This window comes from Algoriphagus halophilus (genome assembly GCF_900129785.1).
Taxonomy (GTDB): domain Bacteria; phylum Bacteroidota; class Bacteroidia; order Cytophagales; family Cyclobacteriaceae; genus Algoriphagus; species Algoriphagus halophilus.
This window is the reverse complement of the sequence record NZ_FSRC01000003.1, coordinates 172738-230408: the sequence shown is the minus strand read 5'-3', so window position 1 is coordinate 230408 and position 57671 is coordinate 172738. Positions and strand designations below refer to the sequence as shown.

The following is a 57671-nucleotide window of genomic DNA, read 5'->3' as shown; positions in this document are numbered from 1 at the left end:
ATCACCCCCGTAATGGCCCCATCTTCCACCTTCCAGTAAGTTGGGTCGCCTTCCCATCCAGTTAAGGTTTTTCCATCAAAAATTGATTTAAACTCACTTTGGGACTCAGAAGAGATTGGTTCTGTTTTATCTGCAGGAATCATGCTCAGCAGTAATCCTAAGGCCACTGTTGATAATATTCCCATCATTAGATAATGTATCTTTTTCATGATTAATCCGTATTTGATGCGGTTTCAGATCCTTTAAAGACTTCGTGATCAGGATTACCTCCAGAGATCAAATAAGCCATCAGATCCTTCAATTCCTCCTCATTTAATCTATTGATCATACCAGGAAGCATAATAGATACTTCAGAAAGTTTAGTCTCTACCACACTGGATTTAGGTACAGTTCGAATGGTTTCTGGGGCAAATGGATTTTGAGAAACATAGTAATTGCTCTCGTCTTCATTTGTCACCCTTCCTACTACTGAGTTTCCATCATTCAATACTAATACAGTAGCTGCATATTGATCGGAAATCACATCACTAGGATTAATGGTGGAGTTCAAAATATCCTTAGGAGAGAATCGTGTACCTAGCTGGGTAAGGTCTGGACCAATAATACCTCCTTCTCCCTGCATGGTATGGCAAGATTGACATAGGGTAGCAGCATACATGGCTTTCCCTCTGACATAATCCCTTCCGGATAAATTCTCTACCAAAGGTTCTGCTTCTTCCAACGTCCATCTTCTACCTGGACCTTCTGGTTGAACATCGGACTGAACAATGTCATTGCCATTTCCAGTCAATAAAGCAGCTCCAGACATTTCATCATATTTCGCTTTTTCGGAAGAAGCGACATGAGAAAGTGCCATTTTTCTAGCTCGATCTATGAAACCAACATAGCTTCTACCTCCTTTGTAATTAAAGGCATTTCTGATCCATGTAAAATATTTATCCCGTAATTCCGGAGTCCAGCCTTTTTCAGCACCTCCTAATACTACCGCCAAATACGTTTGTTGAGCGGGTGGCACATTGGCAAGCATATTTGCGATGTCCATACCGTATTGAGGATTTCTCATGATCAAATCAGAAGAAGATGTTAATGTCTTCTGAAAATTCTCATCATCCTTCGCTGTTTCTAAAATCGCCAAGGTTTTACTTACTGCATCCTCAGCACCGGTATAGGTCAAAAGCTTTGCAAGTTCACGATCCAAATTATTATTTCCTGATGGATAGTAAGGATCTAGGTAAGCAATCACTTTAGGGAAAGATGCTTTTGCAGAATTTTCAAATCTGAAAAGTGTCAGCTCAATCGCTCTTAACAAATTCTGTTTTCCAGTTTCAGATAAATCAGAATAATTAATACTAGTAAGTTTATTCAATAAAGGCGTAGCTACACTTGGACTACCATGTCTCGCCAAAGCGATAGCAGCTTGAATAGCGATATTTGGATTTTCCTCTGCAAATACCATGGATTGCCATTCTGAAACAGGTTGATGTTCCACTGCGATTCTTGCTGCATATTGAATGAAGCGATCTTCATGTGCCAAATAAGGCCAAGCCTCATCAATAGCTCCAGCTTTTGGACCACCAGCATGATACGTTTCAAGTTTTCTTCGGATTTCGTGCTCTTCCGTTAAGGTCTGTTTGGTGGAAGTACCAGGAGCTTCATCTCCATCATAATACACTCTATACAGATCCGACTCCAATCTTCTACCACCTGTCAAAAAGTACATCGCACCATCGGGGCCAAATTCTCCATCCGTAAGAGGAAGAGGAGATCCAGAAATAAATTCCTCACCACTTGCAGCATAGGAAGCTCCTTCAGGAGTTAAGGTAGTCGCATAAATAATTCCAAAACTCCAATCAAAAGTATATAATGCTTTCTTGTATTTATCTGGAAAATTGGAATTGGTACCGAACATGACATTGGTTGGAGATCCTTGTCCAATATTCAAAGCAGCAGGTAAATTATCCGGATAGTTTGGAGACCATTTTTGGTTTCCAGTTCTCCATCCAAATTCTGCTCCACTAGGAACATAGCAAATTCTGGTAGGTCTATACCAAGGCATACCAAAATCCCATTCCATATCCGAATCATAGGTAAACAAATCCCCATTTTCGTTGAAAGCTATATCAAACTCATTTCTGAATCCGGCTGCAACCAACTCCCAAGTTTTGCCTTCAGGATCTGTTTTGGCAATCCATCCTCCTGGAGCCATTCTATCGTTGGCATGACCTCTTGGGTCTTTGATTTCAGGAAATAAATTATCTCTATCCCAAGCTTTTGGTAAGCGGTATGAGTCCATTTCAGGAACATCCACATGGTTACCTGCTGAGATGTAAATAGACTGTCCATCAGGAGATAAAATCATGCTATGAGGACCATGCTCTCCGGGTGATCCCTCCATTAGTTTAATTAAAGTAACTGTTTCATAGCGATCATCTCCATCTAGGTCTTGAATTCTATACATACCTGTAGTCCTTTCGAATTCATCATTCCCTCTATGATTTACCATCACATAGACAGAGTTAAAGGCGTATAGCAAACCTTGAGCATACCCCATTCCCAGTTTTTGATCCGTTTGATCTCCGACTACCAATTTTTCAATTTTAGGAGCAAGAGAGTCTGAACCTACAGCTGGGATTTCTAACCTGTAAAGCGCTCCATATTGATCCGCAGTAATCATTCTCCCTTTATCATCAAAGGTCATTGCTACCCAAGAACCTTGATCATTTTCTCCAGGGCTATAAATATGTTCCGCTACAAACCCTGCTGGTAACTTTAATTTTGCAACCTTCGGGTGAACGGGCTTTTTTTCTTCTTTTTTCGCACAGGATATTGCCCCAAAAACAATCAGGGAAAAGATCAAAATGCGAACTACATGTTTTTTGTGATTCATAGGATATTAGGGAATATTATTGTCTTTCATTTATCGTATTTAAGAAACAATGAACACAATTCCAGAATAATTTGCACGAATTAATACAAGAGCGGTTTTATTTTGGATTTCACCCTGTGCAACGCAGAAAATTCTACTTTACACAGGGTGATTTCCTATAAATATTTCTTAGAAATAAGGACTCAAGTCGGATTCTGCAGCTGGATAAGCATAGAACTTACTCAAGTTAGTAAATGCATTAGATCTTGGAACTGCACCTTCAATTGGTGGATAATAATAATCCAATGGATTGTTAATTATTCGCTGTCCATAAGGTCTAATAATCTCTTCTATTCTATCTGTACGCTGGATATCAAACCATCTTTTGTTTTCAAAGGCCAATTCCACTCTTCTTTCTTTGAAGATAGCTTCTCTCATTTCAGCTTGGCCAGAAGCCGTACTTGGATCTAATCCTGCTCTATCTCTTATTTGATCTAGGTAGACTTTAGCTTCTCCTGGCTTGCCTTGTTCGTTGAGAATCTCAGCCATAAACAACAGAACTTCTGCATAGCGATAGACTACCCAGTTGGTTCCGGTATTATTATGCTGTGAATGCTGCTTCGCGTGTTTTTTGATATAAGGATAGGTTTTATCATCTCTAAAACTTCCAGATAAAAATACATAACCAATAGATGCATCTTCTCTCAAGTCACCCTCTTCGTAGGCGGCAATGATATCCGGAGTAGGAATATTGTTACCTTCACCATCAATATTTTGAGGATTGCTGGTTCCCATTATCGGCTGAAGCTCATCAGCACTAATTGGCCGTGGCATAAACTGGTAAATAAAGTTACCATTCAAACCTGCTGCACCTTCCATAAATTGGACTTCAAATACAGATTCAGAGTTATTCTTATTTGATGAATTCCCTGGGAATGCCATGGCATAATCAGCCATTAAAGTATATTCACCACTTGTTACCACAGGAGTGAGTATTTGCTCTGCTTCAGACCATTTCTTTTGGTTGATGTAAACATTGGCCAACAAAGTTCTAGCAGCACCTTCAGTCGCTCTTCCAGGCTCTTGAGCAGATTTCTTAGGCAACAATGGAACAGCTGCTTGTAAATCTTGCTCTATCTGCGCATAAACATCTGCTTCAGGGGAAAGATCCAATGCAGCTTCCTCTCTAGTAGCTACTGGAGTAAGGTGTAATGGAACACTTCCAAAATACCTAGCCAATTCAAAATAAGCATATGCTCTTAAAAACAGCGCTTGTCCTTTCACATTGTCTTTGGCAGCTTGGTCAAATTCGACTTCATCTATTACAGCAAGAATTTGGTTGGTTCTGGCAATAATTAGATAATCCTGTCTCCATTGGTTCAAAACATGTGTATTTGCCGACGTTCCATTTGATTCAGGGATAGAGAAATCTGCAATATCTTCCTGATTATCCGTTGCTCCAAACAATACATTTCTTGCATAATACGTGTTATCAGAGTGCATTTCTCCTAACAACCATGCTCTATTGTTAGTGATGGTTCTTAGGGGTACATAGGCTGCATTAATAGCCTGCTCAAAATCAGTTTGATTCTTAAAAAAGGTAGCCGAACTCAATTCTGTTTCAGGAACTACCGTTAGAAAATCTTCGCAGCCGGTCAATAAAATACATGCTACTGCAAAGCCTAATATATGTTTTTTCATTTTTTCTACAGTTTGATTTTTACTAATGAGATGAGATCAATCAAAAGGTGATGTTTACACCAAATGTGATTGTACGTGGAACAGGGTAACCTGCTAAGTCAACTCCTGGACTTAGGTTTCCTCCATCTCCTTGACCATTGTTCTGCATACTAACCTCTGGGTTAGACCCTCCCCAATATTTGGTAAAAACCCACATATTTTGTCCGGAAGCATAAACACGTGCCGCCTTTATTGACTTAGGTAGATTTGTGAAGTTATAGCCTACTGTGATGTTTCTAATAGTAAAGTAAGAAGCATCCCAAACGAAATTACTGTTTGGCCAGTCTCTCTCGATACCAGTCACGTTACCACCACCTACAGTAGTTCCAAAAATTCCTTCACCTGGGTTTTCTGGAGATCTGAAGCGATCTGCAACTTTCGCAACCATGTTGAATACCCCATCCAAATTGGCTGTAGAATAAAGGTGTCTCATGTACAACTGATTACCTTGAGAACCAGAAGCTACAATGCTAGCATCCCAATTTTTCCACTTGAAATTGTTGGTAAAACCATACACAAAATCAGGGAACGGATTGCCGATAATAGTTCTATCATCGTTATCTCCACCATAGGTAATTACGCCATCTCCATTGATATCTTCCAGTTTAATACTTCCTACTGTAGATCTTCCTGGAATCACTGGAGAATTTGCTAAGTCCTCGGCGTTAGCATAATTACCTAGTTTATTTAACCCATAAAACTGGCCGAAAGGCTGTCCTACTTGAGTAATATGTGCATAACCATAAACTCGGTCAATTCCATCTGCTAATTCCAATACTTCATTTCTATTAATGGATAAGTTCGCATTGACAGACCATCTGAACGTTCCTGGAGCAATAACTGCGTTGACAGTAAATTCATGACCCCAGAACTTGATCTCACCAATATTATCGTTGAAGTTTGTAAATCCAGATTCTTGAGGAACCTGAACCGCATACAATAAATTAGTAGTGTTTTTGGTATAATAATCATAACCAAAGGTCACTCGATCATCCCATAAACCGAGATCCATTCCAATATCAAATTGTGAAGTGGTCTCCCATCCTAGGTTAGAGTTACTCAATGAAGTAACTGCCGCACCTGGAACTACATTGCTGCCAAATGCCGCATTAATAGTATTATTCACCAAAGCATACTGGGTGTAATTACCAATATTGTTATTACCGGTTACCCCGTAACTTGCTCTCAATTTCAGGAAGGAGACAGATGAACTTGTGTTTAAAAACTCTTCGTCAGAAATCACCCAACCTACCGAAGTAGAAGGGAATACACCCCAACGATTGTCAGCACCGAATCTGGAAGAACCATCCCCTCTTACTGCAGCAGTAAATAAGTACTTTCCTTTAAAATTATAGGTCAACCTTGAGAAAATGGAGGTCAACGTCCATTCATCCACGTCAGAAATAGTTCCACCTCTGTTTATATTGATCGCACCTTGAATGGTTGGTAGTCGATCATCAGCATAAGTATCAGCTTGTACTCTGGTACGATCTCTTCTAAACTGTTGATTAGAAAAACCAGCTAAAATCTCAAAATTATGATCTCCAATATTATTGGTATAGGTCGCAATATTTTCATTCAACCATGAAAAATCACGGAAATTATCTCTAATAGAAACCGCTACCGTCGGAATAGAAACGTTGATTCTATTCGTTGCAGTCGAAGGGTTAAAGAAGAAATAATTTGAATTTCTAATCTCCGTATTGAATGTAGACTTCAAAGAAAGTCCTTTAATCGGTCTCCATTCTGCATAGGTATTAGCCAAGATATTTACCCTCTTGGTCTGATTGGTAATTTCATCCGCAGACCGTAACCAGTTAGGGTAAGCAAAGATATTTCCTGTCTCAGAAGGGAATCTATTGAAGAAGGTTAGATCTCCATTCTCATCATAAATGTCCATCACTGGCCAAGTATGCAAAGCGTTAAATAAAATACCAGTACCCCTGGAACCATCTGTTTGAGGCGTATTATCTACGATATAGCTTGGAGCCACATTCAACCCGATGGAAACCTTGTCAGAAACTGTATAATCTGTATTCATTCTTAAGGAATACCTTTCGTAATCTGTATTTCTTACCACTCCTTTTTGATCAAACACACCTGCTACAATTGCCGTATTTACCCTCTCTTTATTTGAAGTGATGGTTAAGTTATAGTTGGTAATTGGAGCAGTTTCCAACATGGCTCCATACCAATCATTAGTTTTACCTCTGAAATCAGATGGGTTTTGGAAAATAGCCGGAACAGGTTGCCCCGCATCTTCATAATATTCCTTTTTAAACTGGGCAAACTCTTCTGCATTTAACATTTCAAGCCTACCATTTTCAGGAACTTTCTGGAATCCTGTATAGACATTTAGGTTTACATTTGTTTGCCCTACTTTTCCTCTTTTAGTTGTAATCAAAACCACACCATTGGCTGCTCTAGACCCATATAAAGAGGTAGAAGCCGCATCTTTCAATATGGTTATATCTTGGATTTCATCAGGGTTCAGGGTATTAATATCACCTGTAATAGGGAATCCATCCACTACGTATAATGGATCACTACCTCCTGATACGGAAAGCTGACCACGGATTCTTACGTTCATCCCTTGGCCAGGCTTACCAGTAGTCTGGTTGATTTGAACCCCTGCTAATTTACCTTGTAACTTCTGTGCCGTAGTAGTAACTGGCATGTCTTTCAATTCATCTTCACTGATAGATTGAATAGCTCCAGTCACTTCCTTTTTAATTTGGCTACCATACCCCACTACAACTACTTCGGATAAATCCGACATAGAAGTGTTAATCGTAACATCGTAATTGGTTTGTCCCGATTGGACCGCCACCTCAGTAGGCGTATATCCAATAAAACTAATCACCAAAATACTTCCTGGGGCTGCTTGAATAGAAAAAACACCGTCAATATCAGTTACGGTACCTGTCTGGGTACCTTTGATCATTACGGTGGCTCCCGGTACAACTTCTCCTGTTTCATCTTTCACAGTACCGGTCACATTCGTAGCCTGAGAAAAGGCCGAAATGCTGGTTGAAAGAATAATAAAAAGAAGCAGTAAAAATCGCTTCTTTATTAATAAATAATTGTTTTTCATAGATCTTGGGTTTTATGTTAACAAGCGGTAATTTCTACTAATTAACTTCTATTAACACCCAAACCTATCCTGTCGCATCCTGATTAAAATAAATTTTTATATTAAAAAACAAGCAGGATAGTACAGGATAGAAATATGACAAAAACAATTTTATTTTTATTTACATAATAACATTAAATATTTATCAACAAAGTATACTTATCAATGTAAAAACTATAATAAGTAGTAAATAAAAAGATCTGTAAATTCTGCAACCTTTTGTTTTTCAGCGCTTAAATTTTATTTTTTTAAATTTTAATCCACTTAATAAATTAATCCCAAACATATTATACCTCTTCTAAACCCAACAAAGACTGGTTTGGACCTTTTATAAAATAAAAATACCTTATATAACATTTTTTCAACCCTTTCAATACAGTATAGAACAGGACAGCATACCATATATACCATATTAAATTGTTTTGCATGTTACAATATTGACAAAACCCAAAATACATGGCAACAACAAATAAATCATTTAACCATGTCAGCTTTTTATGGGATGATAAAAAGGCTGCCGCTTTGGAAGGAAACGAAGTTGACCTATTAATCTATAGATCCAATATCCTGGGTGCCGACCTCCGCATCACCAACTACGGTGGGGGCAATACCAGTTGCAAAACTTTTGAAAAAGATCCGCTGACCAAGGAGTCTGTGGAAATCATGTGGGTCAAAGGATCCGGCGGGGACATCGGAACACTCACCAAGGCCGGACTGGCCGGTCTATATGTCGACAAACTCCGGGCACTGCAGGGAATCTACAGGGGCATTGAGTTTGAAGACGAAATGGTGGGCCTTTTCAACCACTGTATCTACGATCTGGACTCCAAAGCACCTTCCATCGACACCCCTTTGCATGCTTTTTTACCTTTCAAACACATTGACCACCTCCATCCTGATGCAGCCATTGCCATTGCCGCTTCCAAGGAAGGTGAGAAGATCACCCAGGAACTCTGGAACGGACAGATCGCCTGGGTACCTTGGCAGAAGCCGGGATTCGATCTGGGACTCCAGTTGCAGCAGACCTTGGAGGACAATCCCGGGATCCGGGGAATCATGCTCGGTGGACATGGGCTCTTCACCTGGGGAGACACGTCTTTTGAGTGTTATATCAACAGCTTGGAAGTCATCGAAACCGCCTCGGCTTACCTGGAGGCCAATTACGGTAAAAACAGACCGGTATTCGGTGGACAGAAAGTCACATCGCTTCCTGCCGAGCAGCGCGCCTCACAGGCTGCCTTGCTGGCTCCAGTGCTTCGTGGACTGGCTTCCTCCGAAAAGAAAATGGTCGGTACCTTCTCCGATACCGAGGTAGTACTGCAGTTCATCAATTCCAACGACCTGAACAAACTTGCACCCATGGGCACCTCCTGTCCGGATCACTTCCTCCGTACCAAGATATCCCCTTTGGTGCTCGACATCCCCGCAGATGTGGACCTTTCCGATCCCGCTTCTTTGAAGGCTGAACTGGAAGTCGAATTCCAGAAGTACCGGGAGATGTATGCCGATTACTATGAAAAACATAAGCATCCCAATTCCCCTGCCATGCGTGACCCCAACCCGGTCATCATTCTGTGGCCGGGTGTAGGTCTTTTCTCCTTTGCCAAGGACAAGCAGACTTCCAGGGTAGCTTCCGAATTCTATATCAACGCCATCAACGTAATGAGAGGGGCAGAGGCCGTTTCCTCTTATGTTTCCCTTCCCCTTCAGGAAGCATTCAACATCGAATACTGGTTGCTTGAAGAGGCCAAGCTTCAGCGCATGCCTAAAGAAAAACCCCTATCCAGAAGGATCGCTTTGATCACAGGGAGTGCAGGGGGAATCGGCAAAGGCATTGCCGAACGATATTTACAGGAAGGAGCCTGTGTGGTGGTCACCGACATCAATGCGGAAAGACTTGCACAGACCGAAGCGGAAATGCAGAAAAAATACGGAAAGGATGTATTCCTGGGAGTTACCCTGGATGTCACCGATACCGAAAGCCTCAAAAAAGCCATGCAGGAAATCTGCCTGAAGTTCGGCGGACTGGACATCATCGTCAACAATGCAGGGATCTCCATCTCCAAGCCTTTGGAAGAACATACCGAGGAGGACTGGAACAAACTGCTGGACATCCTGGTCAAGGGACAGTTTGAGGTGTCCCAGCAGGGAGTCAAGATCCTCAAGCAGCAGGGACTCGGTGGGGACATCGTCAATATCGTCAGCAAGAATGCTTTGGTGGCAGGGCCTAAAAATGTGGCTTATGGCACCGCAAAGGCAGCACAACTGCACATGTCCAGATTGATGGCAGCCGAACTCGGTGAGGACAAGATCCGCGTCAATGTGGTCAACCCGGATGCAGTCATCGAAAACTCTAACATCTGGGAAGGTGGATGGGCCGAAAACCGGGCAAAGGCCTATGGAATTGAAGTGAAGGACCTTCCTGCTTATTATGCCAACAGAACCTTACTCAAAGAAGCCGTGAAAACATCCGACATCGCTGATGCAGCTTTTGCTTTCGTTTCCGGAATGCTCAATAAATCAACCGGAAACATGATCAACGTGGACGGTGGATTGGCGCCGGCTTTTCCTAGATAATTAAATAGACCCCACTATGAAAATCAAAAAAGGCATACATTCTGATGTATGCCTTTTTATTGCTCCATTAAATCTTCATCTTTTATTTCATAGGAGAAAATGGTAGTGTGGTAAAGAAGGTAGCATCTACTTTTTCTACGATTTTTCCATTTGCTTCAGAAGCATCTCTAGCAGCAACCCAATCTGGGTCTTTTAGAAAATTCTGAAATGCAGCTTCAAATTTAGCTTTGTCTTCATGACCTAATAAATATACAAGCTTGGGCTGGCCTCCCTCTTTTTCGGAAGTAATCCAATATGGATAATTCTTTAAACCTTGACGTGCAAAAAGGTCTTGGGTATGGTCTTTAAATCGTGCGATGAGGTTATCAATTTTCCCATCTAAACAGGTATAAACCCTTAATTGGAACACACCACTTTTACTTGGCATGGGCATTTCGTTTAAGCCTGGTGCTAAAGTCATAAAGGTTTGATCTATTTTGGAAACCAAAGCCCCATCCACAATAGACTCTTGGTAAGCCTTTTTCCATTCTGGGTCATTCAAAAACTGATTCCACATTCTATCTCTCGCTTCCTCATCCGGATAGCCCAATATATAAGTCAATGAATTATCATTATTTTCTACTGGCACAAAATACGCCACATTTTCCATCCCGCTTTTTTCAAATAAAGCTACTGTATGATCCTGAAATCTTTTGATCAAATCAGGCAACTTCCCAGGATTAGCGTAGTATTTCCTGATTTCAAAATAATTAGACTTCAAATTTGCTGCTTGCTGGCTAAATGCACTCAAACTGAAAAGCACTCCTAAAAGTGTCAATAATGATATTTTTTTCATGGGTTCATTGGTAAGAAAGTAAAAGATAAGGTAAGGGATTATTTTTTCCAGGCTTTTATCAAACCAGGGATCATCACCAAAGTAATAATCATAAGACCAAATGATTCTCTGGATTCTTCCATGAAATCATTTTTCATACTGAGATTATGCTGCTCTACCTCTTGAGAAACCCAATCTCCTACATGGCCTTGCCAATAATAGGCCGCACCGATAAGACAGGCAGCAACTACCACTGTCAAAGGTATTTTAGGGAATATACCCCTAAAACCCAATAAACAGAAAATAATTGCTACCCCATAAATACTTACCCAAATTTCAGGGTCTGGGTCATTGAATTGCCAAAAGGCAAATAAGGCGAAAAGGACTACCCAAAGTCCATAATACACTTTATTAAAAGTCATGATTAAATGGTTTTTGATCAAATCTACTGAAAACGATGAATTTTATTTAATTTAATCCTGTGAATGGTATAGAAATTAGTAAGCAAGGATATACCTACAATTATTACCTACTTATGATATTAATTTTTAAGAGAATTTCTATACTTCTTTTATTAGTTGTGAACTGGGGATTGGTTTTTGCCCAAGATCAAGATTCAACTTCTATTAACTATCCTGATAGCATTCAAAAACCTGTACTGTTTTTTAATGACACTTTATTCTTCATCGCCAATAAGATAGGTCCATTCACCCCCTCTGAAAGAGCCCAAAATTTCAGCAACAAGCTAGATCTTCTTCTAGAAACCGAGGTATTTGACACCACTCTTTTAAGTACTACTCAAGATGATATTGCCATCGAAATTTGGCATGGTGAAATGATTTTAGGAAGTGTCACAAAAGAGGATGCTTCCTATTTTGAAAAAGACCAAAGCGTGCTGGCCCAGGAATATCTGGAAGCGATTAAAGAATCTTACAGGAGAAATCATGAGGATCGTTCCTTGATACAGATTATCACCAGAACAGGAATGCTTATCGGGGTGATTTTAGTGGTAGTCTTATTGGTGTATTTAATCAATAAAGGCATCAATAAAACCATTGATTTTATTCTATCCAAATGGCATAAATATTTCAAAGGAATCAAAATCAAAGACTTTGAATTACTCTCCGCAGAACGTGAAGAAAGCCTTCTAAAATCATTGATGAGGATCGTCAAAATTATCCTCATCATTATATTACTGTACCTTACTCTTCCTATTATATTCAGTATATTCCCTGCTACTAAAAATCTTGCAGGGCTCTTATTGGGTTACATCACCAACCCCTTAAAATCCATCATTAACTCTTTCTTACAATATATTCCCTACATGTTTATGATCATCGTGGTGGTGGTCATTACCTACTACATAGGGCAATTTGTGAATTTCATTTCGGGCGAAATTGGGAGGGGTAACTTAAGCATTCCAGGTTTTTATCCAGAATGGGCAAAGCCTACTTTCAATTTGATTAAAATCATTATTTATGCCTTCGCATTCATTGTGATTTTCCCTTATTTACCTGGCTCAGATTCTCCTGCCTTCCAAGGGGTCAGCGTTTTTTTAGGCCTATTAATCTCCTTAGGTTCTTCTTCAGCAATCAGTAATATAATTGCTGGCCTGGTCATCATTTACATGAGGGCATTTAAAATCGGAGATCGTGTAAAAATCGGAGATACTACTGGGGATGTAATTGAAAAAACAATGTTGGTCACCCGTCTTCGAACCATCAAAAATGAAGAAGTCACCATCCCAAATTCTGCCATTTTAAATGGAAATACTATCAATTATACCGTAGAAGAAAATAGCTCTGGATTAATTTTACATAGTACTGTAACCATAGGATATGATGTACCCTGGCGCAAAGTTCATGAGCTCTTGATCGGTGCCGCATTAAAAGTGGATACAATTATCAAAGAGCCTAAACCTTTTGTTTTGCAGACAAGTTTGAATGATTTTTATGTGAGTTATCAGATCAATGCTTACACGATTGAGACTAAAAAAGCAGCCAAAAGTTACTCTGATTTACATGCCAGTATTCAAGATGCCTTCACAGAAGCTGGCGTAGAAATCATGTCTCCACATTACCGGGCTAACAGAGAAGGAAATGATTTGACAATTCCTCCAAAATATATTCCTGAGGAAACTCCGCCAACAGAACCTACTACTCCTCCTGCCCCTTCTAACCCTGAGAACATGGAAATCAAACCCTCAGACGCGGGCGAAGAACCAGAAGACTCAACCTATAGCTAATTCCTTTTTATGGTAACCGTTTGCCAAGCAGAAACTGAAGCTGATCTCCAAGGGATTTTAGACCTTCAAGAAGAAAACCTAATCCAAAACATCTCAGAATCAGAGAAGAATGAACAAGGCTTTGTAAGAGTTCAGCACAATTTAGAGTTGTTGGGATCACTAAACTCTATCGAACCTCATATCATCGCAAAAGATGGAGATCATGTGGCTGCCTATTTTCTTGCGATGACCAAAATATCCAGGAATGATGTCCCTATGTTGGTGCCCATGTTTGAGCAATTTGATGAACTTTATTACCTAGGTAAAAAAGTAAGTGAGTATAATTATATGGCCGTAGGACAGGTTTGTGTTGGTAAAAAATACCGAGGACAAGGATTGTTCTTTAGTGGCTATGGAGCCTATCGAAAAGCCTTTGAAAAAGACTATGATTTTGCGATCACAGAAATTTCTATTTCAAATGCAAGATCTTTAAAAGCACATCAAAAAGTGGGGTTTGAAGTGATTCATACCTTCAAAGACGAGTATGAAACCTGGGCCATTGTAGTTTGGGATTGGAGTAAAAATTAACGCTATTTTAATCTCACTCTCAACAACTCTCCATCAGCCGTGATGTATAGGTAATCTTCATTGGTATCAAAAGTACAGTTAGAGGTTGCTCTTCCTGTTTTAATCGTCCCCAAGTGTTCTCCATTGGGACTGATGATCAAAATTCCACCAGGTCCACTTGCAAACAAGTTCCCACTACTATGCACAGCCATTCCATCTGGAAGCCCAGGATTGGCCTCTCCAACCAGTTCACTCACATCCAAAATCATTTCCCCTGAACTTACATTTTGATTTTCATCCAAATTAAAAGCATAATATCTTGCTTTAAGGGGGTCTGATTGGGCCACATATAAGGTTTTTTCATCAGGACTTAATCCGATACCATTTGGACGGGAAAGTGAGTCTATCTGTAGGGTTAAATTCCCCATAAAATCAAGCTGATAAACACCCTGAAATTCCAGCTCCTTGACATCCCATTCATCCAATCCATAAGGTGGGTCTGTGAAAAACAAATTTCCGTTTTCACTCTTCACCAAATCATTGGGGCTATTAAACTTCTTTCCCTCGTAGGTATCTGCCAACACCTCAAAAACTGGACTAGGCTCTGAAATATCACTGACCATTTTGGCAACCTGTCTGGCTCCATGTTGGCATAGCATCAACTTCCCGGCTTCATCCAAAATCAGCCCATTGGCTCCTGGTTCTCTTTTATTTGTCTCACTTCCAAAGTATCCAGATGGCTCCAAATAAACCTGTAAGCTATCTGATTCTGACCATTTCCAAATCTTGTTTTCTGGAACATCTGTAAATATCAATGCCTGCTGATCCTCTAGCCATAAAGGTCCTTCAGACCAATCAAAGCCTGATGCAATCACCTCAATCTTAGAATCAAGAGGGATTAACATATCCATACTCCCATTTAATCTTTCGATGGAACCCGTTGTTTCAAAATTTGAAACCTTAGAATCCCCTGCCTCAGAATCCGCCTTCTTTTCTGGCGAATTGCAAGACAACACAAGTAGAGAGAAAAAAATAATAGGCAGAGGCTTATTCATGGCTCGATTGATAATGTTCTAATCACCAATTTATTAAATCCTTTTGAATTGTCATTACGAGACTTTCCAAGGTAGAACCATGAAAAACAATTACAAGCCAGTGGATCTCGATTCTGCTCCTCTTTCCTGAATCAATTTTTTTCGAACATCCATTTTGCGATAGTGCCCAATAGGGTCTGCGGCACCTCCTAATTGAATTCTAGCCTCTTTTACCAAAGGACGGACATCTCTTTGAAATGCCTCTTGGAGGCATTCCTGCGCTCCTACCACATCGCCTTCCATCTGGCAAGCAGTCAATTTCTCTCTATTGACCAATAAAGCTTTGGTAAAACTGATACTGATCATTTCAAGGGCTTGCATCAAATCTTCCAAGGGATCCTTGGTATTATGGCTTGCATCAATCATCCAAGAAATACTTTCCCATGCTTGGGCTCCATCCTCAGAACCTGAAATCAGTTCGCAAAAAATCAAGAACAACTGATACGGCTTAATACTACCAGTAGTTAAGTCATCATCTCCATACTTACTATCATTAAAATGGAAACCTGCTAACATATCCTGATACACCAACGTAGCCACAATTTGTTCAATATTGGTATTGGGTAAATGGTGTCCTAAATCCACTAAAACCTTTGCCCGATCTCCCACAGATTTACATAGCAAGGAGGAGGTACCCCAGTCTGGAATAATGGTATGATAAAAGTTAGGCTCATACGGTTTGTATTCCACTAATAACTTCCAGTCTTCTGGCATGGCCTGGTAGATTTCAGACAAGGATTCTTGTGTCCAATGCAATGAATTTCTCAAGCTTGCTTGTCCTGGAAAATTACTACCATCTGCCAACCAAACGGTCAACCCTTTACTCCCTAACTTTTTTCCAATTTCAATCACTTCCACATTATGCGCAACAGCTTGGTCTCTCACTGATTTTTTTGCATTCCCGAGTGACCCTAGCTTGTAACTATGAGGCTGCCCATAATCTTGAAAAGTGTTACTATTCATGGCATCAAAGCTGATCCCTAATGATTCTGCTTTCGATTGAATAGACGCATAGTCACTTGGGATATCCCAAGGAATATGTAAAGAAACACTATCTGTTTTTTGTGTCAGAGCCTTCAACAAACCAATATCCTCGAGTTTTTCTTCCAAATCTCTAGGCTCTCCCCCTATACCAAAGCGCCCAAACCGGGTTCCTCCAGCTCCTAAAGCCCAACTAGGGACAGCAATTTGAAAAGCTTTGATTTTTTCAACCAACCCATTGACATCATTCCCTTCTTTTGATAATTGATTGGCCAAAAATCCAAACTCTTCCTGATGGCTGGAAAATAATGATTGATTATATTCCTGTAATTGTTCTAAACTTAATTTCATAACTCTTTAGGTTGATCCTCCTTCTTTTTATTGATCCAAAAAGGTGCTGTTCCAAACCAGAGGAACATCCCTATGGTCATGTAAAGATGGCTGGAATCAAGTGAGATCAATGATTTAAAGTACATCAAAGGTGGCACTATGGTCAGCACAAGGGCTAGGTAGGATGCTATTTTAAGTAAGGTTTTCATGCAAATTTCGTTCGAAGTGCTGGAAACTGGATTTTGGAAAATATTACAAATAAGGTAACGGCTATAAACCATCCAGGAAGCCCCAAAAAGAAAATTTCCAGTCCATAGAAGTAATTCAAAAGCCAGCAAATAACTAGTGTGATATGCCAAGCAGCTAAGGCTGGCCATGTAAATGCCTTTTTGTTATTCAGTGCTTGTTCTGGCTGAAAACCCATTTTTTCAGCGAAGTAAAAATCTGCAAAGATGACGGCTCCCATAGGCATCAACACCAAACCATACAAAGCCACAAAATCTAACAATTTCATCACCAAAGCAGGGAAGCAGGCCGCCAGACTGGTAATTCCCCCTACAATCGCGGTGATTTTCCATGTTTTGGTTTTTGGAAAAATCCCTTGCAAAGCCAATCCCGCTCTATAAATAGTTGGGTTTGCTGTGGTCCATCCTGCTACTACCACACAAACAGCCCCAGCTACGCCTGCTGCTTGAAAAGCAATAGGTCCTGGAGCAAATTCTTGGGAGTTAGCATTGGTTTGAAGGAAAACAGCATACAATATTCCAGAGGCTATCCAGGCAACAAAGTGACCGATGTACATTCCCGCAAAAGATAAAAACCCATATTTCCAGGACTTAGCATAACGCAAAATCGTTAAATCAGACATCCCGATGTGCATGGCCATATTACAGAACCAACAGAAAAATATGACATGCCAGACAGAAAATTTAGAAATTCCGGGTAATGGAACTCCAGTCCATATTACTTCTTTCGCTGCCACAACAAACTCATCCAAGGAATGGACTCCTAATTGTGGTAAGGCTGCAAATGCCGCAGAAATAAAAATCAAGATCATCCAAGGTGCCATGACATTGGCAAACTTGGCTACCTGATTATACCCTCTGATCGCAATCAATGTAATCACCGCTCCCATAATCATCACCGCGACTATCCAGCCTGGGGTTTTTGGATACCAATCAGTCAAGGTAGGCATTTCCAATCCAAATGGAATTCCCACTGCAGTAGCAGACACTGCAATCATGGATCCCGCCAAAAAACAAAACATCAATGCATTGATGAAATTATATAGGGAAACCACTGATTTACCAGTAATCCTTTCTAGTTGGTAATAAAGTGTAAGTCTTTTCGAGGTAGCAATTGGACCAGTCATTAATCCCCAACTCAGGACTGCCAGAAGATTCCCTATAAACAAACCTAAAATAAGATCTGTAGCAGCGACCCCATGTGCAACAAATAAAGGGCCTATGACAAACTCGGTACCAGCTGTGTGCTCTCCAGCATACATGCCAAGAAAGCTCTTTCCTGATTTAAGCTCACTTGTAGGCACAGGTGTTCGCTCGTATTCGTTAGTTTGGCTAACTATCTTTTTAAATAATTTTTGATCACTCATATCAGCGGGTAAAAAATCCAAAATTAACCTGTCAACTATCCTGTTGCATCCTTGAAATTTGATAAAAGATAGAATAAAAGCCAAAAGCTGTTTCCCTTCCATCCTCATTTCCTTAAATTGTCCTTCGAAAATTAACAATAGAATAATGGGCTAAAATTGGCTTGAAGTAACAAAAATGACCCATTTCAAGACAGCACAGGACACCAAAAAGCCTGGGTTGTCCCATATTCAACCTATTAAAATTGAAATTGTAAATGACTACGAATACAAAAGAATTCAAGCATGTCAGCTTTTTATGGGATGATAAAAAGGCTGCCGCTTTGGAAGGAAACGAAGTTGACCTATTAATTTATAGATCCAATATCCTGGGTGCCGACCTCCGCATCACCAACTACGGTGGGGGCAATACCAGTTGCAAAACTTTTGAAAAAGATCCGCTGACCAAGGAGTCTGTGGAAATCATGTGGGTCAAAGGATCCGGCGGGGACATCGGAACACTCACCAAGGCCGGACTGGCCGGTCTATATGTCGACAAACTCCGGGCACTGCAGGGAATCTACAGGGGCATTGAGTTTGAAGACGAAATGGTGGGCCTTTTCAACCACTGTATCTACGATCTGGACTCCAAAGCACCTTCCATCGACACCCCTTTGCATGCTTTTTTACCTTTCAAACACATTGACCACCTCCATCCTGATGCAGCCATTGCCATTGCCGCTTCCAAGGAAGGTGAGAAGATCACCCAGGAACTCTGGAACGGACAGATCGCCTGGGTACCTTGGCAGAAGCCGGGATTCGATCTGGGACTCCAGTTGCAGCAGACCTTGGAGGACAATCCCGGGATCCGGGGAATCATGCTCGGTGGACATGGGCTCTTCACCTGGGGAGACACGTCTTTTGAGTGTTATATCAACAGCTTGGAAGTCATCGAAACCGCCTCGGCTTACCTGGAGGCCAATTACGGTAAAAACAGACCGGTATTCGGTGGACAGAAAGTCACATCGCTTCCTGCCGAGCAGCGCGCCTCACAGGCTGCCTTGCTGGCTCCAGTGCTTCGTGGACTGGCTTCCTCCGAAAAGAAAATGGTCGGTACCTTCTCCGATACCGAGGTAGTACTGCAGTTCATCAATTCCAACGACCTGAACAAACTTGCACCCATGGGCACCTCCTGTCCGGATCACTTCCTCCGTACCAAGATATCCCCTTTGGTGCTCGACATCCCCGCAGATGTGGACCTTTCCGATCCCGCTTCTTTGAAGGCTGAACTGGAAGTCGAATTCCAGAAGTACCGGGAGATGTATGCCGATTACTATGAAAAACATAAGCATCCCAATTCCCCTGCCATGCGTGACCCCAACCCGGTCATCATTCTGTGGCCGGGTGTAGGTCTTTTCTCCTTTGCCAAGGACAAGCAGACTTCCAGGGTAGCTTCCGAATTCTATATCAACGCCATCAACGTAATGAGAGGGGCAGAGGCCGTTTCCTCTTATGTTTCCCTTCCCCTTCAGGAAGCATTCAACATCGAATACTGGTTGCTTGAAGAGGCCAAGCTTCAGCGCATGCCTAAAGAAAAACCCCTATCCAGAAGGATCGCTTTGATCACAGGGAGTGCAGGGGGAATCGGCAAAGGCATTGCCGAACGATATTTACAGGAAGGAGCCTGTGTGGTGGTCACCGACATCAATGCGGAAAGACTTGCACAGACCGAAGCGGAAATGCAGAAAAAATACGGAAAGGATGTATTCCTGGGAGTTACCCTGGATGTCACCGATACCGAAAGCCTCAAAAAAGCCATGCAGGAAATCTGCCTGAAGTTCGGCGGACTGGACATCATCGTCAACAATGCAGGGATCTCCATCTCCAAGCCTTTGGAAGAACATACCGAGGAGGACTGGAACAAACTGCTGGACATCCTGGTCAAGGGACAGTTTGAGGTGTCCCAGCAGGGAGTCAAGATCCTCAAGCAGCAGGGACTCGGTGGGGACATCGTCAATATCGTCAGCAAGAATGCTTTGGTGGCAGGGCCTAAAAATGTGGCTTATGGCACCGCAAAGGCAGCACAGCTGCACATGTCCAGATTGATGGCAGCCGAACTCGGTGAGGACAAGATCCGCGTCAATGTGGTCAACCCGGATGCAGTCATCGAAAACTCTAACATCTGGGAAGGTGGATGGGCCGAAAACCGGGCAAAGGCCTATGGAATTGAAGTGAAGGACCTTCCTGCTTATTATGCCAACAGAACCTTACTCAAAGAAGCCGTGAAAACATCCGACATCGCTGATGCAGCTTTTGCTTTCGTTTCCGGAATGCTCAATAAATCAACCGGAAACATGATCAACGTGGACGGTGGATTGGCGCCGGCTTTTCCTAGATAGAAAACAATGAGTACCCAAACCCAACATAACCCAGAACGCTATGCTTGTCGACAAATCGGAAAGAATCCTTACGGATTCAAGGACCCCTAAGTATTTACAAGTAGTGAATTTGATCCTCGATGAAATTGAAAAAGGAAAACTAAACATCGGGGATCGAATTCCTTCTATTAATGAAACTAGTTTTGACTTCTTACTCTCCCGAGATACTGTAGAGAAAGCTTATAATGAGCTAAAGGACCGCGGTATCATCACATCGGTGAGAGGCAAGGGCTTCTATGTCAGTTCCACGAATGTTGAGAATAAACTAAAAGTTCTCCTTTTGTTCAACAAATTAAGCTCTTACAAGAAAATCATCTACTATTCCATCATAGAGACTCTTGGAGATAATGCTACGGTAGATATGCATATTCACCATTATAATGTGAACCTGCTGGAAGATTTGCTGCATCAAAGCATGGGGAAATACAATTATTATGTTGTAGCCCCTCATTTCTTTGACAAAGACACACACCCTGTGACTGGATACGAGCTTTTAAAGAAAATCCCAAAGGATAGGATGTTGATTATGGATCGAGCTGTAAAAGGCCATGAAAACGAATTCCCAGGGATTTTTCAGGATTTTGCAAAAGATATTTTCGCTGCACTAGAATCTGGGCTAAGCCATTTAAGGAAGTATAAAAGAATGATCTTGGTGTTTCCAAAAGGGGATATGTATCCTGTGGAAATTGTGGATGGATTCAAACGTTTTTGTTTTTTCCACGATTTTGAAAACCTGATCTTGGATGGAATTGATGATGAGCCTCTTTATGAAGGTGATCTTTTCTTGGTATTAGCTGAGTCAGATCTGGTGAATATCATCAAGAAGTCCAGAGAACAAGGCTTGAATCTGGGACAGGATGTTGGTTTGATTTCATACAATGAAACTCCCTTAAAAGAGATTTTAGACAAAGGAATTTCTACCATTTCCACAGATTTTATCCATATGGGAAGGTCTATTGCCAACCAAATTTTAGGAACAGAAGATCGAATGCCAATCAAAAATCCTTTTAGACTTATCGTCAGAAGATCTCTCTAACAATTATTCAATTTAATGGGTCTTGAACATTCATGAATAAAATTTCAGTAACCGCTATTTTCGATATTGGGAAGACCAATAAAAAATTCTTTCTATTTGATCAAGACTTAGAAGTAGTATATCAAACTTACCACAGACTGGAGCCAGGGGTAGATGAAGATGGTTTCCAATCTGAACCAATTGACGAGTTGAAAGACTGGATGATTGATACATTCAACAAAGCTCGTCAAATGGAAGAGTTCGAAATTACTCGAATTAATTTCACGAGTTATGGGGCTACCCTCGTTCATACAGATGAAAATGGGCAGCCTGTCACTCCTTTATATGATTATTTAAAACCATACCCAGAGGAACTCTTAGATCAGTTTTACAAAGAACAGGGGGGCAGAATGGTGTTTTGTACCACCACAGCCTCTCCTCCTTTGGCCATGCTGAATTCAGGTCTTCAGCTTTATTTCCTAAAGAATGAAAAACCTGAACAATTCAAAAAAATCAAACATACGTTCCATTTACCTCAGTACCTGAGTTCCATCTTTACCGGGAAATTTGTATCTGATTTCACCAGCATTGGATGTCATACGGGCCTTTGGGATTTTAAAAAGCAAGAATATCATAAATGGTTGAAAGAAAATGAGGTTCTGGATTTGTTGCTTCCAGCAATGAATAGTTCTTCTATTTTCAAAACTTTACCAGAGTTTGGTGAAATCCCTTCTGGAATTGGAGTCCATGATTCTTCCTCAGCACTTCTACCCTATTTGAAAAGGGAAAATGAGCCATTTATGCTTTTGTCCACAGGAACTTGGGCGATTAGTATCAACCCGTTCAATAAGAGTCCTTTGACTGAGTCGGAATTATTGAAAGATTGCCTTCAGTTTATTGGGATTACGGGTGATCCTATCAAAATCAGCCGACTATTTATCGGCGAAGAGCATAAATACCAAGTAGAAAAGATGTATGAATTCTTCCAAAAGCCAATGGGTACATATAAGAAATTGGCATTTGAAGAGTATAGATTTAATCAGGTTAAATCTAAACCTAACCGAGTTCGGTTCCATTACCTAAAGCCTGAGGCCTATGGGTTAACGCAAGCCGAATCCATGAATTTTGAGGAATTCGAGGATTTTGAAGATGCTTATTACAGCTTTATTCACGAGTTGACGGACCTCCAGATTGCAGCACTTAAATTAGTTTGGGCAAACTCTTCGGTCTCAAGAATGTTTATAGATGGAGGGTTTAATGCCAATGAAATATTCGTAGGAATGTTGAGAAAAAAATTACCTGAATTAGAAATTCTGACCAGTGATTTTGCCTTAGGAACTGCCTTGGGAGCAGCTTTACTGGTTCAGCCAGATTTTAAACCACCGGTAATTTAATTCTTCCCAAACCTTAAAAATACTCCTAACTTCATTCTTTACGATTCTTAAATTCCAAAATTGTTTGAATCTATTAATAAAATCCATGGAAGTTGCCCTTTTTATACCTTGTTACATTGACCAGTTCTATCCACACGTAGGAAAGGCTACTTTAGAATTATTGGAAAAATTGGGGTGTATTGTCACCTATCCAATGGATCAAACTTGTTGTGGGCAGCCAATGGCCAATTCAGGATTTGAGAGAGATACCGAAGGTACAACAAGGCAGTTTCTAGAGACCTTTAAGGGGTTTGATTACATCGTGGCTCCTTCTGGAAGTTGTGTGCTACATATCAAAGAACACCAACCCAAAATGGGGGATTTAAGTAAAGTCCAAAAGGAGGTTCAATCCAAAATTTTTGAATTAAGTGAGTTTCTCACTGATGTATTAAAAGTAGGCACCATCAAAGGATCTTTCCCTCACCGAATAGGTTTTCATTCCTCTTGCCATGGGCAAAGAGGATTAAGGTTAAGTTCCTCCTCTGAATTGAATGAAACTCCATTTAGCAAAGCAATGGACCTATTTGCAGGAATTGAAGATCTGGAAGTAGTCAATCTTACCAGAAAAGATGAATGCTGTGGTTTTGGCGGAACCTTTGCCGTCTCCGAAGAAGCATTGTCTGTTCAAATGGGAAAAGATAGGCTTTCGGATCATTTGGAACATCAAGTAGAAATCATTTGCGGAGGAGACACCTCTTGTTTGATGCATTTACAAGGAATCGCAGAAAGAAATCATAAACCTGTCAAGTTTATGCATTTGGCAGAAATTTTAAATCAAGCCATCTCATGAGCCATCCAAGTCAAGCCGCAAATTTCTTGAAGGACGAAAAAAGAGCCCATTGGCATGATGAAACTCTTTGGTTTGTCCGTGAGAAAAGAGATCTCGCAAGCAAAAATATCCCTGAATGGGAGGAGCTTAGAAACCTTGCATCCGGAATCAAAAACCATGTTTTGTCCAAATTAGATGTCTATTTGGAGGAACTTGAAGAAAAAGCAACTGCCAATGGTATTAAAGTTCATTGGGCTAAAGATGCAAAGGAACATAATGAGATTGTTTTGAGCATTTTGAAAGAAAAGAAATGCAAGGCAATCGTCAAAAGTAAATCCATATTGACTGAGGAATGCCACCTCAACCCCTATTTGGAAGAACATGGGGTAGAAGTGGTGGATACTGACCTTGGAGAACGGATTGTTCAGTTTTTAAAGCAACCTCCAAGCCATATTGTCCTCCCGGCCATTCACTTAAAAAAGGGGGATATCTCTGAAATTTTCCATGAGAAACTCCATACAGAGAAAGGAAATGAGGATCCTGTATATTTAACTCATGCAGCCAGACAGCATTTAAGAGACAAGTTTATGTCGGCTAAAGTGGCTGTCACTGGAGTGAATTTTGCCATTCCTGAAACTGGGGAGTTTGTAGTCTGTACCAATGAAGGAAATGCAGACATGGGAGTTCATTTAGCAGATGTGCATATTGCCTGTATGGGAATTGAAAAAATCATCCCAAGAAGAGCAGATTTAGGTATTTTCTTGAGATTATTAGCCAGATCTGCTACTGGACAATCAATCACCAATTATAATTCTCACTTTAGAAGTCCAGCTCCAGGCAAGGAAATCCATTTGATTTTAGTGGACAATGGAAGAACCAAACAACTGGCTCGGGAGAAATTTAAAAATTCATTAAAGTGCATTCGATGTGGAGCCTGTATGAATACATGTCCCATTTACAGAAGAAGTGGGGGGTATAGTTACGGCAGTACGGTACCTGGTCCTATTGGGTCTATACTTTCGCCGGGAATTGATGTAAAAAAATACAGTACATTACCTTTTGCCTCCACCTTATGTGGAAGCTGTTCGGATGTCTGCCCAGTGAAAATCAACATTCATGAGCAATTGTATGAATGGAGGCAAGAAATCACCAAAGCTCAGGGTTGGACCGCTAAAGGAATGTCTATGAAAATGGCCAATGGCATATTTAAAAGTCCTTTGGCTTACAAAATATCAGGAAAATTGCTTCGATCCACGTTGAAAACCCTTCCAAATTCAGTGATCTATAATCCTCTGAATGCCTGGGGAAAAAACCGGGATCTACCTGAAGTCCCCAAAGAATCATTTAAAGAATGGTATCAAAAAAACAGATCATGAGCAGTAAAGAATTGATACTATCCAGCATTAAAAAGCTTTCGCAAGAAGAGCAGCCACTACCTGCTGTCCCTTCATTTGATGCGGCAGAAAATATTTTAGAAACCTTTCAGCAATCTGTCAAAAACAATAAGGGAACTCTTATCTCCGAGTTGGAATTGGTGGATTTAGTAAATTCAGGAGCCTATCCAAAAGTCTATTCAGGCTCTAAATTAATTCCTGATTTAAAAACTTTTGAACTACCTGAAAAGGGTACAGATTTAAATGATTTGGACCTTGCCATTATTGATGGCCAATTGGGTGTTGCAGAAAATGCGGCAATATGGCTGGAAGATGAAAACCTAGGTTTAAGGGCAGTTCCCTTTATCACCCAGCACTTAGTCATCGTACTGGAAAAATCTAAATTAGTGGGAAACATGCATGAGGCCTACTCCCTCATTGGTTTGCATTATTCAGGTTTCGGAGTATTTATCGCCGGACCTTCCAAAACTGCTGATATAGAACAATCCCTTGTAATTGGTGCCCATGGTGCTAAAAGCCTAAAAGTCGTTTTGGTTTAGATTAGGGGTTTTCGACGATGGTTCGAAAAGTCAGGTTTATTCTGGCTTCAGACACCTTTTTGGTTGGAGGCAATCGATGAAGCCAATTGCTCTGTGTTTTATCCTTCATCACCAATAGACTGCCATGCTCCAACATCATTTCCACCTTTTGCTTGGTCTCTTTGTGTTTGAATGCAAATTTTCTTTCAGCTCCCAAGCTAAGGGAACCGATCGCTCCATTCCTTTTTAAATCTTTTTCTCCATCACTGTGCCATGCCATCCCTTCTGCTCCGTTATGGTAGAGGTTTAGCAAGCAGGAATTAAAAGTTTCTCCCGTCTTCTCCTCCACTTTATTTTTCAACTCCAATAATGCCTTAGTCCAAGGTAAAGCAGTCTTGGTACTATTTGAGTAGGTATATTCATAGGGATTTTCAGCATACCAGGCTACCTTTCTTTTTGTAATGATCTTTTTACCAAAGATGATAGCCTCATCATTCCTCCATTCAATCTCATTTAATAAGATCTGGAAATATTGATCAGCCTCCTTTTGATTGAATAACTTCCCATAATAATGTACCGTACCTCCTTCTGGAAGAAGATTCTTAGCTGGATCAAAATCTAAATCAAACAAACTCATTATTCTATCTATTGAACTTTACTCATTTCCATTTAGGCAAAATAAAACCCCTGAATTTAAAAAATCAGGGGTTTGTCAATTTTTAACTTCTAGAGTGAATCGCAATCCTATTCCCTTCAGAATCCCTAAACACTCCCATATATCCAATATCTGGAGCGATCATTCTCTTGGGTATCTGAACTTTTCCTCCCGCATCCTCTACCCTTCCTAATTCGATATCACAATCCTCTGATGAAAAATAAATTAATGGGCCAGCCAAATCGCTGATGGCATAAAACTCCTTATGGTATACCAAACTGCCACCTGCCCCTTTTTCCATATCCTCCCATGGAAACCAGGCCATTTGAAAATCTCCCATGACTTGCTTATTCAACTTACAATCAAAAACTTTTTCATAAAAAGCAATGGCTCTGTCCATGTCAGCAACAGGAATTTCAAACCAACCAACAGTTACATTTTTCATAGGAATTGGATTTAGAATTATGGATATATTAAACTCTTGTCAATTTAATGGGATAGGTTTTTCCAGCATTCCACTGGCATACATAGATATTTTCATCCTGATCAATGCACACATCATGGCAATGCTTGAAAATAGGTTGAGACTGAACCATCAACTGTAATTTACCATCCCGATATTCAGGAGCGGTACCTCCTGGATTTGAAACCACTTGATTCTCTTTATTGAGAATGGTCACAAAACCTGAATCTGGAGTTTGCTCCAAATACCTCAATCTTGACCAACATACACCAGCATAGAGGTTATCTCCATGAATTACAGGCCTGCAAACAAAAGCCCCCGGTAAGAATATAGTCTCTTGGTATTCTCCTTCTAAACTGAACCTCTTGAATGAATTATGTCCCCTTGAAGTACATAGAAGTGTAGGTGTTTTCCCGCCACGTTGGTCTACTGTAATCCCATGGGCAGTACTAAACTGAGAATCTCCAGAACCAGGACCTCCAAATTTTCTTTTAAAAACCCCATCCCTATCGTATTGAAGGAAATATTGAGAGCCATAGCCATCTGCAATGTACAAATCTCCATTGGGGCCTATGGTCGTTTCTGTAGGCACCCATGACATTTTTTCGGTATAAATCTCTTCTTTCACAGGAGAAACAATCTCACTGACGATGGTTCCATCTAACGTGGTTTTGACCACTCTGCCTCCATTATCACAAATCCATAAATATTCCGCATCTCCCTCATCCACTAAGGTCAACCCGTGTGCCCGATCCAAGCCTAAGGTCCAAGTTTTTAAAAGCTTGCCGGATTGATCATAAATGATCACATTATTTTTTGCTTCATCAGTTAACATGATCATTCTCCCTTTTCGGTCCATGACCATCTCGTGGCAATTCACTACAGGCACCTTAGAAGGGTCTAACATGCCCCATTTAGGATCTACTTTATATTGAAAATCACCGTGTCCGATAATTTCATCTGTATTGAACCCGAAAGAAAATGAAGGTGCAATACTCATGGCTAATCCCGCAAGGGAGGTTTGTTTGACAAAGTCTCTTCGACTTGTTTTCATAGTTTTAGGTTATTGTTTAATAATTTGAATCCGCATAAAGCCGAACATTCTTCGTAATTTACGAGAATCAATACATTAAACCCATATGAAAAAGCTGATTTACACTATTGCCTTGATATTTTTTGGTTTCCTACCGCTTTCATCAAGCTATTCTCAGGAAATAGCCCTTCAACTCTACTCCCTTAGAAATGAAATGAAGGAAGACCCTGTCAAATACCATCAATTAATATCTGAGTGGGGAATTGAAAACCTCGAAGGAGGTGGCAACTATGGAATGACAGACTTGGAATATGAGAAACTATTAGAGGACAATAATTTAAAGTTCGTTGGAGTTGGTGCCGACTATAACCAACTGACTCAATCATTAACACCTATTATCCAAGAAGCCAAACGGTTTGGAGCAAAGTATGTGACTTGCTACTGGATTCCGCATGCAGAAGGACCGATCTCCTTAGACGAAATAAAAGTGGCTACTGCACTTTTTAATCAGACTGGAAAAGAATTGAAAAAAGAAGGCTTAGTGTTTTTATACCACCCACATGGTTATGAGTTTGCTCCCAATCCGGAAGGAAATGGGGTAATCATGGATTACATGTTGAAAAACGCGAAAAATTTTGAATTCAACATAGATGTTTTTTGGGTTAAAATGGGTGGAGGAGACCCTCTGAAAATCATGAAAAAACACAAAGGAAAATTCCCCATGCTACATTTGAAAGACCGGTTAATCGGAACACCCGGATCCAATGATGGTCATGGAGACGTGGAAACGAATGTGGTACTAGGAACGGGAGACGTGGATATCGCTGGAATCATCAAAGAGGCTAAGAAGCAGGGCACCGAATACCTAACCATTGAGGATGAAAGTAGCAGGTCCGTGAGTCAGATCCCATTGAGTATTGCCTTTATTAAATCCCAATTAGAAAAATAAACTCATTGATTATCTAACCTATAAGTTTTTAAAAATGAGGATTGAAACAATCCATTAAAACCAAGGTTAAATTCCATCATAATTTATACATCAATTTTAAATTCAAAATCAATCTCATGAACAACAAATCCTATTGCTTGGCAATGATCTTATTTATTTGCCTTGCATTTACCACCCAATCTTTCGCCCAATTACAAGCTCCAGCACCAAGTCCTGCTGCCCATGTTTCCCAAGTCGTTGGTTTTACTAAAATCAGTATTGATTACTCTTCTCCTGCTGTGAAAGGCAGAAAAGTATTTGGGGACTTAGAAAAATTCGGGGTTACCTGGAGAGCTGGCGCCAATAATCCTACCATCATCGAGTTTAGCACTCCAGTAAGTGTGGCAGGAAAAAACCTGAACGCTGGAAAATACTCACTATTTATTACTCCCATGGAATCCGGAGAATGGACTGTTCATTTGAACCCAAAAGCAAATGCAGTGTTCGCCTACATGAAAGACGGCAAAATTGATGAAGCTGCAGTGGCTGCTGACGACGCCGTTGCTTTCAAGGTAAAAACCATGACTCCACCTATGCCTCATGAAAGAATGATGTTTATGATTTCTGCAGAGGACAATAAAGTGGCAAGCATTCACTTTGTTTGGGATCAAACCATGTTTGCATTCCCAGTAGATACCCAGGTAGACCAAAAGATAGAGGGTTTTAAAGGCGTATTTTAACCCTGCTTGATTCATGGACCTTTGAGGTTTTAAAAACCTTGAAGGTCTTTTCATTCTTTTAACTCCGAATATTGGGAATTGCATCCTTTTTGATACCTTTTTAAGTAATCCAACCTGTCAATTTTTACCCCGGTAATCGACCAACTTTTTCCAGAGGTTCATTTTCCCTTCAATGAAATTTTTAGGAAAAAACAAAAAAGACACCCCCTAGTACAGGATAGGATTTCTCATGGATTGGCTACCTAGCAATACAATTTCCCTTAAAACCTAAATAGCATCCAATTGACATTTTTAGCTTGTTTAAGCTCCGAATTCTGGCTAAACTTATATTGGACGAATACACAATAATGAGAAAAATTAATTCTTTTGCGCAAGTGCTGGCAACAGCAATTGGACTTTTAGCTTTTAGCTGTACCCCTGATCAAAAAATTGAAGTAAAAAAGGACAGTCACATCATGATGGTCGGAAATAATCTCGGCTCCAGAATGATGAATTTTGGCTATTTCGAAACAGAACTTTACGAAAGGTTCCCAGACAATCAACTCATCATTCGAAATATGTCCGACCCAGGGGATACCCCTGGGTTTAGACCCAGATCTGCCATCAATGACCCTTGGGCTTTCCCTGGAGCTGAAGATTTTCAAGAAGAATATGCCACGCCATCAGGAAGTATTGGCTTTTTTGAGAAACCTGATGAATGGCTGACCCGATTAAAAGCAGATGTGATCATTGGTTTTTTCGGTTTCAATGAAAGCTTCCAGGGAGAAGCAGGACTACAGAATTTTAAGGCGGAGCTAGACGCTTTTATCCGCCATACACTTGCACAAACCTACAACGACAGCACCGCTCCACAATTAGCTATTGTTTCCCCAATAGCATTCGAGGATTTATCGGATCAACTAGATGTACCCGATGGAAAAGCAGAGAACAAAAACATATTGCTTTATACCGAAGCCATGGAAGAAGTGGTAGCCAAGCATGAAAACGTACTATTCGTAGATGCTTTTGGTCCTAGCGAGAAATGGTACGCGTTGGAAAACGAACCCCTAACCATTGATGGCTCTCAATTGAATGACAAAGGGTACCGCATGTTTTCTGAGTTTTTGGCTGATGAAATTTTCGGCGGAACCCCAAAAGTCCCAGAGAATGAGGAGCTGATCCATGAAGCTGTCATGGAGAAAAACTGGATCTGGCATAATGATTATAAAATCCCAAATGGAGTACATGTCTTCGGTCGTAGATATGATCCATTCGGTCCTGACAACTACCCATTTGAATTGGAAAAAATCCGTCAAATGACGGCAATTCGGGATACGGCCATTTGGATGGCGACCAAAGGAGAAAAGAAAGATTTGGCTGCAGCGGATGCATTGACCCGATCACTTCCAGAGGTGAAAACAAATTACAATCCAGATGCCAATGGAGACTTGGAATACAAATATGGAGAAGATGCGTTAAAAACGATTTCAGTTCCTAAAGGATATAAAATCGAATTATTTGCCTCAGAAGATGAATTTCCTGAACTAGCCAATCCGGTTCAAATGTCTTTTGATAACAAGGGTAGACTCTGGGTAGCAGTCATGCCTAGTTACCCTCATTACAAGCCAGGCGACTCCAAACCAAATGACAAACTGCTGATATTTGAAGACACAGATAAAGATGGCAAAGCAGATGAGGTGAAAGTTTTTGCAGACGGATTATCCATTCCTGTAGGGTTTGAAATAGCGCCTGAAGGTGTTTATGTTTCTCAAGCACCAAATTTGGTTTTATTGAAAGATACCGACGGAGATGACAAAGCGGATGTAAAAGAAATCTTGCTGAGTGGATTTGATGATCACGACACTCACCATGCCATCTCTGCCTTTACCACCGACGAAAGTGGCGCGATTCATATGGCAGAAGGGGTGTTTCTACATACCAATGTGGAAACTTCCTATGGACCTGTAAGAGGTACAAATGGAGGGTTTTATCGGTATGAGCCCAAACGACATAAGTTGGAGCGTGTAAACCAAGTAAGTATTCCAAACCCTTGGGGAATTGCTTTTGATGAATGGGGACAGAACTTCTATGCAGAAACCTCAGGACCAAATGTCAACTGGATGCTTCCAGGTTCCGTGTATCCTCGCTATGGAAATGCCAATTTCAAAGGCCCAAATTTGATTGAGCAGAAACATATGGTTCGTCCTACTTCAGGCCTGGAATTTATCTATAGCCGACATTTCCCAGAAGAAATGCAAGGGGACTTGATCATCAATAATACCATTGGTTTCTTGGGTACCAAGCAACATAAAGTACATGAAGACACGGTAGGATTTACCACCAATTGGGCTCAGGATTTAATCAAATCTACGGATGGGAATTTTCGACCAGTAGATATGGAAATTGCGCCTGATGGTTCATTGTATGTGGTGGATTGGCACAATATCCTAATTGGGCATATGCAGCACAATGCAAGAGACCCATTCCGTGACCATGTCCATGGTAGAGTTTATAGAGTAACCTACCCTTCAAGACCTTTGGTAGAACCTGCAAAAATCGATGGCGCAAGCATTCCTGAATTGTTGGAAAATTTAAAACTGCCTGAATACAGAACTCGATACAGAACCAGAAGAGAATTGAGAGGTAGAAATGCAGATGAAGTATATGAAGCCGTAAGCAAGTGGCTTTCTGAACTGGATCCTTCTGATCCTAGATATGAACACCATAGACTAGAAGCACTTTGGGTAACCTGGGGAATTAATAAAATCAATCAAGACTTATTAAGGCAACTCTTACAGTCTGATGATTACCGGGTGAGAGCTGCCTCAGTGAGAGCTTTGAGGTATACTGGACATCAGGTGAAAGACCAACCGGAATTATTGATGGCCGCAGTCAAAGACCCGCATGGTAGAGTGAGAATGGAAGCCATCGCAGCTGCTTCTTGGTTACCTAAAGAAATTGGTGTTCCGATTTTAGCAGAGGCAGAAAAACAAGAAAAGGATAATACCTGGATTCCAAGAACCCTGGAAACTGCCATCGCCCATATCAATGGACTATCCGTATCTGAGAAAAAAGAAGAGGACATCAAATCATCTCTTACAGGATCCGACAGGGAATTATTTGTCTTGGGTAAAGAAATTTATGCGAGAGAAGGATTCTGTGAAACTTGCCACCAAGAAAACGGAAGAGGATTATCTGCATCCCAATTCCCTCCTTTGGCAGGAACTCCATGGGTTACTGGGAATGAGGAAAGATTAATCAAAATTGTCTTAAAAGGATTATTGGGTCCAATCACCGTACTGGGTAAAGATTATCCAGGACAGGTTCCTATGACTCCATTTGAAGGCATGTTAGATGATTCAGAAGTAGCGGCTGTTCTGACCTATGTAAGAAATTCCTTTGGGAACCAAGCTTCACCTATTTCACCTGAATTGGTCAAAAAGGTAAGGGAAGAGATCAAGGATATGGAAGGCTTCTATAAGCCGGCAGATTTGCTCAAAGAGCATCCTTTGGAAAAGTGAAGGGATATATGATTTCAGATATTTGATTTATGATTTATCAGTACATCATTGTGAGGTAAGGAACGAAGTGTCGCAATCTCGTTTCTGACCTCTGATCTGAGACTTTTGACTTCTAATCTCAAACCTTTCCAAAGTCTCGTAATTCGTATTTCGTAAATCGTACTTTATACCCTTAAACCCAAAAACATGAGTACTCTAAAACCAATCCTAACTGTTTTGCTGGCTTCAACACCGTTATTGGTTTCTGCTCAGGAAACAACCGTGAAGTTCCAGAAACAGGTAATCGCTTTCGAAAGCACAGAATCAGTGGGAGTATTTGATGTGAATAATGATGGGATTTTGGATTTGGTCTCCGGTAGTTTTTGGTACAAAGGCCCCGAGTTTATCGATCGATCTCTGATCGGACAGGTGAAACGCTATGGCGAATATTATGAAGATTTTTCCACCATCCCTATGGATGTCAATGAGGATGGGAAAATGGATTTTGTAACGGGAGGATGGTTTGAAGGAACATTGATCTGGAAAGAAAATCCAGGAGATGGGTCTGAGTGGCCCATTCATGAAATTGCAAAAACCGGTAATATAGAAACCACCAGGGGTTGGGATATCGACGGAGATGGGGTGTTGGAAATTTTCCCAAATACGCCTAGAAAACCACTCGCTTTTTTTAAGAAAACGGGTCCCGATCAGTTTGAAAAGTATCCTGTTTCGGACATGCATGGACATGGACTGGGCTTAGGTGATATCAATGGAGATGGAAGAAAAGATTTAGTGATTTCTGAAGGATGGTTGGAAGCTCCCAATGACTTGAAAAATGGAAAATGGACATTGCATGAAGACTTCAATTTAGGTGATGCCAGTATTCCTATGATCATTGTAGACGTCAATGGAGACGGGCTTAATGACATTATAGTAGGACAAGCCCATACATTTGGCTTGTTTTGGTTGGAGCAACAAAAAACAGGAAATACCCTCAATTTTGTCAAGCATCAAATCGACCCTTATCAATCCCAATACCACACCATGGAATGGGTGGACATAGATAATGATGGACAAAATGAACTAGTGACAGGAAAACGTCACCGGGCACATAATGGCAAAGACCCAGGAGGCAAGGATTATGTGGGATTATACTATTTCAAATGGAACGGGGAGTCTTTTAGCAAAAACATCATTAGCTATGGACCGGCAGGAGAAGGCAAAGGAAGTGGGTTGTATTTTTCAGTTGCTGACCTCAACAAAGACGGATGGAAGGATATTGCGGTGGCGGGAAAGGATGGATTGGTGATATTCCATAATTTGGGGAATGAAAAAAAGTGAATAGAACATTTAAACCCCTCTACTAATTCTAACTAACCTTTAATAACATCAGGAAACATTAAAAAGGCATCTTTTATCAGAGATGCTTTTTTATATACCTAGACCACAGGACACTTTTTTAATCGGAAGATTACATATTCGAACTTCTTAGCATTCTTAAGATGATCCGTATAAGCCTTTTTTCTATTATTTACCTGTTTTCTGTTCAGCTCTTTGGACAAACCACTTCTATTACAAAACCACGTGTATTAATCAGTACCGACATTGGTGGCACCGATCCAGATGACAATCAGAGTATGTCACATCTTCTGATGTACAACGATCTTTTTGATTTGGAAGGATTAGTATCCTCCCCTTCATATGGAAGTGGAAGTACTGCGGAGATTTTTAGGATGATCAATCTTTATGAACGAGACTTACCTCGTTTAAAAAAACATAAAGATGGGTTTGCTGAACCATCATTCTTAAGATCTATTACCAAGCAAGGAAGGAAGGGTGGAGCTCCTTTTAAAGGATACTCTACCTCCACTGAGGGTTCGAATTGGATAATAAAAGCAGCAAGAAAAAAAGACACCCGACCTCTTTGGGTCTTGGTTTGGGGAGGGTTGGATGATTTGGCGCAAGCACTTCATGATGCGCCTGAAATTCAAAAAAACATCCGAGTGTATTGGATTGGAGGACCTAATAAGAAATGGTCTGCCAATAGCTATGCCTATATCGCTGCCAATTTCCCTGACCTCTGGATGATTGAAGTCAATTCCAGTTACTATGGCTTTTTCTCTAACAACCAGACACCCGATGTCGTCAAAACCACTGACTACTACCAAAAGAGTATTCAGGGAGCAGGACATTTGGGAAAAGATTTTAAAGACTATTACAAGGGAGAAATTAAAATGGGAGACACTCCTTCTCTCCTTTATCTAATGAATGGAAACCCAAATGATCCAACAGGAGAAAGCTGGGGTGGAAATTTTGAAAAAATCAAAAGAAGCGCCCGTGTAGTTGTTGATAGAAACACTTCCCTTTCCGATACTGTAGCTTTTTGCACAGTTGTGGAATATCGCTTCCAAGGACCAAAAATCAATGTTCCAGCAGATTCATCTGTGTTCCAAATGGAAGTCCCCTATGGAGATAGCAAGCAAATCTGGCCAGGATACTATTTAGGTGAGGGCTTATATAGCCTTCGGTATGCTCCCAAACAAGCAGAGGTATTGAAATTTAAATTCACTTCAGAAATTCAAGGATTCCCAACTGGAGAAGGACAACTTGTAGTTACCAATCTTTGGCCAGGAAAACCTAATCCCCAAGATTATCTTTTGGGAGAAAATTGGTTTTCAGACTCTACTAAACCCAGCGATTTTGATGGAAGATTGCAAGGTGGAAAGACAATTTTTAAATGGAGAAATGAGGTGCTTTCCGATTGGGCGGAACGGTGGAGTTGGTTGAAATAAAATAGCAAGCGCAATTCTAGATGAATTGCACCTGCTACCTATTCAATCAAGGATTGGTAGAAAAAATCGAACCATTGGCAATTAAAGCACGACGGTTCATTTTCAGAATATCTCTTACCCATTCTGCAAAATCTTCCGGCTGAAGTACTTTATCCGGATTGCCATCGGTCAAACCAGCTTGAATACTCATATCCGAAGCAATGGTACTAGGAGTCAAGGTTATAACTCGAATATTTTGTTTTCTCCACTCGGCCATCATGGATTGAGAAAGTGAAATCACTGCCGCTTTTGAAGCAGCATAAGCAGACATATGTGCTCCGCCCTTCAGTCCGGCAGTAGAGGCAACATTGATAATATCACCCTCCCCTTTTTCTTTCAGGTATGGATATACGGCCATCGCTGTAAAATAAACCCCAAACAAATTTGTTTGGATCACCTGCTGCCAATCCTCTGAGGACATTTCTTCCAAAGTTCCAATTTTTCCAATCCCAGCATTGTTAATTAAAATATCCACTCCACCTAGCTCAGTTACCAAGGCATCGATTCCTTTCTTTACTTCAGTTTCACTGGAAACATCAAAAGCAGCAAAAGCAACTTTTACACCTAACCCCTTCAACTCATCAGCCACAGCTTTTAATTTTTCCTCATTTCTGCCTGTAATTCCAATATTCACACCTTCCTGAGCCATAAGCAAGGCCATGGCTTTACCAAGTCCACGGCTTCCACCGGTAATGATGGCTGTTTTATTTTTTAATGAAATCATAATTCTAAAATTTATACAAAAAGAAAATTCATAATAGATCTTTAAACCCCAAGTTTCCAAAGTCAGTTTCCATAGTTAAGTTTTTTTTTAAAGGCCCTAAAAATCCATTTAGGTAAACTGTGGCTAGTACTAGGACATAGCTTACTTCGGGATAGGCTTTTAATCAATCCTAAGCTCTAAACATACCCCTTACTTATTCTTTGTAATCAGTAAGGGTATTTTTTAAATTAGTGTCTTAACGGATTTCCATATGCCTAAAAACAATCAATGGAAAGAAGCTTTAAGCTTACTCAGTCAAATAATTTCTAAAACCGAATTGGTAGAAACTACCAAATGGGGTATGCCCGTATTTACCATCAATGATAAAAATGTAGTTGGTTATACTGGCTTTAAAACTCACTTTGGACTTTGGTTTTACAATGGTGTTTTTCTTTCAGATCCCTATCAGGTATTGATCAATGCCCAGGAGGGGAAAACGAAAGCCATGCGTCAATGGCGGTTTGAATCCATAGAAGAAATTGATGAACCTAAAATTCTGGAATACCTTCAGGAGGCAATTCAAAATGAAAAAGAGGGAAAGTCCTGGAAGCCTGAAAAAAGAACTAATCCAGAGATTCCATTACTCCTAATGCAGAAATTAGAAGAGAACCCAGATTTAAAAAGTGCCTTCTTAGAACTAACTCCCTATAAGCAAAAAGAACATATAGAATACATCGTTGGAGCAAAAAGAGAAGCCACAAAAATGAATCGTCTTGAAAAGATCATCCCTATGATTTTGGAAGGCAAAGGCTTAAGTGACAAATACAGGTAGACAGTACACGAACTTAGATATGAATTAAACATTTCAACCTAGAACATATGCTGTATTCGACCTGATTTAATCCTGATCAAGGTGAATCATCAAAAAAAAGACTTTTCTGGGATATGAATTATTATTTATCCGCTATTCTCCATACCGGTACTTTTTTTGACAATCGAGTCGGGAGGTTTGAAACCTTGGTTTATTTCTGAAGAATATTTGCAAAGAATAGCATATGATAAGGAAGTGCGTTTTCCCAATATTTCCAAGAATGTCCCCCATCCCTTTCACTGTAATCATGGGAGATTCCTTCGAAATCTAATCTCCTATGTAATTCCCTGTTTGCTTCAATTAAAAAATCATCCACCCCACATTCAATCATTAATCGGATATGATGCTTTTGATATTCCCTTATTTTATGGATGATGCTGACCTCTTGGTAGCGCTTAGGGAATTCCTCTTTACTTCCCAGAATACCAGCAAAAGCATCTTCAATATTTTTGGCAACTTCTTGGGGAAGCTTCCATTCTTTCATATCAGGATTGACTGCTCCACTCATACTTCCAGCAGCTATAAACAATTCTGGATGACTAGCCGAAATGTATAATGAGCCAAATCCCCCCATCGATAAACCAGTAATCGCTCTTCCTTCTTTTTTTGGAATAGTTCTGAAATTTGAATCTATGTAGCCTATAACATCCTTTGAAATATAACTTTCAAATTGACTAGTAGAATCCACTGGGCTATCCAGATAATAGCTAAATTCCTTTCCTTCTGGCATCACTATGATAAAACCATATTGGTCCGACATTCTTTGAATTAAAGACTTATCGGAAATCTGTTTTGTCCAGTCAGAAAATTTCCCATAGCCTCCATGTAATAAATAAACCGTCGGAAAAAGCTCATTTCCTTGTTCATAACTTGCTGGGGTAACCACCACAGCCTGGTATACAATATTTGTTTTAGAACTTGCTATTTGTACTGTATCTGTTTTGCTATAAGCATTAACAAAAAGAAATGCGAAAAGAAAAAGGAATAAGAAAGAATGCTTCATATCAAGTGGGGATTTAGGCAAAAAATAAGGTAAAACATTTATTGTAACAAAACGATATAATAGATTTTTCATCAAGAGGTAATTGTTTCGATGAAAAATCCTTGAATATTACCCTCTGCTATTTTTTGTTAAAAAAAGATTTCCAAGCAAATAAATTAGTCTCTCAAAAGAAGCAATAACTGGATTTGAGAATGCATTTCAAATAATCTTCTAGATTTGAATATAATTTCTAAATAACCCAACCCAGATGATTAATTGTAAAATCCAACCTATCAGACTTTGTATATTGATACTTGGAATTTTTACTTTTAATCAAGGCATTCTAGCTCAGAAAAGGCAACCAAATATCATCCTAATCATGGCCGATGACCTTGGTGTAGAAATCATCAATTCTTATGGAGGAACTTCCTACTCCACTCCCTTTATCGATGCCATGGCAGCCCAGGGAGCAAAATTCGAATATGCCTTTGCCCAGCCCCTTTGCACCCCATCAAGAGTTCAGCTCATGACTGGACAGTACAATATCAGAAACTATACTGTTTTTGGTCAACTAGACCGCAATCAGACCACTTTTGCCAATTTGCTGAAAGAAGCAGGATATAAAACTGCCATCGCAGGAAAATGGCAATTAGGGAAAGAGCAGGATTCTCCTCAACATTTTGGCTTTGATGAATCGTGTTTATGGCAGCATATGCTGGGAGCAACCAACAAAGACGGATTTGACACCCGGTACGCTAATCCAGTGTTGGAAATCAATGGAGTCCCCAAACACTTTACCGGAGGTCAATTTTCCACTGACATTACAAGTGACTTCCTGATTGACTTTATCGAAAAGAATCAGGATCAGCCATTTTTTGCCTATTACCCCATGATCATCACCCATTGTCCTTTTGTGCCAACACCAGATTCCAAAGATTGGGATCCGGCTAGTCCCGGCTCTCCAACTTATAAAGGCGATCCTCAATATTTTGGAGACATGGTTGCCTATATGGATAAAATCGTAGGTAAAATCATTGCCAAAGTAGATGAATTGGGATTGGGTGAAGACACTATTATCATTTTCACGGGTGACAATGGAACCGATGAGCCTGTTGTTTCCATGTATAGATGGAAAGAATATCCTGGCGGTAAAAAATACACCACTGAAAATGGGATTCATGTCCCTTTAGTTGTCAAATGGGACAATCATATCAAACCGGGAACCCTAAGTGATGACTTAATCGACTTTAGTGATTTCCTACCTACATTGATGGAAGTAGCCGGAGTCAAAACTCCAAAAAACCTTCCATTAGATGGCATCAGTTTCCTACCACAATTATTAGGTAAAAAAGGAAATTCACGAAATTGGGTGTATAGTTGGTATACTCGAAATGGAGATCTAGAGAGTTTAAAAGAATTTGCTTGGGACAAAGAATTTAAGCTGTATCGCACAGGTGAATTTTACAATATTCAAGAAGACTGGTTGGAAAAAAACCCTATCTCTTATGAAGAGCTAGACCGGAAAGGGAAAGAATCCTATAAGATCCTGCAATCCGCTTTAAAGAAATACGAGGGATTGAGATAATCACTTTTCAGGCAATTCTAAATTTATTTCACTTGAGCTTCTTCCAATAAATCTATTTGTCGTTGCAATACTCCTCTCAACTCTAATAGCACTTCCTGAAATTTAGACTTTTGAGCTAGGTTGTTTTTCTCCATGGGATCTTTTTCCAAATCATATAGCTCTTCATGCTCCATATCATCCTGATACCTAAAATATTTCCAATTTTTGGTTCGGATCCCTTCACTAGCCGCAATAATTTTCACTTTCCAGAGGTGCTCGACTACAAATTCTTTGCGGTCTTCGGCAGGATTTTCCCCATGCACATAGCCGGAAAGATTTTTCCCTTGCCACGCTTCAGGAATATCCGTTTCGGCAAAACCTAGAATTGTAGGCGCAATGTCAATGTTTAAAGTCATATCAGGAACAGTTCTATGCCCAGGGTTTCTAGGATCATAAATAATCATTGGAACCCGGATGGAATTATCATACATCAGCCATTTTCCTGCGAGTTGTCGTTCCCCTTGAAAATACCCATTATCACCCATCAAGATGATGATGGTATTATCCGCAATTCCCTTGTCCTCCAACACTTTCCTGATTTTCCCAATTTCTAGATCCACTTCAGAAATCATTCTGTAGTAGCCTTTCATACTATGTTGATATTTTTCCGGAGTATCATACCTCCAATACCAACGAGTACGATTTTCGCCAGTTTTCACATATTCTGGCTGTTCTTCAAAATATTTTTTACTACTGATTTGGGCTTTAGGAAACTTCTGTTTCTCGTATAATTCATCTACATCATCTGACCAGAAATATTGGTCCTTCGCAGGATCATGGGCATGAGGAGCACTGAAACTCAAGGAGAGCATAAAAGGCTTTTCCTTGGATGAATTCTTAATAAACTCCTGGGCTTGATGGGAGGTATACTTGGTCAAATGTACGGTATCTTCATTGATGGTTTTATAAAAATACCCACGTCGATCGTCAAACTTCCCGTTTCTATCATAGCTATCTGAAACATCAAATAATTGATCTAACTGAGAATAATTGACTCCAAATTTTCCAAAAAATCCTGTTTGATACCCATTTTTTCTCAAGATAGAAGGATAGGAGTTTTCCGCATAGGCTTCTTGAAGGGTTTGCCCAAAGGTATACCCGTGCGTGCGTTCATATAACCCTGTCAATACACTGGCTCTACTAGCTGCACAAATAGGAGTGGTAACAAATGCATTTTGAAAGTAAATACCCTCCCCTGCTAATCGATCCATTTCAGGTGTCTGGATAATCCCATTGCCTGAAAACCCTAATGCATCCCAGCGCTGATCATCTGTAAGAATGAAAATTATATTTGGCTTCTCCTCTTGTGCAAAAGAGGTATTGTGGAAGAAAAAACATAAACAAAAGATTGTTCCGAAAAAAAGTCGTGATTGTCCCATAGCATTAAAATAAATTAAAGAAATGAAAAAGCCTATCCTGCTCAATCCGTATCCGACAAGGAATAAACCAATACCTCTTCCAAAAGTTTAATCCCTCATACCTCCCAACATTCAGACTCCCTTGCTACAACCTTCTAACTTCCCCTCTTCCTACTCTCCCACCTCTACTACGAATCTCTGATACCGAGTCATAGGGTGTTCGGCATTATCTGTTACCTCGGCAATGACATGAAGTTGGCCGAGAGAAGTATCATCTAAAGAAATGATCACTTGATTTCCCTCCCCTTTAAGAATCGCTTCTCCCTGATAGGTACCCACTTCCTGATAGATCCAGAACTTAACTTCCAATTCGTCTCCATCCGGATCAGAAGTTTCAATTTCCAGAGTCAAACTTTCTCCAGGGTTGGCTTTTACCTGATTGGGTCCAACAGCTTTGACGACAGGTGAATGGTTGGCCTCTGAATAATCCATCACACACCAATCTGCTCTGGCAGCAAAATCCTTTTGAATTGCTTCTACCCATCGGATCTGAGGATAGGTGGCATCTAGCTTCTCTGTAAATGGATTGTAATCCAATACATTTTGTCCATCTTCCCATCGGTTGGGTAACGAATCAGACTGTACCAATCTTCCTCCCCAGCCACCCCATTCGGGATGATTAAGGTTATTCAGTCCCACATTAATCAAATGCAAATAGGCCGGTGAATCCCCTTCAGAAATAAAGTCATACACCCCAAACGTACCCCATTGTGCATTTTCCAACTTGGTAGGATCTCCATGGATATGTTCATCATCTCCTTCCTGCTTTTGCCCATCTCCATAGCTGTAATATTGCTTCAATAAAGGACCATGGTTGTTGATGATTTCTTTACCCATAAATTCCCCTTCAAAAAGATAATGCTGGGATTCAGGAACCGCCCTCTTCCAATCATAAGCAAAACACCAAAACTGACTGGCATTGTAGAAAATCTTCAGATCTGGCCAATTGGGAGCAATGTATTTTCTATAGGTAGCATCCTGATCCAGAATTGCATAGATAATGGCCTTATCGATTACTTTTTGGTAAACGGCATCCCATTCCGGAGTGCCTTTATATTCATCTTCTATGGACTTCAAAGCTCGGGCAATGGTATTTGTACCACCCCAAACCTGTAGGTAGATGGGGGCCATCTCATCATCCAATAATTTTGCTTTAACAAAATCCGACCCCTCAGTATCCTTTTCCATTTCCCCTTCAAAATCAATATTCCCCACTTTGACCAAGCTCCTCAAATAATCAGCTGTAGGAAAACCGGCTGCATGCTGACTCAATTTTGGGTACACCTCCTCATAAGCATCCAACAAGGGGTTCATCCACTCCACTCCTGGCCACCGGAGATCCGTTTTTGCTCCATATATATTTTTGGTCATCTCCATTTCCGATGTGAACAAGGTGCCTTTCCCATCGCCTTTATAATGCCACATGGAACTGCTATAAATCAACCCTTCAATTTGAAATTCATTTGCGTATAAAAGCATACGGATAAATGAATCCACGTCGTCAATCTCTCCATCTGTAGTGACAATCGTTCGAGGCTTTTCCGTTGTCGGAGTAGATTCCTCCGCGATCTCTGGCTTAGGGTCACAGGAAATTAACATCAAAAAAAGAGCTGAGAATACTAAAGAGTGTTTTCGCAAGAAGTTCATGGGCTTGGGGCTTAAGAAGGATCAAATTATAAAACCCGGGGATAAATACGAAATACGATCGAGGAAATAAGAAGTACGATTGAAGAAATATAATTGGCGAGTTACGAGGTACGAAAACCCACAACCGACAACCCACAACATTTATAACTCACTTATATAGGTTTCAGAAAACAATAAGTTTGAAATACGAAGTACGAGCGACGAAGTACGAGAACCGACAACACACAACTCACAACATTTTCAACTTAATAAAACGAGATTGCCACGCCTTCCTTCCCTAAACCTCTGCAATGGCTCGCAATGACGGTAAAACCAAAAACTCACAACCCAAAACTTTCCAAGTGTCTCCAAAAACTGATAAAGTCCGGCTTCTGGAGAAGCAGGACAACGAAGAAGGAACCGACAACCAACAACCCACAAGCACGACAACATTTCCAACTTTTTAACACCTCCCTTCCAAGAACAATAAGTTTGAAATACGAAGGACGATCGACGAAGTACGAAAACCTCCAACCTCCCTACTTCCACCCTCCAAACCTCTCACTTCCCAACTTCTTACAAAACCATTTCCGATAATCCCCAATTTCCAGTAGTTTAATAGATAGATAAAATTCACAATGAACCTGAAGATTCTAAGTCTTTTTTTAACCCTAATACTTTTTTATTCCTGCACTCCTGATCTTCCGGAAGAAGTGCAAGTAGCCTTTGATGAATTGCCGGAAACCTTGGATTTCAATATTCATGTCAAACCCATCTTATCGGACAAGTGCTTTGCTTGCCATGGCCCAGACCTTGCCGCACAAAAAGCAGGTTTAAGTCTTCATACCCCAGAAATGGCTTTCGTTGACTTGCCCAATTCCCCTGGCAAAAAAGCCATTACGCCTGGGAATCTTCGAAAGAGCGAACTATTTCACCGGATTATTTCTGAGGATGATGAGTTTAAAATGCCATCGCTGGAATCCAATCTAACTTTGTCCGCAAAGGAAAAAGCAATCCTGATTAAGTGGATCGAAGATGGCGCAGTGTATAAAGAACATTGGGCATTTATCAAGCCCGAGAAACATAGTCCACCGAGTGTAAAAAATGAAAACTGGGTCAAAAACCCTATCGACCAATTTGTCCTTTACAAACTTGAAGAAGAAGGAATTACTCCTTCTCCAGAGGCGGATAAAGAAACTTTATTAAGAAGATTAAGTCTGGATCTAATCGGGTTGCCTCCCAGCAAATCTGAAATCGAAACCTTTCTCGCTGACAATTCTGAAAATGCCTATCAAAAGCAGGTAGAACGACTCCTTGAATCCGATCATTACGGGGAGAAAATGGCCTTCCATTGGATGGATATCGCCCGATTTGCAGATACGCATGGCTATACGGTGGATCGCTATCGAGATGCTTCCCCTTACCGGGATTGGGTGATCAATGCCTTTAATTCCAACCTACCCTACGATCAATTCATTACCGATCAACTCGCAGGCGACCTGCTTCCCAATCCTACCAAGGATCAACTTATTGCTACGGCTTTCAATCGCATTCATCCCCAAAACATGGAGGGAGGAATAGTCGAGGAAGAATTTCGTGTGGAATATGTAGTGGATCGAACAAGTACCATGGCACAGGCATTTTTAGCTTTGACGGTTGGTTGCGCCAGATGTCATGATCATAAATACGATCCCATCACCCAGAAAAACTTCTACGAACTCAGCAGTTTTTTCAACAAAGTGGATGAAGCAGGCCAAATATCATGGGACGATGCGATGCCTGTTCCCACCATGCTGCTGACTGATGACAAAAAAGATCAGATGCTGGATTATCTGCAATCCCTGCAAAAGAAAGAAGAGGAATCACTTGAAGAGGTGATTGAAGCTGAAGAAAAAGCTTTTACAAATTGGTTGAATTCAAAAGCTTATCAAAAAGATGCAACACGGGAATTCCCAGCCAGTCAAATCGCTTATTATTCCTTTGAATCATCGATCCAAAATAAACTTAACCCAGCCCAGAAAGGATCCATGGAGAGCAGTGAGGTAAAAAACCAACCTCCCAACTATGTAGATGGAGTCCGAGGGAAAGGCATCAAACTGAATGGGGATATGTGGCTTGAACTCGGAGGTCCCGGCGCATTTTCAAAATCCGAACCTTTTTCAGTCAGCATCTGGGTCAATATTCCAAAATCCTTAACCACTGGAGCCATTTTCCATAGCGGTTCGGGTGCAGTTCTTTACAACTGGCGGGGATATCACCTCAGCCTAAAAGACAACAAACTGGAAGTTTTGATGGCGCATTCCGCTCCTTACAATGCCATTACCAAGCTCAGCGAAAGTGATATCCCCAGAGATGAATGGATCAATCTAACCCTCACGTATGATGGTTCGGCCAAGGCTAAAGGTTTGCATGTTTATCTGAATGGAAAACCATTCTCCACCATCACCACCCATGACAATCTTTACAAGGATATTCTTCTTGCAGGAAATCAGCCAGGTTTGCAAGTGGGAGCCGTCTGGAGAGGGAAAGGGATTAAAGGTGCGATAGCGGATGAGGTTAGTATTTATGATCAGGAACTTTCCCAACCCGAAATTCTACAGATCTACAATCGAGACCAATACAAAGCTTTACTTAGTAAGAATCCGGAAAATTTGAGTTCCGATGAAAAGGCTCAACTCAAATCCTTCTATCTAAACAACCATTCTATTCCCTATCAAGCAAAACTTAAATCCTTGATTGCTTTCAGAAAAGCTTATGCGGATTCGGTAGAAAATATCCCTGAAATGATGATCATGCAGGATATGGAAGAGCCAAGACCTACTTACATCCTGACCCGAGGAGAATACAATAATCACGGGGAGGAGGTTTTTCCAAATACCCCGGAAAGCGTCCTTCCTATGCCGGAGAACTTGCCAAAAAACAGATTGGGTTTGGCGAAATGGACTACTTCTCCCGAGAATCCCCTTACGGCTCGGGTGGCAGTGAATCGCTTTTGGCAGAATTACTTCGGAAGGGGTTTGGTTGCTACTTCAGCAGATTTTGGGAATCAGGGACAACTGCCCTCGCATCCGGAATTGCTGGATTGGCTGGCAAATAAGTTTCTGGAATCGGGGTGGGATGTGAAAGCCATGCAACGCCTGATTGTCACTTCTGCGACTTATCGTCAAGCCTCAATAATGAGCAAGGAATTGGAGGAGAAAGATCCGGATAATGTCTTACTGGCAAGAGGGCCTTCGGTACGTTTGCCCGGCGAATTGATCCGTGATAATGCGCTTTTTGCATCGGGATTGCTGAATCCAAAAATCGGTGGAAAAAGTGTCTACCCCTACCAGCCAGAAGGATTGTGGCGGGTAAATTCTGCCACTTACGTTCAGGACAAAGGAGAAAACCTTTATCGCAGAAGTTTGTATACTGTCTGGAAGCGATCGGTGCATAACCCTACCCTATCCATGTTTGATGCGCCGGATCATAGCGAATCCATCAGCAAAAGACAGGAAACAAACACGCCCCTGCAAGCGCTTGCTTTGCTTAACGACCCTACTTTCCTGGAGGCTTCAAAAGTCTTGGGGGAACAGATGGCTGGGTATTCAAAGATTTCCGAAGCCATTCAGGATACTTTTCAAAAGTTGACCGGAAGAAAACCCCTACCGACTGAACTGGAAATACTGCTGGAATTACGGGAAAGCGAGTTTCAAAAATTCACCGAAGACAAAGAAAAACTGAAAGGCTGGCTGAGTGCCGGGGAATATGAAATCAACACTAAGTTAGATCCAACCCAGGTGGCCGCCAACGCAGTGGTCGCCTCGGTGATTATCAATTCAGATGCTGCCATAACCAAACGATAACCATGAGTCTACACCACCATGACGCTCCTTTAAGATCGAGCAATGCAGATCTACAGGAAATAGAAAAGAAGATGGACAGAAGGAGATTTCTGACTAAAACTTCTTTGGGGATAGGCTCCATGGCTTTGGGTTCCCTGATGGGAATGGAGAAAATCTTCGGACAAAACACTCCTCCTATTCCAGCAGCAACAAATCCTTCCATGGGATTGGGTCATTTACCACATTTTGTACCCAAGGCCAAGCGGGTGATTTATCTCTTTCAAGCCGGAGGACCCTCGCAACTGGATTTATACGATTACAAACCAAAGCTCCGGGATCTACACGGGCAGGAGCTTCCCGATTCGGTGCGTGACGGACAGAGACTAACAGGCATGAGTGCCGATCAAAGTTCCTTTCCCATGACTTCCTCCGCCTTTAATTTTAAGCAATACGGAGAAAGCCGGGCTTGGGTGAGTGAACTGATGCCACATACGGCCGAGGTGGTCGATGAGCTTTGCTTTATCAAAAGCTTGCAGACCAGCCAGATCAATCATGATCCTGCCATTACTTTTTTCCAGACGGGGCACCAACTTCCCGGTAGGCCTTCCATGGGTTCCTGGCTGAGCTATGGCTTGGGTTCGGATAATGAAAACCTCCCCGCATTTATCGTGATGATTTCCAAAGATGCCGTGCGGGATCAACCCCTTTATGCCAAGCTTTGGGGAAATGGTTTCCTTCCTTCCCAGCATCAGGGGATTCAGTTCCGCTCCGGAAAAGACCCCGTGCTGTATCTGGGAAATCCTGAAAACTATGATGGAAATGACCGCCGGGAAATGCTCGACTACCTCAAATCACTCAATGAAGTGCAGCTCGATACCTATGGAGATCCGGAGATCAATGCCCGCATTGCACAGTATGAGATGGCTTTCCGCATGCAAACTTCCGTGCCCGAGGTGACTGATATGTCCAAGGAACCGAACTGGGTCTACGAGATGTATGGCGAAGAAAGCCGTGATCCGGGCACCTATGCCGCCAACTGTCTGATGGCCAGAAAGCTGATCGAGAACGATGTGAAATTCGTGCAACTCTACCATCAGGGCTGGGATCATCATGGCAGCCTTCCGAATGGAATAAGAAACCAGTGTCAAAAAACAGATCAGGCCACCGCTGCCTTGATCAAAGACCTCAAACAGCGAGGCTTGCTCGAAGACACCTTGGTGGTCTGGGGTGGAGAATTCGGTAGAACCGTGTACTCTCAGGGCACCCTCTCACCGGATAATTATGGACGCGACCATCATCCCAGATGCTTTACCAAATGGATGGCAGGAGCTGGCGTAAAGCCCGGTTTTAGCTATGGGGAGACCGATGACTTCGGCTACAATGTGGTCAAAGACCCAGTAAGCGTACACGACCTACAAGCCACCATGCTACACCTATTCGGCATCGATCACGAGCGACTTACCTTCAAGCATCTAGGCAGAAGATACCGACTGACAGATGTAGAAGGGGAAGTAGTAAAGGGAATTTTGTCCTAAATAAATAAGCGATTTGGAAGGAATATACCCAGTAATGGTTATGTAAGGGAATACAATAATTGGAACTATAAACAGATCATTATGTGTCTAAGCGTAATTTAAATCTACGCCCAACTATTCATGCCATGCCATTTAGCAGTCAAATTATCCAGCTAAATCCAAACTGTAATTTCTGAGTTCCTGAGCGCCATAAAGAGATTCTTAAAATTTGAACTCAGGAATTCTTACATTCCAAATTAAAAAACTTCGAATCAAAAGAATTACTTCACACACTTTTCTCCGACCTCAACTAGCGTAAAATCAGCTTAGTAAAATTTGCCAAAATTGTATAGCGCATTGGGATTTTTTCAGTATCAACTTAAACCAATAATCAAGAACTTTAATAAGGTATTAGAAATCGAAATAGTAAAGTATAACTATTAAGACTTATTTATGAAAAAACTTATTCTAATTTTCGCACTCCTCTTTTCTGCTTTTTATGAGCTAATCGCTCAAAACCAGGACACCAAGTTTTTAATTGAAGAATACATACAGCAAAGTGAAAGGCAGAAAAAGACTGCTATAATCATGATGGGAGCAGGTGTAGGAGCGACTGCTCTTGGCATACTGTTAGCTACTACTGCTACTAGTTGGGATAGTCCAGCTTTTGGAGGAGGTGGTATTCTCGCTTTAGCAGGATCGGCATCTACTGTTATTGGAATAGCAATTTTAGTCAGTTCCGCTTCAAATGCCCGAAAAGCTGGAAAATTGAGTTTGGAATTAAGTTCTACAAGAGTTATCAATTCGGAAGTCACCCCTCAGATGATTTACCCCTCTTTAAAATTTTCTGTTCCTCTTAACTCCTCAAAACGATGAAAAATATAGCCATAGCATTATTTCTCATTGGAATTATTTTCCAATCCAGAGCTCAATCAGAAAGACTGGAAAACCCACAAGTGAGTTTAATGGAAAAAAGTGACCATCAATACACAGCAGGCTGGATTTTTCTTGGGACTGGTACAGCGTTTATAGTAGCGGCACGAGCTATACCTACAAAATATGATTATTATGATGGCTCAAGCAACCAAACGTTTCTTTCAGTTTTAGGCTGGACGGGTTCCATTGCAATAATTACAAGCATACCCCTTTTTTTAAGTGCTGGCAAAAATGCAAGGTTAGCAGCCAAACTATCACTTCAAAATCACACGCTGTATCAACCTATACCTCTTGATCATCCTCTGCCTAATTTTCCTTCCTTAAGCTTGAAAATCCCACTATGAAGATTAATAGGAGTAGCAAGATTCAAACCATCAATCCCTATCTGGGTGTAGTCAGATCCGCTATCTAAGCGTAGTTTTTTAATATTATCCGAGATTTGTAATTCCGACCAGCCACTCACGAAAACCTAATCGTATGCTTAAAAGGCGTGAAACCCGTCAGGTACACCGTAGGTGTGGACATTCGAGGCAAGGCTCCGCGTAGTTGGACACCTTTGTGTTCTGCCAGTCCAGGCCCAAAGGTCAGCGTGTCGCCTTTTAGCGTATAAGTTCCTACTTCGCCTGTGTTAAGGAGGTAGGAGTCATTTTCAGCATTTAAAATCACCACATTTTTGAATTCCCCTCCTTCTCGGAAAATAAGTTCTATCGAAACCGGAACGTTATCGGTACCCATGATTTCGATGTCACATTCCACTCCGCCGTTGCTTTCCCTAATTCGAGCCCTCGAGGTGAGGTACTGTATTTCACTTTGTTCTCGATTACTTTGGGGCATTTTTTCCCAATCGCCACCTGGGTCAATGGAGTCTTTGGGGTAGGGTTGATAATAGGGCCCAGCAAGTTTCTGTTCCATGACGTAATCCTTGCCTTCCTGCCGGATCTCGCCACCTTGGAATTGTCCTTTTCCAAAAAAGGAAGCTGAAAAGCGAATGCCCTGCAACACAGCATTACCGGAATGAAAAGTCAGGAAAGTTGGATTTTGGGAAATAACAGTGGCATCCCAGTTCCCTCTCCGGATGCGAACCAGACCCGAGTACGGAAATGCTTTGGCGTAGCTCGTCGGCAAAGAATTGGGCTTGGGTAATTCCCGCCATAGGGATATATCTTCCAGAAAATAAGATAATTGGGAGACGGATTTCTCTAGAACTGTAGCCTCGATTTCTTTACAGATTGCCGAAAAAATGCCATTCTGATCCTTTAAGGCCATAAAACGGTAGGGGTAGTAATAGCCCTCCATAGTACCAACTGCGGCCTTATCCTGTCTGCCAGAGGCATCAGTGGCTATCTCACCGTTGGGATGGATATAGTACGTTGTCATCATCAGATTTCTACGCACAAACTCGTACAGTTCCGGCTTTTTTGCGCCCTTGGCGATGGTAATAAGCACTCGATCAGTGAGTGGTGAATAGATAAGGGTACTTTTCTCGTTGTACTGTCCATCGGGATCCATGTCGATATGCTCGCCCAGCCATTCGTCGATTCGAGCTACGTAGCGCGGATTGGGCCAAACCTCGTTCAGCTTTGTCAATGCCGCCGATACTACCCAGCGGTGATTGGGCGTATGAATACCCCCAACGATCAGGCATTCACCAGCCCTTTGCAAAAAAGTTTTTAGGAGTTCCAACTGAGTGGAGTATCTATTACCATCTTCCCTCAAGACAATTATGTACACTGGCACCAGCCATTTGACTATAAAACCCGTGTCAGGTGTAGAATGAAAATTAGTAGAAAGTAGGTCGATGGTACCATCGGAATGCTGAATTTTCAGGAGGTAGTTTATTGCTTCTTCAAGTTCTTTGGCTATGGTTTCGGAACGATAGTACCTGCTCTCAGAACTCGCTAGAGCGCAACCCGCCGTACGGATATATGCTACCGTAGAATGCGCATTGGGGATTTCTGCTCCGTCTAGGAAGCCACCGTAAGCCGGACTTTTACTATCAGAAACCCGGTATCTACGTTGCCGATCAAGCTGATTGTCATTGGCTTTGATTAATCTTTCCAGCCATTCAGGCTTGCTTTCATCTTTCGCGCTGGAGGGAAAAGCCATCGAAGTTAACATCGGAGCGGCACAAAAAGCTACCGAACCATATTTGACAAATTCTCTTCGTTTCATAGATCGTAAAGCTGAAAAGGTTTTGGGTTATTGCTTACCTAAACTTATGGATTAAAATGCCGGATATCAAAAGTCGAAATTGCTCTTTTTTCCTCTGTCTGAGTGTAGTCAGATCGGTTTAGCACTGGGTGATGTTAGATCCCCCCGTCTGGGCTTAGTCAAATGGTTTTTAGGATTGGGTGTTACTCAGTATAGTATTAAGGAATAACCACAACCTAATTTTTTTTTAAAAAAGATTCCTATTATCAGCAATAATCAACCTCAATCATTCCTCCTTCTCCGAAAAAATCGGCCTACTGGCCAATCGAATCGAACTCGACCTAAGACCGGATTTTCTGGTCCGACGGCACCTACACGCTTCTGTGATACCCACAAAAATTGGGTGCGCCTTTGCGCCCCCCAATTCATATTTCACCTATCATCACGAAGCTCCATACTTCATCAGTAACAGTTTCCCGTGCCGATTATGCCTTTGTTATAATTGTCGAACGTCAAGGCTATTTCGAGCATCTGGGTACGGATTGGACTGCTCTTGGGTAATGCTGCGACCTGCGCAGGTGTGTAGGTGTTGAACAGCGAAATCGCAGTGTTGTATTCTGCTGAGACCGCCGACTGATCAGCACCGCCAAGTATGTTCAGCGAAGTCGCCATGAACTGGTGAGCGAATTGGTAATAAACATTCCCAGAGGGCGGCGTGTTGAATGCCTCATACCAAGTCTGACCACTGAGGAAGAACACTGTGCTCGCACCGCTCGGTAACAGGGCCCAGGTATCATCATAAGGGGCAGGACCGAACTCGGAGTGCGTCTTCCAGTATCCCTGGGTCAGCGCACACTCATTGCTCGGCGGCAACTCGCAGCGGATGCTTACTTCCGCGGAGGCCTCAAGGTCAGTGTTGGCCCCATCAAGGTATGCGGAGTTGATATAATTCTCGGTGTAAACTCCGTCGACGTACAGGCTCTGGTCGTCCGGGCAGGTGAAGGTTTCCGGGAAGACCTTGACCGTAGTCTCGGAGATCAACTCAGAGTAGTTAACCCTTGGATCGCTCAATGTGACCTCGTCGTCACCGATGACGTTCACCGACCAGGTGAAGCCCTCTGTCGTGGAGTTTCCACCGACGTCCGAGGTCACGGTGGCTGAGTTCTCCGTGGCGCTAGCGTCCAACGGCGAGGCCGAGTAGGCGCAGGAGACGGAGCCACCGGCAGACACCGTACCAGTGTTGTCATTAGTCCCGGGGCATACGATTATGGCTGCAGTGCCATCATTCAATACGTCGGAAAGGGTGAAAGGCACATCGAAATCGTTCGGGTTGGTGACCGTGATGAGGCCGGAGACCTGGAAGTTGTCCTCGACAGTGATTTTGGTGGCCGTTACTGTCCAGTTGGAGAGAAACTGGTCACCGGGGGCGCCGGTGTGACTGCCCTGGCTCACGGTCTTGTTCAGCTCCCAACTCACCGTCCGGTCGTAGATGGCTGCCACTGTCTTGGCTATTTCAAGACCGGGTCCTATCCGCATTTGTGTGTTTAAAATATCTTAGGCATCCCCGTCACTGAGAAGGTCTGCAGAGGAGATTTCCTGTTCGGGCTGCACATCTGTCATGCTATCTATTCCACAGGATGTCAGGAATAATATGGCGAAAAAAGGTACTAGGAGCTTTTTCATATTTTTAAAAATTTTGTTAAGAATAGATTTATTATGTATCTGAAATACATATTATAATATATAAAAAAATTAACGACTCAAGATACTAGATTAAATTCATGAATCTCTTCCCTGTCAGTTTGTAGTTAGATATTTCTTGCCACAGGGGGGGGGGATTAATTTTCTGGCTTTCCACATTTTTAATCTAAAATACCTTATACGTACCCTTTCTAATCAAAGCAAACGATTCCGTAGTATTGGTAAAACTCAAGCGCCCTCTTTGCTTTGCATTTGTTAAATTGGCTCATTATAACTCCTAAAATAACACTATGAAATTATCCTTATTAACTCTTTTGTTTTCAATCTCCCTGATGGTTTGCAATGCGCAGGAAAACAGACCAGGACCACAGCTTCCGCCAGAAACTGGTGAAACATTTAAAGTAGGAATTGCGGGCTTTACCTTCGTGAGATTTGACCTCGACAAGACACTGGAAACATTGAAAGCATTGGATGTACATTACCTATGCATCAAAGATTTTCATTTGCCGATGACTAGCACTGATGCTGAAATTGCAGCTTTTCATGAAAAACTAAAAGCACACGACGTCACAGGATATGCTGTCGGTCCTATCTATATGAAATCAGAAGAGCAAATAGATAAGGCATTTGAGTATGCAAAACGAGTTGGGGTAAAGCTGATCGTGGGTGTTCCTAATGTGGAACTGCTTCCATATGTAGACAAAAAAGTGAAGGAGTATGATTTTAAATTTGCCATTCATTTGCACGGGCCAGATATCAATATTTATCAGGATGCCGACGATGTCTGGAACCATACCAAAGATCTCGATCCGAGAATTGGAATGTGCCTGGACATTGGACATGACACGAGAAATGGTAAAGACCCGGTTGCGGATATGGAAAAATATCACAGCCGCGTGTTTGACATGCACATTAAGGACGTGACAGGACCATCAAAACAGGGTTATTCACTAGAAGTAGGCCGAGGTATCATAGATTTTCCTTCCATGGTGAGGATGATCAGAAAAGTGGGTTACACCGGAGTATGCAGTTTGGAACATGAGCGGAATATGGATAATCCATTTATGGGAATTGCCGAATCCCTCGGTTATTTCCGTGGAGTTATTGAAACAACCAAAGAATAAACTTCCAATAATTTTACTTCTAAGAAGGCTGTATTCTATAGAGTTCAGCCTTTTTTATTCTTAAATTCTAGCACTTAAGGTTGTTAGAATTTGCTAAAAACTTAATGATTTTACAATAAGGATGGATACTGATTATCACCTGCTATTCATATATTACTTTGGCAAAAATCACAAGAATGGGCCAGAAAAATTTAACCGTTTCAATCCTTATCATTCTAATCTTATCAAGTTGTGACCCAGTTTCAACTTTGGAGGCAAACATTTCAAATCTAACAACTGAAAACCTCACCATTGAATTTATATCGCCAGATGAAAGTTCAAGCAAAATCATACAAATGGCTTCTGGAGAAATGGAACTCTTTCAAGAAGGTTTTGATATTGGAGGAACCTACCTTGAACCTTCACTTATAGACTATGATTCTGTAGTTATTAAAAATCAAGCTGGACAGATTCTTAAGGTGTATAAAGAAAGCGATGCAGGAAAAAATATTTATACTATTAATAGTTATTGGATAGTGGATGAACCGTCCAGAAGATTTTTCAAATATTATTACGAAATAGAAAATCAAGACATTAAATAAACTCCTCAAAAGGGGTTTAGAACCTATTTCATAGGCAAGTCCTTGTCAGTTTATTGGGTAGCTTTACAAAAGCCAAAAGGGACTTTCATAAATTAGGAAATGCAGATATGAAGCGAAAAACTTTCATTAAGAGTGTATTATTCTTAGGGACATTCCCCTCTTTGCTGAGCGCAAAACCCGTTCACTTGAAGAGCACATCAATCATCAGGCTTCTGAGACATGCTACATTGATTTTGGAGATGAATGGAAAAAAATTACTAATAGACCCCATGCTTTCAGAAAAAGATGCCATGGATCCGATTAAGAATTGCGGGAATGATATAAGGATTCCTATGGTCGAGTTGCCCATTCCCAAATCAGAAATAAACACCATGATTTCTGAAGTGGACGCAATAGTGATTACCCACTTGCATCGAGACCATTGGGACGTTCCAGCAAAAGACTTTACCCCTAAAAACAAACTTATTTTTTGTTCCCCGAATGATGTGGAATCCTTGAGAAAGCAAGGCTTTGAAAATGTCCAAAGCATTGAGAATACGTTCAGTTGGCAAGGAATCGAAATTCATAGAACAAGCGGACAACATGGGACTGGAGATATTGGAAAAAGTATGGGAGCAGTTTCAGGGTTTGTTTTCAAACACCAAAAAGATTCCATCTATTTGGCTGGTGATACCATTTGGTGTGAGGAAGTGGAAAAGGTACTTACCAACCATCGTCCAAAAGCCACAATTCTAAATGCAGGAGGAGCAAAGTTCTTAACTGGTGATCCTATTACCATGACTTCCAGTGATATTGTAAAAGTTCATGAAAAGCTTCCCGATACAAAGATCATCGCAGTCCATATGGACACCATTAACCATTGTTTTGTAACGAGGGAAATTCTATCTAAAGAATTAAAATCCAAAGGTTTAGAATCCAAAATAAGGATTCCAGAAGACGGCGAATCAATTGAGGTTTAAAATGGAACAACTCTGTTAATCCGTCCTTCTATTTTTTCCAGAAAGGTATACTTGAAAAAAAAATGTTATTCGGCATTTTTAAATATAAACCAAATTATATATGACATTATAGTATACATCAAAATAAATTCGATAAATTAGTCTGGATCAACGAATATCAGCGATGCAAACACTCCAGGCAAAAAACACCTATCCTCTTACCGCTCTGTTTATAATCATTATCATCATTGGAGTGCAATGGGGCTTTTATGAGTCTTATACTAGCCAGTTTCCAAACTTCGAAAACTCCACAAACGTCATACATATTCACGGGGCCCTATTAATGGCTTGGTTGGGGTTATTGGTGGTACAACCAATGCTGATATACTTCAAAAAGCTAAAACTGCATCGAAACTTAGGTAAAGTCTCCTACCTATTAGGACCTTTGATTATCATCTCGATGTTCTTGGTAGGAAAAGGTTCCTACTGGCGCGGTGTGGATGTGATTCCTGAATCCGAAAACTTAGGTTTTATGGCGCTTGATATTCGTGGATTAGTCACGTTCGCCATTTTCTGGGCTTTGGCAATGGGTTACCGCAAAACTCCATCTGCGCATATGCGCTATATGATTGCCACCGGAATTTTGGCTATTGGTCCAGGTGTAGGCCGTGGCCTGATGTCAAGTTTTGATTTTTCAAGTTTTGCTGCTTTGACAATCACAGATGCGCTCGATCTGGTAATTGTAGGTGTATTGCTGGGTGTTGACTTAGCCAAGAAAAATAACTATAAACCTTATCTGGTCGTGTTCTTGCTTTTGCTGCTGGGTTCTGTGCTTTGGCAGATCAAAGACAGTAACTTCTGGCAATCCTCTGCAACTACCTACGTAAAACTCTTCTATTAACCCTGTCTGGTTGATGGACATTATTGTATCTAAGCATAGTTTGTCCCAACAATTGTCGCGGACTAAACCCTAATATCCACCTCAATCAAAACTATCCATCCCGAGTAACTCCTAGAATTAAGGTGATTTTCCTCCATTTCAACAAAGGTAGATCATATAGGGTTTTGGTAAATACCCCCTCCTCATACCCCCTCTCCCCAGTCTATACCCCCACCTAGGGGAGTAAAAAGAATCTAGCGAGATTCTTTTTGAATTTCCGGAGGTCCTTTTAATATCAAACGAGACTCTTTGAGTATCTCCCGAGATACTTTTTGGTTCAATGGAGATTCTTTTAGGATCTCGTTATATTCTTTTCGAATGTCGTTTGATTCTTTTTAAGGCTCACGAGATAGAATTAATATCTCGGAAGGTTCTATAAGGGTTAATGGAGAATCTTTTTATATCTCCATTAACCCAATAATAAGAGGTATTAATCAAGGTTCTGACACTACCTAATCAAATACCTTTTCAATAATTTTTGTCTTTGTTGAGCTTTCAAAAATTGTAAACTGATTAGGTGATCTTGAAAAAATTGGGCATTTGGGATCATACAAACCCTTAATGAATGGGGAATTCTATCAATTCTACCAAAAAGGAAAAGTATATTAGTAAGGAAAGTACCAACAAACTAACTGTACACCAGCCAGATAATTACCCATGATCAATTTCTTCAGAAAAATTCGTCAACATCTATTGGTTGAAAACAAGTTCACGAAATATCTACTTTATGCACTTGGTGAAATTATCCTGGTGGTAATTGGAATTTTAATTGCGTTATCCATCAATAATTGGAATGAGGAGCGAAAAATCAGGAATGCTGAAATAGAAATTCTCCGAAATTTAAAAAGCGAGTTAAATTCCAATTTGGTAGATCTTTCCACCATCAATGAACTTCATAAGGAAGAATTCGAAAATGGAATTTATCTCTTAAACCTATTTGGAACTGATATATCACATATTTCGGTCAATAAATTGGATTCCCTTACTTCTAATGTCCTTAGCGGATATTCTTTTGAGGCAAAAGATGGATATATCAAATCACTGATTTCCTCCAATAAAATCGACTATCTCAAAAACGCGGAATTGAAATCATACATCTCCTCTTTTGAATCTATGATTTTAGATGCT

46 protein-coding genes (2 of these 46 only partly in view) are annotated in these 57671 nt (G+C 41.0%); 26 read left to right on the top strand and 20 right to left on the bottom strand.

Annotated elements, in window-relative coordinates:
- The 4 genes from BUR11_RS17760 to BUR11_RS17745 form a co-directional block, all read right to left on the bottom strand.
- Positions 1-209 carry the beginning of a 3-keto-disaccharide hydrolase gene (locus tag BUR11_RS17760; protein WP_074226360.1) on the bottom strand. Its footprint begins 574 nt before the window's first position, so 209 of the gene's 783 nt are visible here — the first part of the coding sequence; the start codon lies at positions 207-209; the stop codon falls past the left edge of the window.
- Between the two features lie 2 nt (positions 210-211).
- Positions 212-2887 carry a c-type cytochrome gene (locus BUR11_RS17755; protein ID WP_074226359.1) on the bottom strand — a complete coding sequence of 892 codons (2676 nt, stop codon included), beginning with the start codon at positions 2885-2887 and terminating at the stop codon, positions 212-214.
- 168 nt (positions 2888-3055) lie between these two features.
- Positions 3056-4567 carry a RagB/SusD family nutrient uptake outer membrane protein gene (locus BUR11_RS17750; protein ID WP_074226358.1) on the bottom strand — a complete coding sequence of 504 codons (1512 nt, stop codon included), beginning with the start codon at positions 4565-4567 and terminating at the stop codon, positions 3056-3058.
- Between the two features lie 40 nt (positions 4568-4607).
- The gene (locus BUR11_RS17745) at positions 4608-7700 is read right to left on the bottom strand and encodes a SusC/RagA family TonB-linked outer membrane protein (RefSeq protein ID WP_074226357.1); all 3093 of its coding nucleotides are present in this window, start codon (positions 7698-7700) and stop codon (positions 4608-4610) included.
- A gap of 495 nt (positions 7701-8195) precedes the next feature.
- Between BUR11_RS17745 and BUR11_RS17740 the strand changes: the two genes are divergently transcribed.
- Complete coding sequence (locus BUR11_RS17740; protein ID WP_074226356.1) at positions 8196-10316, top strand: bifunctional aldolase/short-chain dehydrogenase; 2121 nt, start codon at positions 8196-8198, stop codon at positions 10314-10316.
- Positions 10317-10398: 82 nt separating this feature from the next.
- On the opposite strand, the gene BUR11_RS17735 is transcribed toward BUR11_RS17740, so the two are convergent.
- Positions 10399-11151 carry an NIPSNAP family protein gene (locus BUR11_RS17735; RefSeq protein ID WP_074226355.1) on the bottom strand — a complete coding sequence of 251 codons (753 nt, stop codon included), beginning with the start codon at positions 11149-11151 and terminating at the stop codon, positions 10399-10401.
- A gap of 38 nt (positions 11152-11189) precedes the next feature.
- Positions 11190-11552: a transmembrane 220 family protein gene (locus BUR11_RS17730; protein WP_074226354.1), complete on the bottom strand. Its 363-nt coding sequence runs from the start codon at positions 11550-11552 to the stop codon at positions 11190-11192.
- A gap of 113 nt (positions 11553-11665) precedes the next feature.
- On the opposite strand from BUR11_RS17730, the gene BUR11_RS17725 reads away from it, so the two are divergent.
- The gene (locus BUR11_RS17725) at positions 11666-13375 is read left to right on the top strand and encodes a mechanosensitive ion channel family protein (protein ID WP_143186072.1); all 1710 of its coding nucleotides are present in this window, start codon (positions 11666-11668) and stop codon (positions 13373-13375) included.
- A gap of 9 nt (positions 13376-13384) precedes the next feature.
- Positions 13385-13942 (top strand): GNAT family N-acetyltransferase, encoded by a 558-nt coding sequence (locus BUR11_RS17720; protein WP_074226352.1) that lies wholly within the window; start codon positions 13385-13387, stop codon positions 13940-13942.
- A gap of 2 nt (positions 13943-13944) precedes the next feature.
- On the opposite strand, the gene BUR11_RS17715 is transcribed toward BUR11_RS17720, so the two are convergent.
- The 4 genes from BUR11_RS17715 to BUR11_RS17700 all read right to left on the bottom strand — a co-directional run bounded on the left by BUR11_RS17715 (position 13945) and on the right by BUR11_RS17700 (position 17938).
- A complete protein-coding gene (locus tag BUR11_RS17715; RefSeq protein ID WP_074226351.1) occupies positions 13945-14976 on the bottom strand; it encodes an SMP-30/gluconolactonase/LRE family protein in 1032 nt (343 codons plus the stop codon).
- A 90-nt stretch (positions 14977-15066) separates the two neighbouring features.
- The gene (locus BUR11_RS17710) at positions 15067-16347 is read right to left on the bottom strand and encodes a TIM barrel protein (protein WP_074226350.1); all 1281 of its coding nucleotides are present in this window, start codon (positions 16345-16347) and stop codon (positions 15067-15069) included.
- Entirely contained in the window at positions 16344-16535 is a 192-nt protein-coding gene (locus BUR11_RS17705) for a hypothetical protein (protein WP_074226349.1), read from the bottom strand. The genes BUR11_RS17710 and BUR11_RS17705 overlap by 4 nt, the downstream gene beginning before the upstream one ends.
- Positions 16532-17938, bottom strand: a complete 1407-nt coding sequence (locus BUR11_RS17700) for a purine-cytosine permease family protein (protein WP_074226604.1) — start codon at positions 17936-17938, stop codon at positions 16532-16534. Before BUR11_RS17700 ends, BUR11_RS17705 begins: the two co-directional genes overlap by 4 nt.
- A gap of 254 nt (positions 17939-18192) precedes the next feature.
- Here BUR11_RS17700 and BUR11_RS17695 point away from each other — a divergent pair, with 254 nt between their 5' ends.
- The 6 genes from BUR11_RS17695 (at position 18193) to BUR11_RS17670 (ending at position 25502) form a co-directional block, all read left to right on the top strand.
- A complete protein-coding gene (locus BUR11_RS17695) occupies positions 18193-20313 on the top strand; it encodes a bifunctional aldolase/short-chain dehydrogenase (RefSeq protein WP_074226348.1) in 2121 nt (706 codons plus the stop codon).
- 40 nt (positions 20314-20353) lie between these two features.
- Positions 20354-21388 carry a GntR family transcriptional regulator gene (locus BUR11_RS17690; protein ID WP_074226347.1) on the top strand — a complete coding sequence of 345 codons (1035 nt, stop codon included), beginning with the start codon at positions 20354-20356 and terminating at the stop codon, positions 21386-21388.
- Between the two features lie 32 nt (positions 21389-21420).
- Entirely contained in the window at positions 21421-22761 is a 1341-nt protein-coding gene (locus BUR11_RS17685) for an FGGY-family carbohydrate kinase (protein WP_074226346.1), read from the top strand.
- An 85-nt stretch (positions 22762-22846) separates the two neighbouring features.
- The gene (locus BUR11_RS17680) at positions 22847-23590 is read left to right on the top strand and encodes a (Fe-S)-binding protein (protein ID WP_074226345.1); all 744 of its coding nucleotides are present in this window, start codon (positions 22847-22849) and stop codon (positions 23588-23590) included.
- The gene (locus BUR11_RS17675) at positions 23587-24945 is read left to right on the top strand and encodes a lactate utilization protein B (protein ID WP_074226344.1); all 1359 of its coding nucleotides are present in this window, start codon (positions 23587-23589) and stop codon (positions 24943-24945) included. Before BUR11_RS17680 ends, BUR11_RS17675 begins: the two co-directional genes overlap by 4 nt.
- Entirely contained in the window at positions 24942-25502 is a 561-nt protein-coding gene (locus tag BUR11_RS17670; protein WP_074226603.1) for a LutC/YkgG family protein, read from the top strand. The genes BUR11_RS17675 and BUR11_RS17670 overlap by 4 nt, the downstream gene beginning before the upstream one ends.
- A 1-nt stretch (position 25503) precedes the next feature.
- On the opposite strand, the gene BUR11_RS17665 is transcribed toward BUR11_RS17670, so the two are convergent.
- The 3 genes from BUR11_RS17665 to BUR11_RS17655 all read right to left on the bottom strand — a co-directional run bounded on the left by BUR11_RS17665 (position 25504) and on the right by BUR11_RS17655 (position 27653).
- Positions 25504-26118 (bottom strand): alpha-ketoglutarate-dependent dioxygenase AlkB family protein, encoded by a 615-nt coding sequence (locus BUR11_RS17665; protein ID WP_074226343.1) that lies wholly within the window; start codon positions 26116-26118, stop codon positions 25504-25506.
- A gap of 82 nt (positions 26119-26200) precedes the next feature.
- Complete coding sequence (locus BUR11_RS17660) at positions 26201-26581, bottom strand: VOC family protein (protein ID WP_074226342.1); 381 nt, start codon at positions 26579-26581, stop codon at positions 26201-26203.
- A 28-nt stretch (positions 26582-26609) separates the two neighbouring features.
- A complete protein-coding gene (locus BUR11_RS17655) occupies positions 26610-27653 on the bottom strand; it encodes a twin-arginine translocation signal domain-containing protein (protein WP_074226341.1) in 1044 nt (347 codons plus the stop codon).
- An 85-nt stretch (positions 27654-27738) separates the two neighbouring features.
- On the opposite strand from BUR11_RS17655, the gene BUR11_RS17650 reads away from it, so the two are divergent.
- The 5 genes from BUR11_RS17650 to BUR11_RS17630 all read left to right on the top strand — a co-directional run bounded on the left by BUR11_RS17650 (position 27739) and on the right by BUR11_RS17630 (position 35571).
- A complete protein-coding gene (locus BUR11_RS17650) occupies positions 27739-28581 on the top strand; it encodes a sugar phosphate isomerase/epimerase family protein (RefSeq protein ID WP_074226340.1) in 843 nt (280 codons plus the stop codon).
- A gap of 116 nt (positions 28582-28697) precedes the next feature.
- On the top strand, positions 28698-29300 hold the full coding sequence (locus BUR11_RS17645; RefSeq protein ID WP_074226602.1) for a DUF2911 domain-containing protein: 603 nt from the start codon (positions 28698-28700) through the stop codon (positions 29298-29300).
- Positions 29301-29647: 347 nt separating this feature from the next.
- Positions 29648-32800 (top strand): PVC-type heme-binding CxxCH protein, encoded by a 3153-nt coding sequence (locus BUR11_RS17640; RefSeq protein ID WP_074226339.1) that lies wholly within the window; start codon positions 29648-29650, stop codon positions 32798-32800.
- Between the two features lie 186 nt (positions 32801-32986).
- On the top strand, positions 32987-34120 hold the full coding sequence (locus BUR11_RS17635) for an FG-GAP repeat domain-containing protein (RefSeq protein ID WP_074226338.1): 1134 nt from the start codon (positions 32987-32989) through the stop codon (positions 34118-34120).
- 161 nt (positions 34121-34281) lie between these two features.
- Positions 34282-35571, top strand: coding sequence for a nucleoside hydrolase-like domain-containing protein (locus BUR11_RS17630; RefSeq protein WP_074226337.1), 1290 nt, complete (start codon positions 34282-34284; stop codon positions 35569-35571).
- 46 nt (positions 35572-35617) lie between these two features.
- On the opposite strand, the gene BUR11_RS17625 is transcribed toward BUR11_RS17630, so the two are convergent.
- A complete protein-coding gene (locus BUR11_RS17625) occupies positions 35618-36334 on the bottom strand; it encodes a 3-ketoacyl-ACP reductase (protein ID WP_074226336.1) in 717 nt (238 codons plus the stop codon).
- A gap of 250 nt (positions 36335-36584) precedes the next feature.
- Between BUR11_RS17625 and BUR11_RS17620 the strand changes: the two genes are divergently transcribed.
- Entirely contained in the window at positions 36585-37145 is a 561-nt protein-coding gene (locus tag BUR11_RS17620) for a YdeI/OmpD-associated family protein (RefSeq protein WP_074226335.1), read from the top strand.
- A 190-nt stretch (positions 37146-37335) separates the two neighbouring features.
- Here BUR11_RS17620 and BUR11_RS17615 read toward each other — a convergent pair whose 3' ends face one another.
- Positions 37336-38187, bottom strand: a complete 852-nt coding sequence (locus BUR11_RS17615) for an alpha/beta hydrolase (RefSeq protein WP_074226601.1) — start codon at positions 38185-38187, stop codon at positions 37336-37338.
- A 247-nt stretch (positions 38188-38434) separates the two neighbouring features.
- On the opposite strand from BUR11_RS17615, the gene BUR11_RS17610 reads away from it, so the two are divergent.
- Entirely contained in the window at positions 38435-39751 is a 1317-nt protein-coding gene (locus tag BUR11_RS17610) for a sulfatase-like hydrolase/transferase (RefSeq protein WP_074226334.1), read from the top strand.
- Between the two features lie 23 nt (positions 39752-39774).
- Here the strand turns inward: BUR11_RS17610 and BUR11_RS17605 are convergent, their stop codons facing one another.
- Both BUR11_RS17605 and BUR11_RS17600 read right to left on the bottom strand, forming a co-directional pair.
- Entirely contained in the window at positions 39775-41169 is a 1395-nt protein-coding gene (locus tag BUR11_RS17605; RefSeq protein WP_074226333.1) for a sulfatase family protein, read from the bottom strand.
- A gap of 150 nt (positions 41170-41319) precedes the next feature.
- Complete coding sequence (locus BUR11_RS17600) at positions 41320-42807, bottom strand: DUF1593 domain-containing protein (protein WP_234982193.1); 1488 nt, start codon at positions 42805-42807, stop codon at positions 41320-41322.
- Between the two features lie 338 nt (positions 42808-43145).
- Here BUR11_RS17600 and BUR11_RS21215 point away from each other — a divergent pair, with 338 nt between their 5' ends.
- The 5 genes from BUR11_RS21215 to BUR11_RS17580 all read left to right on the top strand — a co-directional run bounded on the left by BUR11_RS21215 (position 43146) and on the right by BUR11_RS17580 (position 49452).
- On the top strand, positions 43146-43301 hold the full coding sequence (locus tag BUR11_RS21215) for a hypothetical protein (protein WP_159439244.1): 156 nt from the start codon (positions 43146-43148) through the stop codon (positions 43299-43301).
- 171 nt (positions 43302-43472) lie between these two features.
- Entirely contained in the window at positions 43473-46679 is a 3207-nt protein-coding gene (locus BUR11_RS17595; RefSeq protein ID WP_074226331.1) for a DUF1553 domain-containing protein, read from the top strand.
- A 2-nt stretch (positions 46680-46681) separates the two neighbouring features.
- The gene (locus tag BUR11_RS17590) at positions 46682-48193 is read left to right on the top strand and encodes a DUF1501 domain-containing protein (protein ID WP_074226330.1); all 1512 of its coding nucleotides are present in this window, start codon (positions 46682-46684) and stop codon (positions 48191-48193) included.
- A 432-nt stretch (positions 48194-48625) separates the two neighbouring features.
- Complete coding sequence (locus BUR11_RS17585) at positions 48626-49048, top strand: hypothetical protein (protein ID WP_074226329.1); 423 nt, start codon at positions 48626-48628, stop codon at positions 49046-49048.
- Complete coding sequence (locus BUR11_RS17580; RefSeq protein ID WP_074226328.1) at positions 49045-49452, top strand: hypothetical protein; 408 nt, start codon at positions 49045-49047, stop codon at positions 49450-49452. Before BUR11_RS17585 ends, BUR11_RS17580 begins: the two co-directional genes overlap by 4 nt.
- A 115-nt stretch (positions 49453-49567) precedes the next feature.
- Here the strand turns inward: BUR11_RS17580 and BUR11_RS17575 are convergent, their stop codons facing one another.
- The 3 genes from BUR11_RS17575 to BUR11_RS21380 all read right to left on the bottom strand — a co-directional run bounded on the left by BUR11_RS17575 (position 49568) and on the right by BUR11_RS21380 (position 52942).
- Positions 49568-51280 carry a hypothetical protein gene (locus BUR11_RS17575; protein WP_074226327.1) on the bottom strand — a complete coding sequence of 571 codons (1713 nt, stop codon included), beginning with the start codon at positions 51278-51280 and terminating at the stop codon, positions 49568-49570.
- Positions 51281-51721: 441 nt separating this feature from the next.
- Positions 51722-52759: a hypothetical protein gene (locus BUR11_RS17570; protein ID WP_143186070.1), complete on the bottom strand. Its 1038-nt coding sequence runs from the start codon at positions 52757-52759 to the stop codon at positions 51722-51724.
- A gap of 54 nt (positions 52760-52813) precedes the next feature.
- Positions 52814-52942: a hypothetical protein gene (locus BUR11_RS21380; RefSeq protein ID WP_262481256.1), complete on the bottom strand. Its 129-nt coding sequence runs from the start codon at positions 52940-52942 to the stop codon at positions 52814-52816.
- Between the two features lie 308 nt (positions 52943-53250).
- Between BUR11_RS21380 and BUR11_RS17565 the strand changes: the two genes are divergently transcribed.
- The 5 genes from BUR11_RS17565 to BUR11_RS17545 form a co-directional block, all read left to right on the top strand.
- Entirely contained in the window at positions 53251-54084 is an 834-nt protein-coding gene (locus BUR11_RS17565; RefSeq protein ID WP_074226325.1) for a sugar phosphate isomerase/epimerase family protein, read from the top strand.
- A 158-nt stretch (positions 54085-54242) separates the two neighbouring features.
- Complete coding sequence (locus BUR11_RS17560) at positions 54243-54665, top strand: hypothetical protein (RefSeq protein WP_159439243.1); 423 nt, start codon at positions 54243-54245, stop codon at positions 54663-54665.
- A 185-nt stretch (positions 54666-54850) separates the two neighbouring features.
- Entirely contained in the window at positions 54851-55624 is a 774-nt protein-coding gene (locus tag BUR11_RS17555) for an MBL fold metallo-hydrolase (RefSeq protein WP_074226600.1), read from the top strand.
- A gap of 163 nt (positions 55625-55787) precedes the next feature.
- The gene (locus BUR11_RS17550) at positions 55788-56504 is read left to right on the top strand and encodes a hypothetical protein (RefSeq protein WP_074226323.1); all 717 of its coding nucleotides are present in this window, start codon (positions 55788-55790) and stop codon (positions 56502-56504) included.
- A 696-nt stretch (positions 56505-57200) separates the two neighbouring features.
- On the top strand, positions 57201-57671 hold the 5' portion of the coding sequence (locus BUR11_RS17545; RefSeq protein ID WP_074226322.1) for a DUF6090 family protein. It continues 288 nt past the right edge of the window; only the first 471 of its 759 coding nucleotides appear in the window; its start codon is at positions 57201-57203; the stop codon falls past the right edge of the window.

What these genes read in the sequence shown, in the direction of transcription:
- BUR11_RS17755 (WP_074226359.1), bottom strand. Translation starts at nt 2,887, where the DNA reads ATGAATCACAAAAAACATGTAGTTCGCATTTTGATCTTTTCCCTGATT.
- BUR11_RS17750 (WP_074226358.1), bottom strand. Translation starts at nt 4,567, where the DNA reads ATGAAAAAACATATATTAGGCTTTGCAGTAGCATGTATTTTATTGACC.
- BUR11_RS17745 (WP_074226357.1), bottom strand. Translation starts at nt 7,700, where the DNA reads ATGAAAAACAATTATTTATTAATAAAGAAGCGATTTTTACTGCTTCTT.
- BUR11_RS17740 (WP_074226356.1), top strand. Translation starts at nt 8,196, where the DNA reads ATGGCAACAACAAATAAATCATTTAACCATGTCAGCTTTTTATGGGAT.
- BUR11_RS17735 (WP_074226355.1), bottom strand. Translation starts at nt 11,151, where the DNA reads ATGAAAAAAATATCATTATTGACACTTTTAGGAGTGCTTTTCAGTTTG.
- BUR11_RS17730 (WP_074226354.1), bottom strand. Translation starts at nt 11,552, where the DNA reads ATGACTTTTAATAAAGTGTATTATGGACTTTGGGTAGTCCTTTTCGCC.
- BUR11_RS17725 (WP_143186072.1), top strand. Translation starts at nt 11,666, where the DNA reads ATGATATTAATTTTTAAGAGAATTTCTATACTTCTTTTATTAGTTGTG.
- BUR11_RS17720 (WP_074226352.1), top strand. Translation starts at nt 13,385, where the DNA reads ATGGTAACCGTTTGCCAAGCAGAAACTGAAGCTGATCTCCAAGGGATT.
- BUR11_RS17715 (WP_074226351.1), bottom strand. Translation starts at nt 14,976, where the DNA reads ATGAATAAGCCTCTGCCTATTATTTTTTTCTCTCTACTTGTGTTGTCT.
- BUR11_RS17710 (WP_074226350.1), bottom strand. Translation starts at nt 16,347, where the DNA reads ATGAAATTAAGTTTAGAACAATTACAGGAATATAATCAATCATTATTT.
- BUR11_RS17705 (WP_074226349.1), bottom strand. Translation starts at nt 16,535, where the DNA reads ATGAAAACCTTACTTAAAATAGCATCCTACCTAGCCCTTGTGCTGACC.
- BUR11_RS17700 (WP_074226604.1), bottom strand. Translation starts at nt 17,938, where the DNA reads ATGAGTGATCAAAAATTATTTAAAAAGATAGTTAGCCAAACTAACGAA.
- BUR11_RS17695 (WP_074226348.1), top strand. Translation starts at nt 18,193, where the DNA reads ATGACTACGAATACAAAAGAATTCAAGCATGTCAGCTTTTTATGGGAT.
- BUR11_RS17690 (WP_074226347.1), top strand. Translation starts at nt 20,354, where the DNA reads ATGCTTGTCGACAAATCGGAAAGAATCCTTACGGATTCAAGGACCCCT.
- BUR11_RS17685 (WP_074226346.1), top strand. Translation starts at nt 21,421, where the DNA reads ATGAATAAAATTTCAGTAACCGCTATTTTCGATATTGGGAAGACCAAT.
- BUR11_RS17680 (WP_074226345.1), top strand. Translation starts at nt 22,847, where the DNA reads ATGGAAGTTGCCCTTTTTATACCTTGTTACATTGACCAGTTCTATCCA.
- BUR11_RS17675 (WP_074226344.1), top strand. Translation starts at nt 23,587, where the DNA reads ATGAGCCATCCAAGTCAAGCCGCAAATTTCTTGAAGGACGAAAAAAGA.
- BUR11_RS17670 (WP_074226603.1), top strand. Translation starts at nt 24,942, where the DNA reads ATGAGCAGTAAAGAATTGATACTATCCAGCATTAAAAAGCTTTCGCAA.
- BUR11_RS17665 (WP_074226343.1), bottom strand. Translation starts at nt 26,118, where the DNA reads ATGAGTTTGTTTGATTTAGATTTTGATCCAGCTAAGAATCTTCTTCCA.
- BUR11_RS17660 (WP_074226342.1), bottom strand. Translation starts at nt 26,581, where the DNA reads ATGAAAAATGTAACTGTTGGTTGGTTTGAAATTCCTGTTGCTGACATG.
- BUR11_RS17655 (WP_074226341.1), bottom strand. Translation starts at nt 27,653, where the DNA reads ATGAAAACAAGTCGAAGAGACTTTGTCAAACAAACCTCCCTTGCGGGA.
- BUR11_RS17650 (WP_074226340.1), top strand. Translation starts at nt 27,739, where the DNA reads ATGAAAAAGCTGATTTACACTATTGCCTTGATATTTTTTGGTTTCCTA.
- BUR11_RS17645 (WP_074226602.1), top strand. Translation starts at nt 28,698, where the DNA reads ATGAACAACAAATCCTATTGCTTGGCAATGATCTTATTTATTTGCCTT.
- BUR11_RS17640 (WP_074226339.1), top strand. Translation starts at nt 29,648, where the DNA reads ATGAGAAAAATTAATTCTTTTGCGCAAGTGCTGGCAACAGCAATTGGA.
- BUR11_RS17635 (WP_074226338.1), top strand. Translation starts at nt 32,987, where the DNA reads ATGAGTACTCTAAAACCAATCCTAACTGTTTTGCTGGCTTCAACACCG.
- BUR11_RS17630 (WP_074226337.1), top strand. Translation starts at nt 34,282, where the DNA reads ATGATCCGTATAAGCCTTTTTTCTATTATTTACCTGTTTTCTGTTCAG.
- BUR11_RS17625 (WP_074226336.1), bottom strand. Translation starts at nt 36,334, where the DNA reads ATGATTTCATTAAAAAATAAAACAGCCATCATTACCGGTGGAAGCCGT.
- BUR11_RS17620 (WP_074226335.1), top strand. Translation starts at nt 36,585, where the DNA reads ATGCCTAAAAACAATCAATGGAAAGAAGCTTTAAGCTTACTCAGTCAA.
- BUR11_RS17615 (WP_074226601.1), bottom strand. Translation starts at nt 38,187, where the DNA reads ATGAAGCATTCTTTCTTATTCCTTTTTCTTTTCGCATTTCTTTTTGTT.
- BUR11_RS17610 (WP_074226334.1), top strand. Translation starts at nt 38,435, where the DNA reads ATGATTAATTGTAAAATCCAACCTATCAGACTTTGTATATTGATACTT.
- BUR11_RS17605 (WP_074226333.1), bottom strand. Translation starts at nt 41,169, where the DNA reads ATGGGACAATCACGACTTTTTTTCGGAACAATCTTTTGTTTATGTTTT.
- BUR11_RS17600 (WP_234982193.1), bottom strand. Translation starts at nt 42,807, where the DNA reads ATGTTAATTTCCTGTGACCCTAAGCCAGAGATCGCGGAGGAATCTACT.
- BUR11_RS21215 (WP_159439244.1), top strand. Translation starts at nt 43,146, where the DNA reads ATGGCTCGCAATGACGGTAAAACCAAAAACTCACAACCCAAAACTTTC.
- BUR11_RS17595 (WP_074226331.1), top strand. Translation starts at nt 43,473, where the DNA reads ATGAACCTGAAGATTCTAAGTCTTTTTTTAACCCTAATACTTTTTTAT.
- BUR11_RS17590 (WP_074226330.1), top strand. Translation starts at nt 46,682, where the DNA reads ATGAGTCTACACCACCATGACGCTCCTTTAAGATCGAGCAATGCAGAT.
- BUR11_RS17585 (WP_074226329.1), top strand. Translation starts at nt 48,626, where the DNA reads ATGAAAAAACTTATTCTAATTTTCGCACTCCTCTTTTCTGCTTTTTAT.
- BUR11_RS17580 (WP_074226328.1), top strand. Translation starts at nt 49,045, where the DNA reads ATGAAAAATATAGCCATAGCATTATTTCTCATTGGAATTATTTTCCAA.
- BUR11_RS17575 (WP_074226327.1), bottom strand. Translation starts at nt 51,280, where the DNA reads ATGAAACGAAGAGAATTTGTCAAATATGGTTCGGTAGCTTTTTGTGCC.
- BUR11_RS21380 (WP_262481256.1), bottom strand. Translation starts at nt 52,942, where the DNA reads ATGAAAAAGCTCCTAGTACCTTTTTTCGCCATATTATTCCTGACATCC.
- BUR11_RS17565 (WP_074226325.1), top strand. Translation starts at nt 53,251, where the DNA reads ATGAAATTATCCTTATTAACTCTTTTGTTTTCAATCTCCCTGATGGTT.
- BUR11_RS17550 (WP_074226323.1), top strand. Translation starts at nt 55,788, where the DNA reads ATGCAAACACTCCAGGCAAAAAACACCTATCCTCTTACCGCTCTGTTT.